Below are 57,671 nucleotides of genomic sequence, written 5' to 3'. Positions count from 1 at the left end.
TCAATAACTGTTTCTGAGATATCACCACCAGTCGAATCTACCCTCTCCGTTACATCCTGAATCGTAGCAGTACCCGATGGATTAACTGTAATATTTAGCTCACCCCCCTCCTTCACCACATTCTGAATATTATAAATATAAGATGTCGATGCCACCCCATTATACTGCGGCATCTCATCCGGAATTTCTGCTGTCACAATACAAAAAAGGACCTCTTCGGTCCCGTCCAGGGCATATAAACCAATGTTATGAATGTAATAGGTAGACGCAATTTCTTCATTACTAAACAGCACCCTGGTTTGAATCATCGTTTCATTAAGCACCGTTGTTTCAGGATCACGAACTGTTTGCTTAATTCCCTGCATATCCTTTAAACTTTTTAAATCTGTACTGTCCGGATACGCATAATCTGATGTTTTTGCCTGAGTAATACCCAGCTTTATTTCTCCCGCCAAAGCCCGTGCAATTAATTTTTCTCCAGCAGCTGTCAAAACTGCTTTATTATATTGTCCCATAAAACCTCCTTATATTGTAATTACTTTCGTTCCACTCACCGTAGCTCCCAGACTTAAAGCACCAATTAGATGTTTTGTATTTACCTGACTGACTGTTATCTGCATATGTGCAGGTAAAATATCCCACAGAAGATTATAAAGAAGATTGACTGCCCCATATCGGTCTGAGGTGATTTTAATACTAATTAAACTTGTTTTACCATCAACCACAACCTGATAACCATCCGCTCCGTAAAGCTCTGCCAGACGGTCTTTTAAAAACCCAACAGTAAAGGGAACTACAGTATTATACCTTTGCATGATGCGGCTTCTTCTAAAATCCAGACTTTCGCCCTGACAAACAATTCCAAACCTTTTTTCTAACAACGAAATAGTAGCTTCATCAGCAGTCTGGATATAACAATTGTTACTCACAGAATGAATACTGCTTTCTGCTTCTTCCAGCTCTGCAGCCTCCGTCTCCAGTAATTCATTAAACTCCACAACGTTTTGAAACCATTTTGGAAGAAGCATTTTTAAGTCAACTGCCATTTACCGTCACCTTCCCTAAGATGGGCACCTGCTGCAGCGAAGAATCTTCCTTGCATACAATATCAGATGCTAATCCATTTATTATTACTTCAGTTACATTTACTACCTCTGGAATATCCAGAATCGCATAAATTATTCTGGATATATACACAGTTACAACGTATTCTATTTTCTGGCTTTTTACCATGGTCCCCCATGACTGCCGGACTGACTTAAGATATTCCTCTATCTTCTTTTCTATCTGGCTTTTATAGCCTGAACCACCATCTGGTACATTATTAAGAAACTGGACGGAGAGAGAAATGTCCAGATTCAACTCAGTTCCCGTCCCAACCGTAACTGATGCCCCAATGGGAGCTATTCCATAACCACTTGCCGAAGGCTCTGCTCCCCCTTCTTCCAAAGGGCAAATTGTTTCTTGAACCGCGTGAATCAATTCTTTGCCAGCGGGGCGCATATTACCGTCAAGAATGCTGCACAGAACTGTTCCTCCTCCCTTCCATGCGGGATAGACCTGTACTTCTCCTACTCCGTCAATGGCAAGAATCGCATTCCGGTAAGAGGCTATATTACCTCCAAATGTAGCTACATCAAAAGTCGCCAGATACCGTTCTCTCAAAGAACCATCCTTTTCTTCTTCCGTTCCTGCTAATAAAAGTTCAGTAAGCTCTGCAGAAGTCAGTCCGGTGACATAATCAATCGCTATCAACTGACCCGTATAATTATTTCCGATTTCTCCGGCAGCTTCACATTTCATTTTATAGGTATAACCTGACTCCGTCTGCCCAACAAATTCTGTAACCTGATAAGTCAGGTATCCATCACCTGTAAGGGCGGAAAAACGGGAACCAATAGGAACCGTTCTGTTAAACACACCTTTTTTAACTGCATAAGTAGATTTTTTTCTCTCAATTCCCCGCTCCGCCACCAGTAAATCCAGGAAATCACCTCCTGCAGTTTCGGCGTAAGCATTCTTCTGTACGGAGTCCAGATCAAGATACAAGCCCTCCAGATACCAGCTTTCCGGACCGAGAGCGGTTTGAATCATAGACCCCTCTCTTTTATCAATTGTATCTGGTACACGTTTTAGCTGCCTGCTTAATATTGTTTCATAAGTTTTATTACTAAAATCAATCAAATTTCCACCTCCTCAGAAAGGGTGCCGTATGCGGTTTTTATTTGAAAACCGCATTTTATTGTACCTGCATCAGTTGTTTCAAAAACAAAGTTATCAACTGACAAGAACCGGGAATCCATGGAAAATGCCTCTCTGATCCGCCGTTTCAACATACTTGTCACATATTCCGGCGGCTTGCCCACCAGTTTTTTTAACTCTCTGCCAAAATTTGAGGAATAGATCTGGTATTCATACCGTTCCACATTCAATATAATATCAGCCGCCTGTTTCATGGCCTCCAGACCATGTCCCATTTTTCTGATTGTCCCAGTTCCTTTGTCAACCAGATATGTATCCGTAGGGTACTCCCTCTTCTCGCTTTCATAAAACAATGCACTTGATGAATCCGGCAATGTTGCCATATTTCTTCTTCACCTACGCTTTCGAAATTACTATGTAGTTCTGACCGGAATTGGCTTTTAAGACTAAAACCTTATCTCCTGGTTCCAAACCTTTATTAATTACTACAGTTTCTCCCTGAACGGTGACAGCCCTGTATCGTACATTATCTGTCATTACTGCCACCGGTTCAGTAATGGTTAATCTTGTTGCCTCAATACAAAGTGTAAGAGGCGAGGCCGAAATTACAGTCGCATAGCCCGTATCAAGTAAATCCAGTGCTCTTGTTGTATCAATAATAATGGACTGCAGTCTTTCAATTAATTCCACGCAAATATACCTCCTTATCTTTGTCAACAATCCTGGCTTCCAGATTCATTGTGTGTTCCCCAGCGGAAAAGGTGTGCTTTACTTTATCCAGAATTAACAAGTACCTGTTTTTCAGCTCTGGTACATCCTTAAGTTTGAAGTAAGCCATTGAGCCTGCTTTTAAATCCGGTGCTCCGCCTACACCGTTTATGGTTATTGTTTTTAATACCCGGTTATAATAGGCCATCATGATATTTCCCTGTTCACTGATTTGGGCCTCATTTAGGTTTTCATCTACCTTCACAAAATTTTGAAGTACTCCCCACTTTTTTATTGTCGTCTGATCTTTAAAAATATAGGTATCTATCTGACCGGTATCCTTATTTGATTTTACCAGCTTCACCTGATTGTACGTATCTGTATCAATATCTGATTTATAGGTATAATCAGTTAAAATGCTTCCATCTCCAATCAGGATATCTGATTTCATATTCTGGGTTTCCTTAAGGTTTAGCTTTCCGAAATCATCATATAATACAAACGTTTTTCCAGTTTTATATTGAGTTAACATAAGTCCGTATTCAATAATATCCAGACATGAAGTGTTCTCTTTTGTCAGCTTATCAAACGAGTGCCCGGTATCTTCCAGTACACCCGTTTGAAGCTCCATATCAGTTGCAATCTGCTGAATGATTTCTCCAAGAGTTTTATTTATAAAACTGTAGCTGGCATTGCATTTTAAGTAGCGCAGCTGGTCATATGCCGTAACCGATATTTCTTCCCAGCGGTTTTGCTCAATAACAAAAATAAACCCCTGGAAGATTCCTTTCCCATCAACATAGAACTGGACTCTGGCGCCTTCCGTAAGGTTAAGGGATTGGTTTTTAAGTAAAGTAAATGTCAGTGTACCTGCACTTCCGTTTCTGTTGGTTGTATAAGTGACGCTTTCGGTGACAGGGGCATAATCATATAAGGTGTTTGTTTCAGTGTTCAAAACCAGAAGTTTATAACTCATCCCGTCACCTGCAATTGATCTGCCTTAATCCAGCCACGGCTTCCCCCTATCAGAATTGGATAAGGTCTGGAAGTATCTGGAATAATCCTTGAGACTACGGTAGATAAGTTATTAGCCGTACCAGTCGGCTTATCCCCATAACTGCTGCTGTAGTAGATACCATTTGCGATTACGGCAGCACCTACCCTTAATTCCAAAGCAGGGGACACGGCTCTTTGTGACTCTTCGTCAGTGGCAGAATTGTTTGTATTCTTATTATCAGACATGGGTATTTTTATAGGCGCGTAATTCCGATATTCCTTAAACTTAATCTTATAGTATACGTCTCCCGCTTCCCCACCCTTTTCAGTTGTTTCAAATTCTGCAATCACTGCACTGATATTGGTATCATACATCCTGCTTCCACCTGCATCATACCGGCTTATAACAAGATCACATATTTCCTGATTATCCATGGCATCCTTTATGGCTTCCACATAGTCTCCCGGTTCCATCCAGTCATGTCCGTATATCAGCGGATCATCATCATTTCCTGGAAAATAGGAGTCCCAGGACACATCCATTAAAGAAGGCAGCCTGGGAACTATGATTTCACCTATATCCAATATGTCGTAGGTTTTATGATCGGCTGGATATGAAATGGTATACTCTTTTGGATTGACAGGAAATTCTATGGTGTCACCACCTATATCTGCAAAAAATTTATATCTGTTCCGCATAATTCCTCCTAAGTTACTAATACATTGCTGCTGACTGACTGCTGTACTCCAAGAATATTATTTAGCGCACCCACTATGGAATCTACATCAGATCCTCCACCGCCATGTACAGTCTGGTTGATGGTCGCATTGGTCTGTGGCACCGTCAGATTGACGAGGGCTACATACTGCCGCTCTGATAAATCTCTGAGAAGCTTAATATTTTCATCAGCAATGTTTACATCCTGATTGATTTTTTCTACGCTGCCAACCTTATCGACATTTTCTATATTTCCTGTATTTCCCATGCTTTCAATATTTTTTACATTGTCAGACATGGATTCGTATCCGTCTTTGTTTCCTCCCATTAAATCTGTAAGTTTTGATAACGGATTATCCTGACTGATATCCATATTATCCATTTTATTTCCAGCATTGCCCCAGAACGTACTGGAACGGTCAGTCGTATTTCCTGTATCAAGTTTGGTCATACGTTTTATTGTTACCGCCTGTTCCCCGTATACATCGTCAGCAAGTCCACTTAGCATGCTCCTGAAACCAGATACAGCACCTGACATATTCGTATTACAGATAGCATCAATTGCATTTGCAACCGTCTCTACTACTCCAAGAATGGTATCAAACAGCCCAAACATAAGGCGATCAATCGCTGCAACCGGGTCATTAAACACATTTGCAAAAAACTCTGCAAATACAGCTATTAAATTCCACAGATCCGCTATTAAATTATATCCTACAGCATAAATAAATCCAAACGCAGCACCTGCCACCTGACCAATCTGTTCAAAGGTTACGCCCGCATTAGTTAGCGCCAGAATAAGAATGGCAACAAGTGCACCAATTAAGATGAAAGGCCATACAACACTTAGCCATGCCACTGCAGCCCCCAACCCGGAAATCATACCAACAATTCCGGCAGCTGCAAAAGCCACCCCAATGCCAATGAGTAAAGGATACACGTAATTCCAGTTATCTATAATAAACCCTGCCCCCGCCGTCAGCAATCCAATTGCGCCTTCCGCTACATCAGCCATGATATCAATTGCTCCAATGATTCCCCCAAGAGCTTTTTGTGCAGTATCACTGTTTAAAAATTCATTAACCTTCTCTGTAACCCCGCTCAGGGAATAGGTCGCTGCATTTTGTATCATTCCCCATGCATCTGACCATGTCATTGGCACATTTTTAAACTCTTCATTAATATTATCCGTTGCGCCGAGCATGGCATTTTTTACTATATCCGCAGTAACCTTTCCTTCGGCAGCCAGACTCCTGACTTCTTCCACAGGCTTTCCCATATAATCGGCAATTGTCTGAATTATATTGGGAGCAGTATTGGCAACTGCATTGAATTGTTCACTGGTAAGTACACCGGAGCCTAATGCATTAGTCAGCTGCTCAGACGCAGAGGCCGCGTCCTGCTGACTGATCCCAGCTGATTTTAGCTGTTTATTCATATTCTCAGCAAACGCCACAACTTCATCGCTGCTGGAAAATGCATCACCTGCCCCCTTTGCCAATGCAGTAACTGCATCAGCAGTTCCAAGATAGCTCATTCTGGTCCGCTGGGCTGATTGATAGATCAATTCCTGTACCCGATTGGTTTCTTCCAGATCATTGCTGACAGCTCCATCTCCCACTACAGAAGAATTTTCAGCGGGCTGAAAACTTTTGTTCATAGCGTTTACCCGCGTATTTGATTGAGACATTTCATCTGAAAGTCCAAGTAATCCCTTCCCTGCAGCAGCCCCAAACGATCCGATTTTCTTAATTGTAGACATTAGCTTACTGCCGAATTCTTCTGCCTGCTTTATCTTTTTATTGTATTTATCCTGCTTACTCTCGGCTTTTGTTGTATTCTCAACAACCTTTTTTATGTTCTCATTAATCTCATTCATACCCTGAATGGCCACATATTGGGAATCTTCCCCCATTTTCTCAATAGAGGCATTGATGCGTTCTAACTGCATCAATGCCTCACCGCCTGACTGCCTCATACTTCCAATCACTACAACTGCCGCACCACCAAAGGAACGGCGTATGGTCATTTCAGTTTGTACAGCAGCCTGGCTGATTAGTCCCAATTGTTCCACCGAAGAATTCCCAAGGTCAATGAACCTGGAAAAAGATTCACTGAACTGATCACTGACTACTAATTCTCCTGTTATCTCTCCCATAGTTCCTCCTTTACTTCTTTGGACGGCTTTTAATCTCTTTCACCGCCATCTGGAACATTAATATCCTGTCGTTTTCCGGAAGATTAGCAACTTCCCCGGGGAAGCGGCCGTGGTTAACAAACATGTAGTAAGCCAACTGCACGTCCATATCTCCCCCGTTTAAGAGTTTTTTGCTTCTTCAATCTTCTCTCCCATACTCTTCATGTCATTTAATTCCAGGATCGCATTGGATAAACGGTTATATTCTCCCACGCTCAGCATTTGAGAGGGAACTTCCAGCGGATCTTCGGTTCCGTAATATTTACACATCTCCTGATCACTGAAATCCGGCTCTTTAACACATGCAAGAATCAGTCTTCTGGTATAAAGAATGCTGTCTGTTTTTTCTACCGGAACACCATCGACCTTTGCTGTTTTCCGGCTCATACGGGCAAGCTTCTCATTTTCCTTCTGGGAAATGGCTTTGATTACAAATGGTACAGGCTTTCCATCTTCCCCCTTAAAACGTTCGGAAATAATCACCTCTTTTGTTAAACCCTCTACTGATGGCTGTAAAAATGCTTTTAATGCACTCATAAAATTCTCCTATTCTCCCAGCTGTACCGGGGTTGAAAATGCGTTTAATACTTCTACATTAGTAAAGCTGAAAGCAATATCCATTGTTAAAAACTCTGTATCAGCGTCCAGCATGGCAATGGGAAGCTTCTGCAGCTTTACGTTATAAAGAGCTACTGTCTGGCTGCCGATTGAACTTCCTTCATCTTCATTGGTAATCTGAATTGTAAAGTACGGAAGTGCTCCCGTCTTTAAATAAGTTTTCAGCATGTTTAAAAATTCCGGCGTACCATAATATACCGTTGCGGAACCGGTAAGCGAAACACCTGATGTCTTTTTCTGCACCAGATTGGTTCCCACCACCTTAAAATCAGATTCCTGAAACTCTGCATCTGCCTGAATTTTCTTTAATCCGAACATTTCCACATTGCGTCCGTCAATTACTGCAAAGGCTCTTCCTGCCTTTCCGTTTAAAGCATCGCGTTCTAATAAAAAGCTCATAATCTACCTCCTCTTAATCTGTCAGGGTTGCTGTGATATAAATTTTTTCAACTGCAGCTACCGGCTGAATTGCAAGTGTTATTACAACTGAATTCAGTGCATTTCCTGCTTCTACTGTCACATCATCGGATTCAAAGTTCTGAATTCCTCCATTGGCCTGGATCTCATTTAAATACCCGACTATCCAGGACTTGAGTAAATCTCTGCCTGCTGCATTATTCTGGGTTTTCCCAACATAGTTCTGTGAGAAATTCTTATAAATATCACCTGTTAATGTATCTGCAGTCCGAATCACCTGATTTAAACTGAATGCTTCTCCTTTGTTTGCCGTATAAGAAGTCAGTGTGTTAATATCTGACATGATCTTAACAGAACCGAACTCTTCAAAAAATACAATCTGGCCCTTTTCCAGCGCTTCATCAATTTCTGCTGATGTCAGGCGGGGAGATGCATCTGCTGCATTGGGATATTGCGCATAAACCAGTGATTCCGTATATTTCGCTCCTGCCTGCGCGCCGCCAACCCACCAGGTTGTTTTCTGAGGTGTAAGTATGGTTCCATCTGAGAGCACCACTCCGTTTTTAACGGAGATGACAGCCTCAGTGTCACTTTCAGCGCCTGACATAACTGCCTGACACTTTCTTCCTGAATTTTCCCGCATCCGTTTAATAAAGGCTGTATATGCTTCCTTAATTGTACTGTCAGCGCCATCATAGATCAGAATCTGAAAATTCCGGGATTCCAGTACGGTTAGAAATGCGGAATACTCTGCATTTTTTACTGTGCCATTGCTGCCTCCTGTTAAAGAGGTCCCAGCCGCAGCTGTCAGATTACCAGTTCCTGAAAATACGACCCAGTCATTTCCTTTTAAATCAGAAACAGTCTTTCCTGTCTGAGTATTTTTTACAGATCCCTCCACAATGGTTCGTACCATATAGCTGCCTGCCTGATCCGGGTCTTCCGTAAGTGAAACGGAAATGTCATTTCCCCGCACACCATTATATCTTGCAGTAACAGTAAGCTCACCGATGACTGCCACAGCCTTTGCCGCACTCTCCGCAGCCGGGCGGTAAAGCAGAACCTTTGCCGGCCCGTTTGTGCGCTCACTTCCTTTAAAAATTTCTCTTAAAAATAATGCGTTAACACTGGTTGAAGGGTATCCAATGTATGGGGTAAAATCATCCCCGGCATTGATTGCCATAAGCTCTCCTTCCGGTCCCCATGACAATGGTTCGCAGATTGCAACGATTCCCCTGTCCCCTACTTTAACAGACTGCTCCATGCTTGATTTTACATTTATGTAAACACCAGGCTGCTTTTTACTTTGTGATGTCCATGTTCCTCCAGCCATTTACTTTTCCTCCTTATATTCAAAAAATTTATTAAGAATTTCCTGTGCTTCTTCCAGTGTATACTCCGTTTCTGTAAGGAGTACCTCCGCAAAGTCCGGTTGATATCTGGAAAGCTCTTTGCTTGCAAGAAGTGCCTCCCGCTTAAACTTCACCGGCTCTTTCACCATTTTTTTCGTGTCTTTTGCTTTAGACATTTTTAATACCTCCTTCATGCGATACTATAGATTCCAGTGACTTAATACAATCATACCGATCCTTTCCCCCTTCCATTTATCGTTTCTTATCAGGCAGTGAATTTCTAACAAAAAAGAGTCTCCTGTCAGGAAACCCTTTTTCATACTACTAATATAGCATGGTGATTTGTCCCTTGATTACCAATTTTATTTTTTTCTTTTGTCAAGCAGCCAGTAGAACTTACGGCGTCTGTCATAATATGTATTGTGACTGCAGGGAATCTCCATCATCATTCTCAAATATTCATAAGTGATATCTTCTTCCGTCACCGCTTTCAGTATATATTTATAAATTTCCGGATCAGTTTCTATGGCTGTTTGTTCTATCAGACGGCAGTTCTGTTCCAACATGACCCTTTTGATTGCCAGCTGCTGTGTTACATCTGCTGGATTATGACCGGATGGAATGGCTGTTAAGCTCATAGATTTTAGTGTATCTGTTTTATACTTAAGTTCCTCTCTCCATTCCCCATACTGGAGACACCAATAATACAATTCCATGAAACGGTTTTTACTGATTCCATATTTGCTATGGTTTAATGGTCTTACATTTCCCATTTTTTATCCTCCCTTATTTTCCTGCACAACTCTGTTGATCAAAAAAACATAATCCGAATCACATTTTCTGCTATCATTCAGATAGTTCAATACTTTGAACTATCTGAATAAAAAAAATAATATGGGCATTTAAAGCAATTGGCCAAGTTGTCAATCATGTATCCATATATCATCCTTTTTGATCAAGTTCAATATTTTTAACTATTTGTATCATAACATCGTATAATTCTTCTGTCAACAAAAAGTTCAATATCTTTAACTTTCATGATTGTTGTATTGAACTATTACTTAACATATGATATATTATGTAAAGAAAGGCGGTTTCAAAAATGGAAAATGAAAACACAGCTATCCGCTTAAAAAAGATTATGACAGATAGAAATTTACGCCAGACCGATATATTAAATCTGGCAATTCCTTTTTGTAATATGTATAACGTTAAGATGAATAAATCAGATATCAGTCAATATTGTTCAGGTAAAACAGAACCCAACCAGAAAAAATTGTTCGTTCTGGGTAAGGCTCTCAATGTAAGTGAAGCCTGGCTTATGGGTTTTGATGTACCCATGGAAAGAGTCCAGACTTCTGGACCGAATAAACATGATATACTCATTCATTCATTTGATGATGAATTATTTAATAATTATATTAAACTTAACAATGTGAATAAGAGGAAAGTAATTGATTACAGCAAAAGTCTTTATCAGGTACAGCTTATGGAAGAAGAAAACAGCCGGCACCTTCTCACTAATGCAGCCCACCAGCGTACTGATATAGAAGTGACTGAGGAAATGAAAGAATATGACAACGCTTTTTTTGATGAATAATTCAATTGTAACGCCTTGCATGCAAAAATCCCCCCTGCATCAGGAGGGATTTTTTTCTGATACCACAGTAACTGATAAATTGTACAGTAATTATTATTACCAGTCATAAGACTTTACAATTGACGTGAAGGAACCAAAATAACCTTTACCTCCTGCTCTCCCAGAACCCTGTAACTAAAGTTTCCGTTTCCTCCCTCCACATAAAGCCTGATCACATCCGCTTCCCGTATCGCTTTCACATTCATCACTGCTCTGCCTTTTAAGTCGGTAACGGAAGTTTCGCCAATTCCCCCATCCTCAAATACAGACAACCAGAACGTAACCCCGTCACAGAAATCATAATCAGTTCTGCTGTCGCAGCTGCCAACAGCTAAAATGCTATTCTGCCTTACCAAAACCGGAAGGCTGTAATAATCAAAGATCTCTTTCCGCCAGTGTCCACCTTCAATCACCTGTTCACTCAGCAGATTCACCCATTTTCCATCCGGCACATAGTATTCCGCTTCACCCGATTCTTTAAAAACCGGTGCCACTAAAAGGCTGTCACCCAGCATATACTGTCTGTCAAGAGTCTCACAGGCCCGGTCCTCCGGAAATTCCATAAGCATAGGACGCATGACTGGAATCCCCTCCTCATGTGCCGCAGCTGCCTGACTGTATAAATAAGGCATCAGGCTGCATTTCAGCTTAACAAATTTCCGCAGCACATCACAGGCTTCCTCGTCAAACAGCCAGGGAACCCGGTAAGAAGAGGATCCATGAAGGCGGCTGTGAGAACTTAAGAGTCCAAACTGGCACCAGCGTTTGTATACATCGGCTGTTGCCGTACTCTCAAATCCACCGATATCATGACTCCAGAATCCAAAGCCGGAACAGGCCAGTGACAGGCCGCTGCGAAGAGTTTCTGCCATTGACGGATAAGAAGCGGAACAATCGCCTCCCCAGTGAACCGGAAACTTCTGACCGCCTGCTGCCGCAGAACGGGCAAATAAAACTGCTTCCCCTTTTCCCCGCTCCCTCTCAAGCAGATCAAAAACAGCCTTGTTATATAAATAAGTATAATAATTATGCATCCTTACGGGATCAGAACCATCATGATATACGATATCCTTCACCGGTATCCGCTCCCCAAAATCCGTCTTAAAACAGTCCACTCCCATATCCAGAAGAATTTTTAATTTTTCCTGATACCAGGCAGCTGCGTCAGGATTGGTAAAATCAACCACTCCCATTCCAGCCTGCCACATATCGGTCTGCCATACTGCCCCGTTTTTCTTTCTGATTAAATATCCTTTCTCCATTCCTTCCTGAAACAGAGACGATTTCTGGGCTATATACGGATTGATCCACACACAGATTTTAAGTCCTTTTTCATGGTAACGTTTCAGCATTCCAACAGGGTCGGGAAATGTTTTCGCATCCCAGGTAAAATTACACCACTCATACGCCTCCATCCAGAAACAGTCAAAGTGAAAGACCTGCAGGGGAATATCCCGCTCCGCCATTCCATCTATAAAACCAGATGTGGTATCCTCATCATAATCCGTAGTAAATGAAGTGGTCAGCCAGAGACCAAAGGACCAGGCCGGAGGGAGGGAGGGCCTTCCTGTTAATTCCGTATATTTTTTAATGGTACCTTTGGGTGTATGACCATTTATGATATAATAATCCAGCCGCTCCCCCTCTAAAGAAAACTGGATACGTTCCACCTTCTCGCTGGCAACCTCATAGGATACATCTCCCGGGTCACTGACGAGAACACCATAACCTTTATTCGTCATATAAAAAGGGATATTCTTATAGGCGATTTCGCTGGCAGTTCCTCCGTCCTCGTTCCACATTTCCACGATCTGCCCATTCTTTACAAAAGGTGTAAACCTCTCACCCATTCCATAAACATATTCTCCCACATCAAGAGCAAGCTGTTCAACCATATAACATTTTCCATTTTCCCGGTTTTTCATATAGGCCATATTTTTAAAACCGGTGCTGGTAAGCTCCCTGTCTCCGTCATAAAAGCGGATGCCCCAGGAATCAGGCCGTTTATCAATAACAGCTTTGGTACATCCTGTCTGAAAAACAATATCTTCCCCTGATTCAACAATGCTTACCCTGGGACTGTACTCTGAAACCGCTGTAAATGGTCCCTGGTCAGCCAGCCCTTCAAAATGGAAAACGGAAACTTTCAGCACGTCTTCCATGGGACTGGTGATACGGATTGTCAGCATCCCAAGGTTCAGAATATCTCCCCTGCTTTTTATACTTTTCCCCGGCGCATAAACCGTTAATTCCCCTCCATTTATCCGGCTGCCTGCATATTCAACAGCATAAAGGGGTGTAATTTCATCTCTTACCTTCCAAAAACCACTGGTGAATTTCATATCTGTTCTCCTTGCCTGAATTGATCAGTTTATTACATATCATATTTTTCTGTCTCTAATACGCATTCCCTGACCTCTACGCACTGTCTTAAGCGTATATCAGAAACAGAACTGCCAACACAAATCTCATATTCATCATCAGGTACAGTATAGCACTTCTGCTCTTCATTGTAATAAGAAAAAGCCTTTTCAGCCAAACGGAAAGTAAGTGTCTTTTTTTCTCCAGGCTCTAATGATATTTTATCGAATCCCCGCAGTTCCATGACAGGTCTTATCACATTCTTTCCTGCAGCTCTGACATAAATCTGAACAGTTTCAAAGCCCGCCCGTTTTCCGCAGTTTTCTACATCTGCTTTTACAGTAAAGCCATGACTGGTTTTTTCAACTCTAAGATTCTCATACACATACTCAGCATAAGATAATCCATGACCGAAACAGTATCGTACCTTAACATCTTCTGATTCAAAATAACGGTAACCCACAAATACTCCTTCTCCGTAAACAACTGTTTCACCACCCGGAAATTCTCCATGCTTATGGGAAGGGCAGTCTTCAAGACACTTTGGTAAAGTAAACGGCAGCTTTCCGGAAGGATTACCTTTTCCCAGAAGGACTCTGGCAAGCGCCCGTCCGCCCTCCATCCCATTGTAACTGGTATAGACTATGGCTTTTGCACGGTCTGCAAAGGCTTCCAAATCCACCGGTGCCCCCGCCAGTACTGCAATCACCGCATTATCATTGACATTTAACACTGCAGAGATTAACTCCTCCTGTCCGGCAGGGAGCTTCATATCCTTACGATCCTGTCCTTCCACATCATATTCATGATTCAGACCGCAAAAAACAATCACATCTTCACATTCTGCGGCCAGAGCTGAGGCTCTTTTCACTCCATCTTCCCCTGCTCCAGGTTCATATACCACCTCAATGTTTCCGCCGGCCTCCATCTTAAGCCCCATCAAAGGAGAAATCTCATACAATGCCTTGATTCCTGCACTTCCACCCCCAGACGCATGAAGTGCGTCCGCATTTTCACCGATCACCGCCAGACGCTTCTTTCCAGCAAGTGCCAGAGGAAGCCTTTTTTCTTCATTTTTCAGAAGAACGACAGCCTCTTCTGCGCAGGACAGGATTGCATCCCGGTGAGCAGGGGCATTATATACACCCGGACTTCTGGTTTTCCTTTTATCACCAAGCATGGACAGGCTGTTCATTAAATTCAGAATGTGTCTGATCTTTTCATCAATAATCTCCTCATCCACTTCCTTTGCCAGCACCTTTTTGTAAAGCGGATCTGCCATAAAATAATCATTAAAATCATTGGTAACGGACATTTCAATATCAAGCCCTCCCAATGCCGCTTCTGACGTATCATGGACACCACCCCAGTCAGAAATCACAACTCCGTCAAAATTCCATTCCTTACGAAGAATGTCCCGAAGAAGATACCGGTTGTGGCAGCAGAAATTTCCCCGTAATTTATTATAGGCCCCCATAACAGTTTTCGATTTTCCCTCTTTTACTGCTGCTTCAAAGCCTGGAAGATAGATTTCCCGCAGTGCCCGCTCACTGACCTCTACGCTGACTGACAGGCGGTTTGTTTCCTGGTTGTTAACTGCAAAATGTTTCACGCAGGCAGCTGTATCATTTTCCTGGATTCCTTTTATTAATGGAACTGCCAGCTGGGCAGTAAGATATGGATCTTCACTCATATATTCAAAGTTACGTCCGCAAAGCGGAGAGCGGATTATATTGATTCCGGGAGCCAGAATTACGTCCTTTCCCCTTCCCCTTGCCTCTGCTCCCAGAACGCGGCCCATCCTCTCTGCCTGTCTGCGGCTCCAGGTACATGTGAGTGCGGTATTCGAGGGCAGGTAGGAAACAAAATCATCTGTGGTGCCTCTGGGATTCCAGTTATCATCCTCAAGCTCTCTTCTCACTCCCATCGGTCCATCGGACATCCAGAGAGGCGGAATATCCAGACGTTTTACTCCTCCTGTGTGAAAAATCCCCTGTCCGTGTATCATCTTTATTTTTTCTTCCAGTGTCAGCTCTTTTACCAGTTCATCAATCTCATGCTCCATGAAAACCTCCTGTTGTCTATCCTTTCACCGAACCGGCGGATACTCCGCCGACAATATACTTCTGACCTAATATGAATACAATTAACACCGGTGCCAGTGTCAATATAATGTCGGCTGCCACCAGATTCCATGAATTTTCAAATGCTCCGAAAAAGCTGTATACTGCAAGGGTCATAGGCCACTTTCCAGAATTATTTAAATAATACAGCGGCATGGTAAAATCGTTCCAGACCGTCATAAACTCCAGTACGAATACCGTAGACATAATCGGCTTTATTAACGGTACAATAACCCGTATAAACAGCTGGCGGGGGCTGCATCCGTCAATAACTGCCGCTTCATCAATCTCTCTCGGAATTGTCGCAATAAATCCAAAGGAAAGAAAAAGACTTAAAGGAATATTTATAGCCGCATATAAAAGAATAATGCCAATTCGTGTATTTACAAGGTGAAGAACCTGGAGGACTTTCATCAGCGCAACGTTATTAATGGGGACTGCGATTCCTGAAATAATAAAATAGTACAAAAAGCGGTTGATCCCCTTTTGATTCCTGGAGATCACAAAAGCAGCAGCCGATACCAGAATAACAATAATCACCACACTGCAGGATGCATACAGGATTCCGTTTAAAAAGGAGGAAAACAGTTTCCCCTTTTCCACCACTGTAATGTAATTCTCAACTACCCATTTTTTCGGAAGGGAAAGAGTCATCCGGTTGGCTTCCGCTGAGGTCTTAAACGAATTGATAAATAACACCGCCAGCGGAAGCAGGACGATCAGACTGATCAGAAATGATATCAGGTTTCCCGCTATGGAAACAATGCTTTTCTTCATCATATATCCACCTCCTTGTTTTCCATGGACCAGATAATGAAATACAGAAGAGACAGAACCACAAAGAATAATATACTGGAAAGAGTGGTGCCCATAGCCAGATTGCCTTTGGAAAATTCTTTATATACTGCTGTATTGATCACCCCTGTTGCATTACCCGGTCCGCCGTTTGTCAGGGAATAGATCATGTCGAAGACACGCAGGCCATACGTAACATTTAATACAGTCACATTTACAAGAACCGGCTTTAAAAGCGGCAGGGTGATACAGGTAAATTTTTTAAAGAAGCTGGCTCCGTCAATGCTGGCAGCCTCGTAGTACTCCGGGGCTACAGAAAGCAGCCCCGCAATTACTATCACCATGATATATCCCATACCCTTCCAGGTATCAACTAAAATCACAGTTGGAAACACAAGTTTTAAATCAGTCAGCCAGTTTTTTGCCAGCCCTCCAAATCCGATTCCTCTCAGGAAATTATTTAAAAAGCCGGTTGTGGGATGAAGCATGCTGCGGAAAACCAGACCTACCACCAGATAGGACATGACCTGGGGCGAAAATATAATCATACGGTGAAGATTTTTACCCCTGATGAAAGTCTGAGTTAATAACAGAGCCAGAGCCAGCCCTACAACAGTCTTAAGAACCGTTGTAGCAATTGTAAACCACAGAGTATTGGCTATGTATTTCATATATTCCGAATTTCCATGAAAAACCGTCCTGTAATTTGCCAGTCCTACAAAATGTATCTCATCGCTGAAATTATTCCAGTCTGTAAAGGAATAGGCGATTCCAAGCACTCCCGGAAGGAAACACAGGAGAAAGAAGAGAATGGCTGCACCGGCAGCATAATACCACGGGTATATTTTTTTTCTGTTCATTTGCATCGTTCCTTTATTTTGTCCAGCCAGGATCTTTTTGCAGAGTTGCCTGCTCCGTTCGCCGTTTCATAATTGAATCAAGAACATCCCTGGGTGTCATCGCACCGGTATACATGGATTCCAGATCTTTTCCTACATCCATCCACTGGCTGTCTATATAATTAACTGAGGTCTGAACCACATTGGCCTTTTTTAAGGAATCCAAAAACTTCTGATCCTCTTCCGAATATTTGCTCTTGATTTCAGGCCAGCATAAATTGCTTAACTCCGGCTGTCCGTCAAGACGTTTCTGTAAGTTTTCAGGTCTTGAAAGAAATTCGAAAAACTGTTTTGCTTCCTCTACATGTTTGCTGTCCTTGTTAATAAAATAAGCATTGCTTGCAGGGTTCACTCCAATGGTCTGATTATCCCCCCACGGCATAACGAAAGCTCCTAATTTCTCAGTTGCTTTAAAATCAGGATAATCGGCGTCGATCTGGCCGCGGTACCCCAGTTCCGCAATTGTCATGGCACATCTTCCGGAGGCCATTGCCTCTTTCCCGTTTTCCCATGCATTGCTTAAATAATCGTCTCCAAAATATCCTGCTCTGGCACATTCATCTAACTGCCCTATAATGGTAGAAAGTGCCGGGATCTCATCCAGATCAATTTTGTTGTCATTTAATTTTTGATAAATATCCGGATCCTGAGCCAGCCACAAGCCGCCTGTCTCAAACAGCGGAAGCACCTGGTGCCAGCCATTGGTGGTAGCTTCATAAATCGGCGTGGTACCGGAATCTTTGATTTTCTGGCAGACATTTTTAAACTCTTCATAAGTGGTGGGAACAGTCAGTCCCAGTTTGTTGAAAATGTCTTTATTATAGAGATAGAAATACATCTTTGCGCCTGGAAAAGTAATTCCGTATACCTTACTGTCAACAGAAACGGCCGACTTTGCACTTGCATCCAATCGGTTTACCCAGTCCTGATCTGTCAGCTCAGCACAATACTTATCCATGTGAATACTGGAGACAAGGCTGATTGGTGTATCTGCACATATAATATCGGGGGCTTCTCCGGACTCAAGCTTTACCTTAATTAAATCCCTCCACTGAGCATCCGGGGAAATCTGAAAATCGATCTTGATTCCGGTTTCTCCTTCAAACTCCTTGGCAAGCTCCTGAACGATACCGGAAGTAGGAAGACCGCTTTGATGACTGCCAAATGTCAGCGTAACATTCTTTTTGGAACCACTGCTGTCATCACTTTTTGCGCTGCTGCCTCCCGAATTGCAGCCCGCTGTCATTCCTGCCGCGAGTATAGCCGCCAAAGTCAGACTGATTATTTTCTTTCCTCTCTTTTTCATGACCTTCTCCTTTATTCTTCTCACTTAGACTTGGTACTTTTTCCGGAAATACCTTTGGAAAAAGCAATGTTTTGTTATAAATTCATAATATCATATCGAGCGCTGTGGCAAAATAGACAATTCCGAACTGCCATTTGCATTTTTTTGAACTACATTGTATAATATTGTTCACGAAGGGAGGTGCTTTTCTATCAAAAAGTCAGGAAAACAATATTCCCAAAAATGGTATCTCTTTATTATATATGGTCTTTTTATCCTGATACTACTGATTATTTTCTTTGTTTTTACTTATAGCCATTACCGTAAAAATGCCTTAAAGGATGCTTCCAAGGATTTAGAAAATATGTGCGCTTCGGTAGAAAGCTCCGTCAGGACCCAGCTTGACAGCATCTCCTCGATTTCCATGAACATCGTATATTCCAACGCTATAAAAATGAATTTCAGGGAGTTTTCCACCACATACCAGCGAGACGGCACGGCGCCCGCAGACCAGGCTGCTTCCCGGGAAAAAGCGATGGCAATTCACGACATCGTAACGGCCATGATCGGAGCATATCAGAGCGCATCTGAAATTAACTTATATACGATGGACGGTTCCTGCGTGGAGGCCGGTTACTGGCTTAGAACCACTACTGTAGATTTGGAACGCCTGCCCTGGTATTCCCAGACTCTCGCATTAAACGGACATAAGTACATAACAGCACCCGTGGTAAACAGAGAACTGCCTGCCAAAGGTGAAAATCAGAAATCTCAGAAATTCATCTCCCTGGTACGCCTTTTTCTCAATACAGACGGTACGCCGGAGGGTATTGTTGAAGTTGTCCAGGATTGTGACAGAATCTTTTCCCTTTCCTCGCAGCTTGAAAGTCAGAATCCGGACAGCCGGGTTTTTATCTACAATTCCAGGGAAGAACTTGTTTATCCATACGCCTCCGATTCCCCTTATCCAGATTATTATGCCATGATAACTCAGGCTGCTGCCGCTGAAGGCCAGACAGGAGTCTTAAATACAGAAAGCAGTGGAAAATTTCTCTTTACATACCAGACTATTGAAGGTTACGACTGGACTGTCATCCTAATCAGACCCCAATCCGCTTTTTATAAATCTCTTTCTCTTTTCCGGACAACATTTTTCCTGATCGGGGCATTATCCATTCTGGTAACACTCTTCATCTGTTTTTTTATTTCCAAGCGTTTGACGGCCCCCTTGGAAAAACTGACAGCAGCCACAGGAAAAATTACCATCAGTCGTGTCCTTGATGAAAAAAAGGTTAATTTAACCTCCGCTGACAGCAGTATAAAAGAACTTTCCCTGCTCTGCGAGTCCATTCGCAGCATGTACGAGAAGCTGCGTTCCACTTCACAGGAGGTATTATTGTCCAAGTCCGAGGAAACCCGGGCCAAGTTTCAGGCCGCCCAGTCACTGATCAATCCCCATTTTCTTTATAACTGCCTGACCAATATTTCCGTTATGGCGGAGGAAAATATGAATGAGGACATCATACGAATGTGTCGTTATCTTTGTGATTATTTCCGCTATATTTCTTCTTCCAGGGAAATGATCGTTCCGCTTAAAGAAGAAATTTTCTATACGGAATGCTACTTAAACTGTATGCAGATGCGTTTTCATGAGGGTTTTACCTATACCATGAACATGGAAGAAGGTACAGAACAAATCTATATACCAAAGCTCATTATTCAGCCCATTGTGGAAAATGTCTTCAAGTACGGATTTCAGATTACTCCGCCATGGCAGCTGTCTATTTCTTCCTATTCCGAAAACGGGCAGTGGTACTTAAAGGTAGAGGATAATGGAGGTCTGTTAAGCGAAGAAAAGAAAGAAGAACTATTACAGCTCTACGAAAACCTGGATATGAATAAAGAATGGAATTCATTGCAGATCGGCAATATGGGACTTAAAAATGTCTGCCTTCGTTTAAGGCTTCTCTACGGGACCGAAGCGGTTTTTCAAATCGACTGTTCCAGTCCCGGCAGAACCAGCTTTATAGTGGGCGGCCCTATCTATCAGTCAAGGGAGGAATATTATGAACACCATCCAGAGCTATAGTTATCTTGCAGCGGAAGACGAAAGCCTCATTCGAAAAAACCTGATCAAGAAAATAACTTCCTTAAATTTACCTCTTAAGCTGGCCGGCGAAGCAGCTAATGGGCTGGAGGCCATAGAATTAACAGAAGCAAACTGTCCCGATCTCATCATTACCGATATCCGCATGCCCCAGTGCGACGGAATTGAACTGGCAAGCTATTTAAAGAAAAACCATCCCAGTGTTAAGATTATTATTATCAGCGGGTATAATGATTTTTCCTATGCCCAGTCCGCAATCCGTTATGGAGTCGTAGATTATTTATTAAAGCCGGTTACTGTTGAAAGCCTTTTCGAATCACTTCAGAAACTGCTGATTACCATGAAATCCGAAACTGATGTGTTGGAATCCTACTGCACCGTTAACGAAAGACTGAGCCAGGAATCTATTTGCAGACTTATGGAAAAATATCTTCAGGAGAATTATAAGCAGGAAGTTTTCTTTCAGGAAATGAGTGAGAAATTCGGATTTACACCTGAATATCTTGGAAAGATATTTAAAAAAAGTACTGGAGAAACGCCTTCCAAGTATCTGACCAGACTTCGGATCAATGAAGCAAAACGGCTGCTGCTCCATAATCCGGATATGGAAGTACAGAAGGTGGGGGAACTATCCGGATATCCGGACAGTGCTTATTTCAGCAGGGTTTTTAAATCCTATGTGGGTATCCAGCCCAGTGAATACCGGAATAAGACTTAAATATATAAATAATCTGCTATATATTATTCTCTTAAACAACCACTCTGCCGTTTTTAAGAGCAGAGTGGTTCGGTATCAGAGCACAAATCATTATTGCTATTTACTGCTATTACAGGTAGATATAAAATCAGAAAAGAGCAGATTCATCTTTACTGCAGTTTCGACTAAATTTTCCGGATGCCACTGAAGCCCGAGAATCAGCCCTTCCTCATCCTCCATAGCTTCAATCGTACCATCTGCAGCAAAGGCAGTAGCTTTTAACCCCTTTCCCAGCACCTTAATTGCCTGATGATGCATGGAATTTACTTCGCAGGTTCCTGCACCCAGAATCCCTGCAAGTCTGGTTCCTTCCTGTATATGAATCCGGTGGGTCAGACTGCTTCTTTCCCGCTTCTGAAGATGCTGTATGGAATGATCTTCTTTCATAGACATATCCTGATAGAGACTTCCGCCAAGCAGGATGTTTATGAGCTGATGTCCTTTGCAGATTCCCATCATAGGAAGCTTCTTCTCAAGACAATAAGTTCCGGCTTCAATAAGTGCCTGGTCAATCTCAGGACGAAGTTCCCCTGACAACGGGTGAGGTTCTTCGTTATAATACCAGGGATGGATGTCCTCCCCTCCCGGAAATAAAATTCCGTCACAAAAGTTTAAGGCCATTTCAGGGTCCTCAAGAACAGAAACTGCAGGAATCACTGCAGGAATTCCTCCATTTTTTAAAACAGCATTGACATAATCGCTATTTACATAAGTTCTTTCCATACTGTTAAACAGTCCCACCTGGGTCATAAATGTATTTCCCAAAATCCCTATTACCGGCTTTTTCATACTCAGCGTTCCTCCAGCACCTTATCCAGAATATCCTGACGGCAGATATGTCGGATTGCATCATTGTCAAGTTCCAGTATTACTTTAGATGCCAGTTCTACTGCAGCTTCCAGGTCTTCTCTGGCACAGTAATTATAATGAGTGTGAACATATCTGGAAGGTACTCCAAGCACCAGAACAGGAACTGCTTTTCCGGTTAAGCTGATCCTTCCGGCATTGGTGCTTCCCCCTCTGCGTACCGTTTCCTGAAACCGAATACCAAATTTCTTTGCAGTGTTTACCGCAAATTCAGTAAAAGCGGGATTAGAAATATAACTTTTATCCATGAGGCGAATCTGGACGCCTCCTTTCATCTTACCCTGGGCAATTCCAGGTGAAAAAAAGAAATCATCAGAAGGTGAACCTTCAAAAACTATGGCAAGATCCGGCTTCACTATCTGGCTTGTTACTTCTGCTCCTCTCATTCCCACTTCTTCTTGTGCCGCAAAAGCCCCTACCACCTGGACCGCAAGGCGGTTTTTTTCTTCTCGGAGCTTGTCCATCGTATCAATAATACAGGCACAGCCCGCCCGGTTATCGAACGCCTTTCCAAAGCAGACTCCCTGCTGCTCATGATATTCAAACGACACATCAGGAATCATGGGATCTCCAATGGAAATTCCTGCTTCTTCAACCTCTCTGCTGTTAATCGCTCCGATATCCACATAGATTTGGCCGATATCAAGGTTCTGAGAATTCCGCTCATCCTCTGTCATAAAATGAACCGGCTTTGATGTAATGATTCCTTTTATAAGGTTTCCGCTCCTGGTTCTAATTACAACGGAATGAGCAGGTATATTGGTAAGATGAAACCCTCCCAGCATGATAATTCCCAGGCAGCCATTGTCATGAATACACTGTACCATAAAGCCGCACTCATCTAAGTGGGCATCCAGCTGGATCACAGGTTTCTCTGAGTCTGTACCCGACATCCGTGCATATAGGTTATTCATGGCATCGTTCTCTATCTGATACGGAGTAAGATAACGCGCAGCTGCTCTTATCACATCTTCTTCAAAGCCGCTGGGCCCAAAAGCATTTGATAAATTTTTTAACATTTCCATATCCATAATGTGTCTCTCCTATTAGTACTCATCTCTTATTTTATAAATTTATTATTTCCTTCATAAAGGTGGCAGGATACAAAATGTCCCGGTTCCACTTCATACTGTTTTGGGACCTGAGAAGAACAGTGTTCCATGCATCTTGGGCATCGGCTGTGAAATTTACAGCCTGCAGGCGGATTCAGAGCAGACGGAATGTTACCTTCCAGTATGATCCGCTCCCGTTTTTTTAAAGGGTCCGGGACCGGCACCGCTGATAAAAGAGCCTGGGTGTAGGGGTGAAGCGGATTGCAGTAAAGCATTTCTTTAGGTCCTTCCTCAACGAAATTACCCAGATACATTACTCCAACCCGGTCACTGATGTGTTCCACCACGCTTAAGTCATGTGCAATAAACAGATAAGTAAGAGAAAATTCTTTTTTAAGCTGATTAAGCAGATTAAGCACCTGTGCCTGAATGGAAACATCAAGAGCAGATACTGGTTCATCAGCAATAATGAGCCGTGGTTCTACTGCAAGGGCTCTGGCAATGCCGATCCTCTGACGCTGACCCCCTGAAAATTCATGGGGATAGCGTCTGGCATGATACTCGTCAAGACCCACTTTCTTTAAAAGACCGTATACCCGTTCTTTCAATTCATCCTGATTCCGTGTCAGCCGATGTATTATAAGCGGCTCCGCGATAATATCATATACTGACATTCTGGGATTTAAGGAAGCATAAGGGTCTTGAAATATCATCTGAACTTTTTTACGCACAGGCTGCATCTGCCTGGAATTATATTTGGAAATATCCTCTCCTTCCAAAAGGACTTTTCCAAAATCCGGTTCTTCCAGCTTACAGATTCCTCTTCCCAACGTGGATTTCCCGCAGCCAGATTCTCCGACTATTCCAAATACCTCGCCTCTTTTAACCCGAAAAGAAACATCATCAACCGCTTTCACATATTCCTTCTTACCAATTTGTTTAGATGATACAGGATAATAAATTTTTAAATTATTTACCTGTAAAAGTTCCTCTTTCACGATTCCTCACCGCCTTCCTTTCTGCAAAGCCAGCAGCGGCTTACGTGACCACTTCCCATGTTATAAAAACCGGGTTCTTTCTGACTGCATAAATCAATAGCTTCCCTGCATCTGGGCGCGAATTTGCAGCCGGCCGGCATATCTCTTGGATCCGGTACATTTCCGGGAATGGTTTCCAGCTCTTCTACCTGCAGCCCCAGTTTAGGAATGGAGTCTAACAGGCCCTTAGTATAAGGGTGAGACGGCGATTCAAATATGGAAACAGCATCTCCCTTTTCTACCACCCGGCCGCTATACATAACAGCTACCTCGTCACAAATTTCTGCAACTACTCCCAGATCATGGGTAATAAACAGAATGGAGGTTCCGGTTGCTTTTTTTAAATGATCCATCAGGTCTAAAATCTGAGCCTGAATTGTTACATCAAGCGCAGTGGTTGGTTCATCTGCTATGAGCACCTCAGGCTTGCAGATTAACGCCATGGCAATCATCACTCTCTGGCGCTGGCCGCCGGATAATTGAAACGGGTATTCTTTCATCATCCGCTCCACACGCGGTACACCAGTTGATCGAAGCATATTCTCAGCTTTTTCATAAGCTTCTTTTCTGGATACATTTTCATGCTGCAGCACACATTCCATCAGCTGCTTTCCTATCTTAATCACCGGGTTTAAGCTGGTCATGGGTTCCTGAAATATCATGGAAACCTTTCCCCCCCTTATTCTTCGTTTTTCCGCTTCGCTGATTCTTACGATATCTGCCCCGTTAAGAAGGATTTCCCCTTCGGTTACTTTTCCTCTGGTCCCTGTCAGAAGGCTCATGACAGAGAGCGCCGTTACACTTTTCCCGCTCCCTGATTCTCCCACAATTCCCAGAGTTGCTCCCTTCTTTAGTTCAATATCCACTCCATCTACCGATTTTATAACACCTTCATCTGTATAAAAATATGTATGAAGATTTTTTATTTCCAGAATATGTTTCTTCTCACTCAACTATTTACCACCTCCTTATTAATCCGTCAACTTTGGATCCAGTGCATCTCTCAGTCCATCTCCCAGAATATTGAAACTTAATACTGTAAGGAAGATGACAGCACCTGGAAACAGTGTTGTGTGAATGCTCGTCATCATGTAAGTGCGTCCGTTGGCCAAAAGCAGCCCCCATTCTGGTGTGGGCGGCTGGGCTCCCATTCCAAGAAAGCTTAAACTGGAGGCCGTCAGAATGGAGGAACCGATTGACATGGTATACTGGACGATAATGTCAGGAACTGCTCCCGGCAGTATATGTTTTAATAAAATCCTGGTATTGGGCGCCCCTAAATTCCTTGCAGCCTGTACGAATATGGCATTTTTTAATGCCAGAGTTCTTCCTCTGACCAGTCTTGCAAATGTAGGAGTGGAAAAGACTGCTACCGCTATCACCACATTATAGAGACCGCTTCCTAAAATCGCCACGATGGCAATTGCCAGGATAATCCCCGGGAACGCAAACAGAGTATCGCAGATTCTCATAATTACAGAGTCAATTATTCCACCATAATAACCTCCTGCCAGTCCCAGAAAAGTTCCGCACACCGCACCTGCAGTGACCGCAAGCAGTCCAATGGAAAGGGATATCCGGGTACCGCACAGAATCCTGGAAAACAAATCCCGTCCAAATTCATCAGTGCCGAAAAAGTGAGTGATACTGGGTCCTTTTAAAATTGCATTATAATCAAATTCATTGATTCCATGAGGCGCCATCACCGGGCCAAATATGCCGATAACGATTAAAAGCAATACAAAGATAAGTGCTGCGACTGCATTTTTCTGCTTTTTAAATCGTTTAACGGCTTCTGATGCAGGCGTTTTTGAGTCTGATTTCGCCATTTTGCAATCCTCCTTTATCCAAGCTTAATTTCCGGGTTAAGGACTGCATATAAAATGTCCACAACCAGATTAATGAGAATAAACTGCAGAGAAAAAATAAGAATCAGTGATTGAATCGCGGGATAGTCCCGGTAGTTTACAGATTCAATGAGCAAAGACCCAATTCCGGGATATGCAAACACTGCTTCCGTTACTACAGACCCTCCTAAAAGGTATCCGAATTGAAGCCCCACTACCGTAACTACAGAAATCATGGAATTACGGAACGCATGGCTCCAGGTTACCCGTTTTTCTCCCAATCCCTTGGCTCTGGCAGTGCGGATATAATCCTCCTTTAATACCTCAATAATGGAAGATCTGGTGAATCTGGCAATTACGGCTGCTATACTGATTCCCAAAGTTATGGAAGGAAGCACCAGATTTTTAATACTTCCTGCACCTGTTGTAGGAAACCAGCGGAGTTTTACGGAAAAGAGCATTATAAGAAGAAACCCCACCCAGAAAGCAGGAAGAGAGATTCCTGAAACCGCTATGGTCATTCCCGTGTAGTCCTGCCACTTTCCTCTGTTTTTTCCGGACCATACACCAAAGAATACTCCTGCTATCGTACTCCATACAAGGCTCATAACCGTCAGAGAAAGAGTATTAAGATACCTGCTTTTTATTTCAACTGCGACTGGCCGCTTTGTTCGCAGAGAATTTCCCAGATCTCCTTTTAAAAGTCCGGTAACATAGCGGATATACTGAACGGTTACCGGCTCATCCAGACCTAACTGCACCCTGACAGCATCCACATCCTCCTGTGTTGCCTGTTCTCCCGCCACCAGTCTGGCAGGATCACCGGGAATCAGCCTTACAAAGAAAAAAACAAAGGTTACTACAATGATCAGCGTGGGGATGGTTCCCAGTACACGCCGGAAGGTATATTTCAGCATCCTTTTCATCTCCTATGGTTCTATGGGATAAAACGGCAAAAGTGTCCCAGACACAGGACACCGCCGCTTTCCTCATTCCGTACCAGTTTACTTAGACATCCTGGCATTTTTCATATTAATTGCTCCATCTGGGTAAATCTTAACACCAGTCACCTTGTTACTGGTCACCCATGTGTTATAATCGGAGGCAACACATACCATAGGAACATCCTTCCAGATGAGATCCTGAGCTTTTGCATAAGCCTCTTTTCGTACGGAGTCATCTGCGCTCTGAAGTCCTGTTTTAATATAGTTCTCCAATTCATCATTTTCATAATAGCAGATGTTATAGCTCATCGGAGGTTCAGACTCTTTTGCTAATATAGGCCGAATTCCCCAATCCGCATCACCGGTTGACGGTGACCAGCCGGACATATAGAATTCTACTTCTGCATCTGCACCAGAACCAGTTGCACCCTGTACTTTCTGGTTTAATATGGCGCTCTCCATCCCATTAAGCTCTAAATTTATTCCTACTGCTGCAAGCTGCTGTTTATAAAATTCCGCTCTCTTTTGATTTTCCGAGGTATTGGCATACATTAATTTAGCCGTAAAGCCATTGGGATAACCAGCCTCTGTTAAAAGTTCTTTTGCTTTTGCAGGATCATATGCAAGCGGATCGTTGGCTTTATAATACTGTACAGCAGGACCAATTACAGAGGTCGCCGGGGTACCAAGTCCATTCATGACAACCTGTACATAAGCTTCCTTGTTGATTGCATAGCTTACAGCCTGGCGTACCTTTACATCATTAAATGGAGCCTTCTGGTTATTCATCATAAAATACCATACTACAATGCTCTGTCCCTTATTAACGGTTATGTTGGTATCAGACTTTAATGCTTCCATACTTTCCGTAGGTGCCGGCCAGATAATCTGCGCATCTCCGGACTGAATCATTGCCACACGGGTTGCACCCTCTCCAACAGGTTTAAAAACAATACTCTTAAAACCTGCATCGCTCTCTGCCAAGGGGTTCCCGTCGCAGATATCAGCATTATATCCCCACCAGTCCTTATTCAGTTCCAGCTTTAAGTGATCTCCCGGTACCCATTCCACGAATTTATACTGCCCTGTACCTATCGGATTTTCCGCACATGCAGACGGACCTGCCTCAATCTGCTTAGGACTCATCATAACACAGGCCGGATGAGCCAGAGTATTGATAAAAGCACCAAAGGGCTGGACCAGAGTCACTTTAATGGTATAGTCATCAATCTTATCTGCATGGTCAAGAACATTGCATAAAAGCGTGGTGCGCTTTAATCCCAGATTCTTGTTTCCTAATTTTTCCAAATTTGCAATTGCCGCATCTGCATTCCAGGGAGTTCCATCCGTAAAGGAAATGCCTTTTCTAAGGGTAATCGTAAATTCTGTGGCATTGTCATTTGCTTCATATCCTGTGGCCAGCATCGGATAAATCTTCATATCATCATCAAATCCAAACATTCCATCCATCATCATACGCTGAATGCCCCCTGAAAGGGTATCACTGGTATCCACAGGATCCATGGTGGTAAAGTCCACCTTAACTGCTGCTGTAATGTCAGTTTCCTGTGAAGCAGACTCTGTAAATTCCGCATTGCCTTCAGCAGCGGTTTCGCCTCCCTGACTTTTTTCCGCAGTTGATGCTGAAACGGCTGTCTCTTGTCCGGTTTTTGCTGAAGAACCACATGCGGTCAGTACCGCCACTGCCGCCGCGATCACTGTGACTTTCCATAACCTTAAACCTTTTCTCATCGAATCTCCTCCTTCTACTTTCATAAACGAAAAGCAAGGTCAGTCCTGCAGTAAAGGCTTCCTCGCTTTTTTGTCATTGTAAATAGTTAAAGTATGATTTGTCAAATAAATACCTTTTAAAAAAAATATTTTTATATAGAAATTAAATTTCTAAACAAATTAGGTTGTTTAAAACAGTCTTTTGTTCTATTATTAACCAAATAAATAAAAGGAGGGCACTCTATGACCGAACCAACCCCGAGATTTCATGTACTGATCGTATGCATTAATCCGGTAATCCGCCTGGAATTCCAGACCTATCTCCATTCCATTCTAGGGAAATACATTTCTTTTGATACAATCAATTTATATCAGGTCCATGACAGTTCACAGATAACCGGATATCAGTGCATCCTGTTTTCTAATACGCATGTGCAGTCAGCATTTCCCCTTACTATTCCCGACGATGTTACACAGCTGATCTGTACCCGTACATTCAACCACGTTTTTTTGGATCAGATCATCCGTATCCCGCCTAACGAAACTGTCTATCTGGTAAATGATGTATATGATTCCATTCCCGTGATTATAGAACAGTTTCGGGCTGCCGGTATTACCCAGTATAAATTTGTTCCCTATTATCCAGAGTGCGGGGAACCGGATGAATCCATTCAGTATGCCATCACCATCGGAGAACCTCAGCTGGTCCCCGGTCATGTTAAAAATGTAATTAATATCGGAAACCGAATTCTTGATATTTCAACTATTAATGAATTATGTTCCTGTTTTCATCTTCCTCCGAGTCTTTCCAACCAAATCACCCAGGGCTATATCAACCGAATTCTGCAGATAACAAAACTGACAGGCACCTATTACAGCAATTATGTGCATTCCCAGCAGCTGTTTCAGACTGTAATCCAAAATCTGCCTGCAGGTATATGTCTCACAACGGCACAGGGAGAGATCATGATGATGAACAGAAACTTCTCCACTGATCTTGATATGCCGGTGGAAAACGCCTGCGGAAAACAGCTGTCGGAATTCCTTCCCCTGGAACAGATTTCAGAAAACTTTTTTCATAACGCCGACTATAAATGGGAAACAGAAGAAGGTGACTTATTAGAATTAAGCATATTGGAGATTTCCTTTCCCAATAATCCTTTCACGTATTTACTGACCAGCAATAAAAACCCCATTTCCAAGTCAGTACATGGAGCTAATTCCGCCAAAGGAAACCAAAGACAGCAGAATACGCTCATGGATACGGGGTTTTCCAATATCATAACGGCTTCTTCCCATGTCAAAAGTATGCTGGAATACGCCCGGCGGCTCGCACTATATGACTTTCCAGTATTGATTCAAGGAGAAACCGGAACTCAGAAAAAGATGGTTGCATCTGCAATTCATAAGGCCTCCAAACGCCGGCAGCAACCTCTGTCCATTCTTCATCCTTCCTTCGAAGATATGGCATACAATGGTTCTCTGGCGCATCATCTGGCAGATTTTTTGCAAGCAGCCGGACACGGCACGCTTCTCATTGAGCACATGGAGCATTTGTCTCTCCAAGTGCAGGACCTTCTTATTGAAGCATTACAAAATGGAGGAGGGCTTCGTTCCGGCCAGCCAGATACATCCGATCTGCGCATCATTGCAACAGCAGACCATGATCTTTATACAGATGTAGTAAATGGCACATTTCGGAAAGAGCTGTTTTTTATGCTCAGTTCCTCTCCTATAGATACCATTCCTTTGAGGGAACGCAAAGAAGACATCCCTTTGTTAATGGAATATTTTTTCCAGAATTTATTTCACGGCACCCAGCTGAGTGTGAAAGAGCTCCTTTCTCCCAGCCTGATGGAGTTTCTGCTTAACTATAATTATCCCGGAAACGTACAGGAACTTCTTAATCTGACCCGTTACTTTTTTATCAATTATGCAGCTCATCCCCTGATTCTTTCCCAGCTGCCCTCCTATATCACAACTCGGCTCCGCAAAGCACCTGACTCTCAAAGTGCAGTTAAGCTTTCGATACTATCCGTCATTGCCTCCGCTCCCAGAGCAGGAAGAAGTATCATACAAAAACTGCTTTCAGAACAAGACATAAATTTAAGCGAGGGAAAATTAAGGGGTCTGCTGAAAGAGCTTTCGGAAGAAGGAATGCTTCAGATTAACCGAACGAAAGGCGGGTGCGAGATTACGGAACTGGGTATGACCTTACTTTAAAGGAGTTTATTAACATTTTGCTCTAAATTACTTTACGCGCGGAATAAAGTAAGTCTCTTTATGGGGTGTCGTATGACCGTTTTCCATTTAGAGGGCTGCACTTTACGGGTATCCGAAAGATAAATTTCATGGTGAAAACGTGTATCTGTTATATCATTTATATACCCGTTTTCATGCAAATACTCATCCATAATGGCAACGGTAACAGGTTCATCATCAAATGGTCCTATGTGCATGATTTGCACACATACCCCCTCGTCTACCGTCAGGAACTCAGCCGAAGAGCAATCCAGTTTTTTCTTTTTACCCGCTTCTGTCACTGCCCAGTCAAAATCACCTTTTGTCACAAAGTCCGGCAGACGAATAACTGAAATCCAATTGAATGCGTCCTTGTTTGTGTAGTCCACACCCGCGACATGATCCTGCCACCAGAATCCTTCCAAAGGTGGGACTATATATTCAAAAAAACCTTCTATTTTATGTGGACCCTTATAACTCATTTTAATGGTATATGCAACCGCATATAGAATCCCCATCGCATTCTGATATGCTCCGCCTTCCTGATTTGGGTCCCCTTTTCCTCTCACTGCGATATAATTTGTGACCGGAACAGTTATCATTTCAGGTATGTTATTGGGCATATAATACTCTTTGTATTCTTTCTTAAAATCAAAAGCCATTTTTTTCCTCCAAGAATTATTTATTATCCTTAAGATATAGAATACTATGTTTCCAAAAGAATAAAGCCTTCTGTCATAATCTCCATTATCTTTGTAAACAATTCCGTCAGTTCGTCCGTCCTATCCTCCTCACCAGTTAAATAGGCCACAATCACATCTTTAATTTCCGAGATGATTTCGGCTCCCTGTTGGAATATAATGGACACTTTAAGCCATGTATCATTTCCAAATTCTTTTCCTATTTCATTGAGAACACGGCACATTTTATCAAATCCACCATTAAAGTTTACTTCGTCCGGTTCCCTAATTCCCCGCAGCGCGTTAGGCACTGTGGGCACTGCACCGAAAAACATTACCAGGTTAGAGAGTATAAGATCATAATCCTGTTTCGTAAGTTCACTTTTTAGTTTAGGTAATTCTTGTATAAACTTTTGAAATCCTTTTCTGCCGGCAAAGCCCACCTGCGGATATAAAAACATTTTTGATTTCTTTTCCAACGCTTCCTTTGCAATCTGGTATTTGGTTTTTGTGGCACCTAATCTGACCGTGCAGACTGTGTTTGGTCTGGACAAGCCAGAATAGCTGCAATTCCACGCTTTACGCAGTTCTGTATAAGGAAGTACCTGCATTTCTTCACGCCCACAGTCAAACAACTCTATACACTGTGCTTCATCATCATAACCTGTCATCAAAATATAGTGGAATGGAATATGTTCTCCAAGATAAAATTTTGAATAGTATGGCAGATAGTACATATCAAGTGCCCCCAAAACAGGGGGATAGCCGGCGTCAATTTCCGACTTAGCCTTGTTGATTGCCTGTTCAAACATCTTATACTCGTAATGTTTGTATTCAAAACCTACAATAGGAGCAAGAAATTCATACATCTTCTTCGTGCGGCCGTCTCCCAATGCAATCATTCGTTTCAAATTAGATTTTGGTGTTTTCATGTAGCAGAATGATCCGAATGAGGCGAGAATGAAAAAGAAACTCGGCGGAAGCGTCTCTCCAGTCTCCCGTATATACAAGTCTTCAATTCCATTCCACATACATTCATAGTCATCTGCGTGATGCTTTAGCGTAATTAGTTTCTTCTGCATTAATCCAAGCCTCCTGACGTTTATAATATCTTACAACAGGAGTATAAACCCTCACATTATGAAAGAGTCAAGAACAAATCAATTTTAAAATGTGTTCCATACCAACAATTTTCGCATAACGGTTGTTCCATATTTTATCTTCATAATATCCTGTTAATTCTTTACCGCTTGCAAAAGCATTATCAAATGTTGTCGTTGTTGAATGTGGTATGGTTACCTCATATTCATATTCAAAAGCTACCTTGCAGGTAGCATCTAAACAATACTCCGTCTGCATACCACATAAGATAATGTTTCTTACACCTTTCTCCCGGAGATATCCATGGAGTCCGGTCTTTCTAAATGCACTGTTATATTGTTTCTCAAATATTTTTTCGTCTGGCAAAGGAGCGATATCTTTATATATCGTCCAGCCGCTGCTGCCATGCTCCAGCTCATCGCCATTTCCACCATCGTGTTGAACGTAAATTACCGGGATTCCCCTTTTTCTGCAGGAATCCAATAATGCCTTTATATTTTCTACCACAGCCACCTTATTATAAGGTTCTGCTTCCACCAAAGCCGTCTGCATGTCTACAATAATTAATGCATCATAGTTCATTTTAAATTCTCCTTGTATTTTTCATGTAAGGTTTTAGGGTGTCAATTAAAAAAAGAGATTATACAAATTGCCCAGCTAAAGTATATTAAGTCTGTACCCTAATAGTTAAACACAGCCTCTTTTTCTGTGTCTTACTATCAGGGTACAGTTTACCCCATTTTTATGTTTACTCTGTTGTTTTCAAGCGGTATCTTAAATACTTACCGCCACCTTCTTTTTCAATTATGCCTTTATCAACCATTTCACGAAGAATCAGAACAGCAGTAGCCTGTGATACCCCAAGAGTTGTTTCTACATCCTTACGAGCAATAGTATCCATTTCTTCAAGCAAATCAATCACAGTATTTTCACGAGTATCTGTAGATACCTGAGCAGGCTTTTTCTTATCCTGTTCGTGATTTCCGTTGCCAGATTTTCCGTAGTTTACATTTGGTAATGTAATCTTAAATGCATTGTCTGTTACTTCAATCTTTGGTTTCACACCGAACTCTGCATAGCTTTCATTGATTTTCAGCATCCCGGTTCCGTATGCTTCAATCAGTTTCAAACGATAGAACACATTTGCAAGGTGTGGATTTCTAAGTACCGAAACACCAAGCATGATATCCTCAAAAGAAACACCACATACCAGACCACCAATGGTCACAATTTCGATTCTATCATCAAAAATACTAATCAAAGTAGAACTGTTGATAGAATAGTCTCGATGGACAATAGCATTAAGCAATGCTTCTCTGAGTGCTTCCGCAGGGTAATCTCTTGTATCAATTCTATCTAACCCCGCAAATTCCGCACGGGTTCGGTTATATAGGTCAATATAAGCGTATGCGTCTTCTAATTGCTGTAACAGAGAACCTGTAAGCTCTTTACGATCATGGAATACACTTTTCTGGCTGCCTTCAAACACCGCCATTTTGATGGTATTCACACACTGGTCAGATAACAGCATTGCCAGATTGGAGTAAGTACCGTCTTGGCTAATTATGTTCATAGTGCGTTTTTGTGCATCACCAAATTCTACTTTTTTCTTTTGGAAATACGCAGAAGTTTCCTCAAAGGTCAACTGTTGATTGATCGAACGAGCATCCTCATAACTATCTCCACTGGTTTCTTTAATCATATTTAAAATCATTGTTTGGGATGCCGGAACAGAAGACGCACCCTGACGCACATAAACACCTTCCGGTCTGACACCTTTTCCATGCAAGTAATATGGACGAGAAGTTCCTCTCTGAATTGTTACAACAATGACCTGTTTATCATCAATAGTTTCCACATCACAGTCCATAAACATAGTCACATCCGGGCGAACCACATCACGCACCATATTGGTTACACGCAGCATTGTATCATCCACATCTGAAACTCCTGAAACTGTTCCATTATCATTTATTCCAATATAGATTTTACCACCATCTGTATTTGCAAAAGCAATCACCGCATATTTGATGTCGTCCATATATTCACGCTTAAATTCGGTAATTTTATTCTCAATCATAAAGAATCGCCTCCTTACTAATAATCTCGCTAATAATCTCGCTGATAATAATCATAAGCAATAATTAGCAAGAAATCAATAGGAACTTTTCGGTTTTTTCAATCTATTTCTAAAAAATTTATGATAATGCCATTTCAACGTGTTCAACAGGGTCATCACCCATAATAAAAAGCCCTGTAATACAAGGCTTTTTAAATGTTATAAATGCAGTTCACATACTATAGGACATAATAACTATCATGACCCAGTCCATGCTCCATCGTTTCCTACCCGATACCCATCCGGTGTCGTTATATTGATATCCATGGCACCATCATCACCGCAATAATACCACTTATCTTTCCAATGGACCCAACCAGTCACCATGTATTCTGATTCATTGAAGTAATACCATTTATCATTAATATACTTCCAGTTACTGACCGTATAAGTATTATCCGTTCGATACTTCCAGCCTTTATCATCTTTTATCCATTTGCCACTGCGGCTGTCCCCAGGGCCTGACAGCGTATCAGCAGAACCACCGGAACTTATCTTTTCAGCATCTTTCAAATTTACATGCCAGGATTCGGATTTTTTCCAGCTACCCTTAAGTGACGTATCCGTTATAGCACGAACTTTAAAGGTATAAGAACCAGATTTGGTAATAAAACTGGAAAAATCATAGCTGGTTTCTTCAGTTTTAAACACAGAAGTTACGGATTGGCTGCCGCGGTAAAGCTGCACCTCATACTTGTCTGAGTCACCCGCTGCGTTCCATCTGGCTATCCCATTCATCTCATCCCATTCCAGATCACTTAAAGCTAAATCACGCACATTAATGTTATATTTATTAAAAACATCTAACGCGATATATGCTGTTATTTCCCAATCATTTGACTGGCCTTTCACTAACGTTCCATTGGCACCACTTATCGATATATGCTTTTCTATTCCATAAGTAAACGTATTGTTATCTTCAGCCTTCAGCTGAACTTTCAGAATATGCGCATCATCATTCGTCCAATTAATATCCGACCCACTAAGTACAGCCACATCATCTACACGGCACATATTGGAATCGGTGGTGACACTGACATCTAAATCGTTCCCATCTTGTTGTAAATCAATATTAATTTTTACCTCCTGGATTGTGTTGGAAGAAGCCATAGACGTAAACGGAACCGCTATCATAAACATGCCTGCCCCCAACATAGCCATAATTTTTTTGTGTAAAAACATACCATTTCCCCCTTTATATATTGTTATGGATTTATTACATGAATATATTCTGATATGATTGTAATTAACTCTGCTTATGGACATAACATCAGATTAGCGTAGAAATATAAGCTTTTAATACCCATATTTTACCTTCTTTAAGGAAATCTGTCAAGAAATATGCAGGAATATGGTACTCCGGGAAATTTCAGTTTTGTGTATAAAAAAACAAGACCATAACTTAATATCATAGTTAGTGGTCTTGTAAGTTTTAGCAGAGCTTCATACATTTCTCATATTCTCGGTTGTGCATACCCCATTCGACATATTGACCAATTTAATGTTGTTACTTTAATTCTTTCAGAAATATCCCATAGATTTTTTACAACTCGTAGTTCAACATTTCTTTCAAATAAAGCCGCAAATAAATCACTAATTGTATATTTAGCAATTGGTATTTGTCTCACTTTAGATATATAATATCCCGCAATACTATCCTGCAATTCAAAATCTTTCGGATCAAACTCATATATGAATAAGCAGGTGTTTTTCATAGCTTCAAACCATTTACTTTCGATTATAACAACATGCTTAATATCTGGTGATGTAAAAAAATCTCTTTTGTCTTTCACTGAAGTTTGCTCTCCAACATGATATGTTATTCTCGGGCAATTTCTTGGTGTAAGGAAGTTTGGTAGGTGCTGTTCATCTATTGCCCATACTAAGCCAACACTTTTATCTAAGTCATTTCTTTCTGGAATTCTTGGATTAAAAATATCAATATTATTTTCTTCACTTACATGAAATAGTCGCATGTTGCTCACTTTCTTTTGCACAATAATTTTAAGATTATATTAACTCTAAGACCACTAACTATCAATATTAAGTTTTCAACGTACAGTTTTTATTTTAATTCTAATTCGGAGAACTACAAAAGATTACAACACGATATTCACAGGAAAAATCATAGATCATTTTGAGATTATGCAACATGAAATGCAACGCGACAAGAAAAAAGCCCTGTAAATACAAGGCTTTTAAAAAGCGCGAGACGGGACTCGAACCCGCGACCCCGACCTTGGCAAGGTCGTACTCCACCAACTGAGCCACTCGCGCATAAATATTTGTTTCACAACACTGGCATTATATCATATACAACGGAAATTTGCAATATATTTCTTAATTTTTTTTATAGCAGAAATAATATCAAACAAAGGTATATTTCGAAAAATCTGGAAACTTTCTCCAATCTTGTTTCTTAACTTAAAACTGGAAACCTCATCCATCACCCCTTATTATTTTCCTTGTTTTATTAATTTTCAAGTGCTATTCTTTAATATTCTTAATCCAATGCTTAATATATCCAATTATTCTGATTTTTCATTGACACCATAAGAACGGTTCCGTATAATGCAAGAAATTGGTCATCTGACCAAAAGGGAGGCATGATATGGGGCAAATTTTATCAATAGAAGAAAAACCCTGCAGCATTTCAACAGAAGACAGGATTCTGGATGCAGCCCTTACTATCATTCAGGAAAAAACCATCAGCGGTCTGAGAATCCGGCAGGTGGCAGAAAAAGCACATTTGTTTCAATCCAATATTCACTATTATTATAACAGCAAGAAAGAGCTTCTCCTTGCTGTTCAGAAAAAAGTCTTAAACCGTTACCGCGAAATCCGCCAGCAATCCATTAACCTGTCAGGAATTGGTCCGGAAGCGACTCTTGAAGATCGTCTGGACATTTTTATAAAACAAAAGATTTACACGATTTTAATAGAAGATAAATATGATGTTGCTGAGCTGGATTTTTGGAATCAGTCCCGTCTGGATCCTGACATGCATCAGGAATTCTGCCTCTCCTATCAAAACTGGAGAACGGAAATACGGGAAATCGTAGAAAAATTTTCACCGGATATGCCATCTGCAAAGCAGAATCTGATTGCCGGGATTGCGGTCTCTCTGCTGGAAGGAGCCACGGTTCAGTTTCTGGTTGACAAAGAGGCATTTGATTTAGATTCTTATTTTTCTTATTGCAAATCAATCCTGATCAGGGAGATCAGAGGCTAGGAGGAACCAATGAAGGAATTGCTGAGAATGGAGCAGATCACCAAGCAGTTTGGAAATGTATTTGCCAACCGCAATATCAATCTCTCTGTAAATGAGGGAGAAGTACATACTCTGCTGGGAGAAAACGGTGCCGGAAAGAGCACTCTGATGAATATTCTTATCGGCTTATACCAGCCCACCGGAGGTACCATATTTCTCCGTGGAGAAAAAGTGAAAATTGATTCTCCAAAAGCCGCAGTAAAAATGGGTATTGGCATGGTCCACCAGCATTTCATGCTTGTAGAAGCCATGACCGTATTAGAAAACATTATTCTCGGAAGCCGGAAGGATTCCTCAGTCTTTATAAAAAAGGACCAGGTAAGAAAAGAAATCCTGGAACTTTCAGAAAAATACGGTCTTGACGTGGAACTGGACAAGCAGATCACGGAAATCTCTGTAGGCGCCCAGCAGCGGGTTGAAATTTTAAAAGCTCTTTACAGGGGAGCGGAACTTCTTATTCTAGATGAACCGACGGCTGCACTTACCGACATCGAGGCAGAAGGACTTTTTGCCATTATCCGAAAACTGACCGGAGAACAAAAATCCGTGATCTTTATTTCTCACAAAATGAGGGAGGTTCTTTCAGTCAGTGACCGTATCACTATTTTGCGGGCCGGTGAGACCGTTACTACATTAAATAAAGAAGACACCGATGGCACCCAGCTTGCAAACTTAATGATTGGAAGGGAAATGGTGCCCAGTAATTATAAAAAAGTCACCTCTCCCGGAGATGAGGTCCTAAGCTTTCAAAATATCAGCTATCAAAAACAGCATAAGCACAGCGGACTAAATGATGTGAGCCTCACCGTACGGAAAGGAGAAATCCTGGGCATTGCAGGAGTGGACGGAAACGGGCAGTCACAGCTTGCACAGCTTGCTGCAGGGATTATCGCTCCTGAGGAGGGAAATGTTTTGTTAAAGGCCTCCCGTGTCTCCCGTTTTGCACCAAACGGTTTTATCCTCTCCCATGTTTCCCATGTCCCGGAGGACCGCAATAAAATGGGACTCATCGGCAATATGACAGTCAGGGAAAATCTGGTTTTAAAAGCTACGGAAGAAGCCCGTTTCTCCTATGGTCACGGAGCACTGTTAAAGAATAAGGCCATTACCAGATTTGCCCTTGAAATGCAGGAAAAAAATGATATCCGCTGCGCATCCATTGAGCAGGAGGTACGGAACTTATCAGGAGGCAACCAGCAGAAAATTATACTGGCAAGAGAAATGGAAAATGACCCGGAGCTTTTAATCGCGGTTCATCCCACCAGAGGCTTAGATATCGGAGCCGCCCGTTATGTCCATGATACCATGGCTGCTGCCAGGGATAAGGGCTGTGCGATTCTCTTAATCAGTGCGGACTTTGATGAAATACTCAATTTATCCGACCGGATTCTGGTCATGTTTGAGGGCCAGGTTATGGGAACCTATTCAGGAGCCAATCCGCCCATTGAACAAATTTCACTTGCAATGGCAGGAAAGGGGAATTAGAACATGAAGCAGAAAGAAAATTTAATGAAGGTCATTGTGCCCGTGTTATCCATTCTGGTAGCATTTATCATAGGAGGAATCATTATTATCTGCCTGGGCAAAAATCCCTTTCAGGCATATGGATTTCTGTTTTCCGGAGCATTTGGAAGCAGCAGAAAGATCGCTCAGACCCTCGTAATTGCCTGTCCTTTAATATTTACCGGACTGACTGCCGCTTTCTCTTATAAATGTGGTGTTTTCAATCTTGGCGGGGAAGGTCAGTTCGTAATGGGAGCTGTCGCCAGCATATTTTTTGTTACAAAGTCTGGAATAGAAGGATTTGCAGGAATACTGCTCAGTCTTCTGATCGGCGCAGCAGCGGGAGCAGTATGGGGCGCAATTCCCGGAATTTTAAAGATTACAAGAGGCTTAAATGAAATGATTGTCAGCATCATGCTGAATTATGTGGCAACTCTTTTTATGGGTTACGTTTATACAACCCTTCTGCGTGATGGAAGCGTACCCCAGACCTTTGCCATCCCGGACAGCACCAGACTGGCAGTCGTATCGAAAAGCTTTCCGGTTCACTGGGGTGTATGGATTGCATTATTTCTTGCATTTGCAGGATACTATTTTCTTTTCTATACCTCTAAGGGATTTAAGCTGAGGGCAGTGGGATTAAATTCTACTGCAGCATTTTTCAACGGTTTCCCCGTAAACCGGTATGTTCTCTTTTCCTTTATTGCCTCCGGAGCAGTGGCAGGACTTGGCGGAAGCGTGGAGCTTCACGGCAAGCAGCTGAGACTGATGGGCGGATTTGGGCAGGGATTCGGGTTTGACGGAGTGGCAATCGCACTGATCGCCCAGCTTAATCCCATCGGAACTGCTGCTGTGGCATTTATCTTTGCTGTGCTGAGAAAAGGAGCCAGTACTTTACAGACCGGGATGCAGATTCCCACCGCAGTGGTTGATATTATTCAGGCACTGGTAATCATATTTGCGGTGGCAGGTACTGCACTTTTAAAGCTCCCCGCAATCAGACAGTACATAAACAGCCATATGGGGAAAAAGGAGGTTACCAACTGATGGATGCATTTTTCAACATAAATTTTTTAACAGAGCTGCTGCTTTCCACCATTCGTATGGCTACTCCCATCCTGTTTGTTGCACTGGCTGAAACCTACTCGGAACGGGCTGGATTAGTCAATATCGGTCTTGACGGAATCATGTCCTTCGGCGCATTAATCGGGTTTTTAATCGGATATAAAACCGGAAGCCCCACAGCCGGTATCCTTGCAGGCGCCCTTTCAGGCATTGCCATTAATATGATTTATGCGTTCTGCACCATTCGCCTGTGCGCTCCGCAGATTGTTTACGGCATGGCAATTAATATTTTTGCACCGGCGCTGGCTTCCTTCATATACCGCCTTTCCTTTTCCGATACCTCAACACTTATCCAGGGGGTATCCATGAAGGCGCTTCCCATTCCGGTTCTTAGCAACATCCCGGTTCTTGGGCCTTTGTTCTTTCACCATATTCCTCTGGTATATGCTGCCTATCTCATGGTACCTGTTACTGCAGTTTTCTTGAACAGGACAAAAGCAGGGCTTAATTTTAAAGCCGTGGGCGAATTTCCCAAAGCGGCAGAAACACTGGGAATCAATGTAGTGCTGCAAAAATACATTGCCTGCGTTATCTGCGGCGCACTTGCAGGTATCGGCGGAGCGTATTTAACCATCTGCTACACCAGCACCTACTCCGAAGGAATCGTGGCAGGCCGCGGTTTTATCGCACTGTCAGCCGTTATATTCGGACGCTGGATGCCTTCCGGCGTATTGTTAGCCTGTCTGCTTTTTGGATTCTGCGATGCACTGCAGATCCGGCTACAGCTGTTAAGTCCGTCCACGCCCTACCAGCTTCTCCAGATGATCCCCTATCTTTGCACCCTGTTTGTTCTTGCATTTTTCGGAATCCGGAAAAGCGGTCCCAAGGCCAACGGACAGCCCTATTACAGGGAAGAACGCTGATGATAATTCCAGGACAGCCCTGCGATTATATATTTTTTCAAACATAAAAGGAGGATTTATTATGAAAAAGACTATGAAAACAGCTTCTCTCATCATGGCTGCAGTCCTTACTGCCATGAGCCTGGCTGCATGCGGCAGCCCGGCTGCACCAACAAAAACAGAAACCTCTGCAACAGAAACTTCCGGGTCTGAAACTGCAAAGACGGAAACCACAAAAGCCGGGGAAACGCAGGCTGCCGATACATCAAAAGCGTCAGGCTATAAGGTAGCCATGGTCCTTGACTCTTCTGTATCTGACGGAGGCTGGGGCGCAAGCTGCTATCAGGCTATGGTAAATGCAGCAAAGGACAGCGGCTGGGAAACTGTGTACACCGACAACGTAGCGACTGCTGATTTTGCCACCGTCATGACAGATTATGCAGAACTGGGGTATAACCTGATCTTCGCTCCCGGCAATCAGTATACCGATGCAGTTAAGCAGGTGGCAGAAGAATATCCGGAAATCAACTTTGCCCTGTTAAACGGAACCGTTGAGACAGAAAACATTACCTCCATTCTTCCCGATGCAAAGCAGATTGGTTACATGGCAGGTGCTCTTGCAGGTCTTATGAGTAAGACAAACAACATCGGATTTATCGGCGGTATGGAGTTAGATACCACAAAGGCAAAACTGGAATGTTATGAAAAAGCAGCAAAAAAGGTAAATCCTGATATTAAGGTTTCTTCTGCCTATGCAGGCTCTTTCAGCGATACTGCCAAAGGCAAGGAGATTGCTTCCTCCATGGTCTCCACCTATGACGTTGATGTAATGTTTGGTGATGCCTCCGCAGTTGATACCGGAGCACGGGAAGCTCTGGCCGGCTCAGAAGGCAGATACGATATCGGTCAGCCCGGAGATTTAGGTTCTGCTGACGACAAGATTATTATCTGCTCTGTGGTAACCGACAACGCAGCTCTGTTAAAGGCATGTATGAAGGATGTGGAAGCAGATAAGTTCGGCGGCCAGACCATTTACGGCGATTTAGGCAACGGCTGCTTAAGCATTGGAACATTCTCAAATGCAGTACCAGAGGATATTCAGACACAGTACAAAGAAATTGTTGGTCAGATTCAGGCAGGAACTTTTATTCAGTAATTAAAAAGCCCCGTGTAAGCGAGTATGAGTCATACTTGTTTCACGGGGCTTTTCCCTGTCTTTTTCGACCGGAATCTTTCTAACGATACATAAATAACAGAATTGGGGAATCCTGATTATAGGTTGTTTAATAGGAATCTTATTTTTTCAGTGCAAAGGAATTAAAGAATGTATCAATTTCCGGTGTTCTTTCTCCTGTTGCAGAAACTGCCTGGAGCTGGTAAATATAATCTCCTGCAATGTATACTCTGTGATAGAAGGTAATGTTATCAGATCCCAATGGAGCACTGTATTTTAATTCTTTTCCATTATATTCTCCAAGGGTAATATCACTGCTTTCTTCAATTGTATAGGGAATATTGGAAATGGCACCCTGCAGCATAGCTGCGGGATCTGCTGCACTGCCCTCTGGTATAGCACTGTACATCACGTTATAAAGGGCATCTTCCTGCTCAAGCATATAGGAATACATGTCAATTGTAGTATTTCCGGAAGGAACTGACTGCTTCATCTCTTTTGGTGTTCCCGGGTAGCTGGCTGTAAACACTCCGTTGGGATCTTCAAAAGTTGTGAATCCTTCTGCAGCGCCTGCTTCTGTACTCACCTCAGCTGCTTTGCTTTCTTCTGTTGCTGCCTTTGATTCTGCTGCCGTTGTGTCTTTTGCCTGTGATTCTGCCACAGTTGTATCTGTTGCCACGGTTTCTGCTTTTTTACTGCAGCCTGCAAGTGCTGCAATCAATAAACAGGCCAGTAAGATAGAATAAATTCTCTTCTTCATAATTTCTCCTCGTTAATTGGTATTGGCTATCCCCCTGCTTTTATATGTAAAATCGAAAGCAGTAAAATTATAGCATAAAACCCAAATGGTAACAACCTTTTATTTTTTTAATTATTAATTAATATTTTGTAACGTTTTTAGATCCCCTGCCAGTGTCCATGATTTTTTCATAAGGGTTTACCAAACAAAGAAATTCATGATATAATATAGGAAGAAATATGCCGTTTTCAGTGCGGCAGAACGGAGCTTTACATGTCACTCATACCGTTTCAGAAATTACCGCCCAGAAGGCACTCCGAAGATGCCAGGCAGTATGCATACCGGATCATACGGCATTTTATTTTAAACCTGCATCTTCCCCCGGGAAGAAAAATGAATGAGGTGGAGCTGGCTGATGCTCTGAACATCAGCCGGACTCCTGTCCATGATACTTTGTACAAGCTTTCCCGGAAAAATCTGATTGATATTATTCCCCAGAAAGGTGCGTTTGTTTCAAAGATAGATACCGGCCGGATCGAACAAACCTTATGGATTCATAAGCAGCTGGGAACATCCATGATACAGAATATCTTTATCCGAAATGTAAAGGGTGCTCAGTTTGATGTTCTCTATTACCATCTGCAGGAGCTTGAAGACTATTTATCCCAGGGAGATTTATCCCATTCCGTCCGGTTAATCACCGATTATTACCACCTTCTTTATGAACTGGGGGGGAAGATGAACCATATATGGGAAGCTGTCCAGAAAGCCGGAATGGATCTTCAGAGACTTTTATATCTGGCTGCTTCTGATTCTTCCGTTACAGAAGATTTTATAAAAGACCTTACGGCTCTCACCGACGCGCTGGCTGCCAGAAACACCGACCGCGCATGCACGGTTTACCGCCATCATCTATCGCGGATCCAGCTTCTGGTTCCGCCGTTACAGGAGTGTTATCCGGATTATTTTCTTGAAATCCAGTCAGAACGCCAAACTGCGGATTTCCATAATCAGAAAGGAATCAGCTATGATCAATGATGATATAAAATTATACCTGAATTTGAGAATAAACGGAGGAATGAATTATGATTTTTGGAAATATTTATAATCCCATGCTGAACGAGCAGCTTGCTGTTCTCCCCGCCCCTCTTGGCTGTGCAATCCGTTATTTAACCGAGCATGACATGGCAGCCCACGAACCGGGTGTATTTTCAATTGATCTTAATGGTATACCTGTAATTCTTCAGGTATTGGATTTAAAGACCGCAGACCGAAACGGACTGCGTCCTGAGATTCACAGAAAGAACATTGATGTGCAGTTTCTGGCCTGCGGCGGTCCGGAAGAAGCCGGCTTCTACACAGACGACGGAAACGGACAGGTTGAGGAAAATCTTCTGGATACTCCAAGAGACATCCTCTTTTATAAAAACGATCCTGCAGCGGCGGAAGGCCGGATTCATATGATTCCGGGAACCTTTGCTATCTATTTTCCATGGGATGTGCATATCCCTGCAATTAAAGCAGGCGATACAGAGGCTCCCATAAGAAAGATCGTAATAAAAGTACCGTTAGAAAGCTGCCTGCAGGACAGTACCCGTTAGGAGGGGCATCGAATATGGAGTTAAACCATTATCTGGCGGAGCTTTCCTTAAAAGATCCTGAACAGCGGCGTAATGCCGTGAGGGAGGTGCTTATAAAGGAGCATCTGGATTTTGATATTCAGGAAGATCCGCCTTCCCAAAAGGCCCCGAGAGGAATTTATAACTACCTTCTGACCCCATGGAACAATCAGCCTGGTCCGCTTTTCTGTGCCCATTATGATGCAGTACCTGGCAGCTTTGGAGCCAATGATAACGCCGCAGCCTTATGTATTCTTATATCACTTGCAGGAAAGCTGAAGGAAGAGCATTTTCCTGCACGCTTTGCTTTCTTTGACGGAGAGGAGACAGGCAATACCGGCAGCAGGCTCTACGCTGCTTCCATGAATCATCAGGAGATAACCGGAGTTATTAATCTGGATGTATGCGGATATGGTGATACCATTGCAGTTAACAGCCGGGGATATGAACGAAAACCCGGAGTAGAAACATTTTGCAGGAAAGAGGTTCTGGCGGCGCACAACGGAGTTCTTGTTAAATACCTTCCGGGAAGTGATGAAGCCTCATTTTCTGGCGGACGGACTCCCGCGATCAGTATTGCAAGCATTCCAAGATGGGATATCCAGTATCTGAACGCACTTTCTAAGATGGGCAGCGGTCTCTTAGGCAGGCCCCCGGAATTTCACATGATTCTGGATCAGATGGAGATATCCTCTACCATGCACGGCGGATACCGGGATACTCCGGAATGGGTTGATTTAACAGCCATGAACCGGATATACGATTATATAACTGACGCACTCCACCGGCCTTATGATAAAAAGAAGAGGTTCCTTCCGTTTTAATACACAGAAGGAACCTCTTCTTTTAGAGAGAGTGGGGTTTTAAAAATCAAATGTAAGAATAATCTTGCGGATAGACGGATCATGGCTATCCACAAAATCAAAGGCCTCCTGAGCCTTAGTCAGCGGGAATGTGTGGGAAACAGAACCGGTTAAATCCAGTTTTCCCTCATGAATCATATCAATAGCTTTTCCAAACATTTTATTCTGAAGTCTGGAGCCTCTAACATCAAGCTCCCTGGCTGTTATGGCAAACTGATTGATCTCTGTGGGCGCAGTTGAAAATCCCATGGTGATAACCTTTCCGGCATTTCCGGTAGCATTTAAAAGGCGGATCAGAGAATCTTTGTTGCAGACAGCATCTATGGATACAGTCGCTCCATGCATATGGGTATATTCTTTCACTTTTTCCACAAGATCTTCATTGAGAACGTTAATCGTATGCTTTGCACCATTGGCTTTCGCAATTTCAAGCTTGTCATCCTGAATATCAGCTACAATGATGTGGTCACAGATTTGTCTGGCAATTTTTAAAATGGAGCTTCCAAGAGCTCCGGAACCATAAATGAGAAGCATATCATCCTTTTCCAGTTCTGCTCTGGTGCAGGACTGGATGGCAATGGTGGTTGGTTCTATCATAACCGCATCCTGATCAGATATGGAATCAGGAAGATGATAGCAGTCCGTCTCCGGCACCGCGATATACTCCCGATAACCTCCGTCAATATGAACTCCCCTCACTTTTAAATGATCGCAGACATTGCCTCTTCCTTTCCGGCATGGATAACAGTGTCCGCAGCTGGTAACCTGGTTGACGATAACACGGTCACCCACTTTTAGTTTTTTTACAGAGGAGCCGGTTTCTGCCACTACACCTACCATCTCGTGCCCGATAATTCTGGGATAAGTTGCTGCTGCGTTAGTTCCGTGATAAATTCCCACATCTGAACCGCAGATACCTGCAGCCGTCATTTTCATAATCACATTGTTTTCTTCATCAAGACTGGGTTTTTCTATGTCAATTACCTTTAATTCTCCCGGCTTTACAATCTGTACCGCTTTCATATGATTTATCTCCTTTATGTCTTACCGTACCTCCAGATATTTGGTAAGAATCTCATCCATTTCTTCTTTCCGGCTTTCTGTTAAGGGCAGCATGGGCTTTCTTACTTCGCCGGCTGGAATTCCCTGACTGGAAACAATGTACTTTAAGTTTGCGCAGAGGCCGTTTTTCAAAAGCACATCCACAATGTTATTGGATTTTGTCTGCAGAGCTCTGGCTTCCTCCTCTTTTCCTTCCAGGTACAATTCCATGATCCGTTTAAACTGGGGCAGCATGAAATTAAAGCTGCTTCCAATAAAACCATCGCAGCCAAATGCAAGAAATGCTACCATGGAGCTTTCAAAGCCTCCGTAGCAGATGATTTCGGAATTTATATTTTTAATCCGCTCCATCTGCAGAAGGTTTAAATTGGTGTGTTTGATTGCTCCCACTGCTCCGGATTTAAATAAATCTCTGGTATCCGGATTATTTAGATCCAGCTCTCTGTGAGTACTGGATGGAATGTTATAGTAAAGGACCGGCTCCCCCACTGCCTGAGCAATATCATAATAGTATTCTGCGATTTCCTTCTCAGAAAATCCAAAATATAAAGGCGGTGTCGCTGCAATTCCCCGGATTCCCAGTTCCTTTGCTTTTTTTGCGTAAAAAATGGCTTCATCTGTGCTGATTGCACCCACATGTGCATATAGATCACAACGGTGATTCAACTCCGATGCCAGTTCGAATGAACGGATTCGTTCTTCTCTTGTAAGCAGAAAACACTCTCCGGAACTTCCTCCGATAAAGAATCCATCTGCTCCTTCAGAAAGATTTCTTTCCCATAGCTGTCTTGCTGAAGTTTCGTTGATTTTACCCTGTCTGTCAAATGGCGTTATTGAAGCAACAATTAATTTTTTCATGATAGTATGTCCCCCTGACATTTCATTGAACCCCATATTGTCCCGGCCTGCTGCCGGAATCACATAAAAACAGGTGTCCCCTCCCTTCCTTTGCAGTTTATTACCGTTCTTTCCCTTCCAAAGCATGTACCATTTCCACTACAAACTCATGGGTGGGAACGGGTATTTTGCATTTCTTAGCTGCTCTTACAACAGAACCGCTTATCATATCCACCTCTGTTTTCCGTCCATTCTGTATGTCTGCACGAATTGAGGTACAGCCGCCCGGTGACATCTCTGACGTCTTTTTTACTTTTTCCATAATTTCGTCTGCATCTGCTTCCAGTCCCAGACCACGAGCCACTGCCACCGCTTCACGGATCAGTCTGACTGTCATATTCCAGGCATGGTCATTGGCTGCAATGTATCCCATATCTACCTGCAGAATTCCGGTAACTGCACTTAGGGAAACATTGGTAAACAGCTTGTTCCAGATCAGCTGCTGAATATTGGAATGGATCTTCACGGAAAAGCCACAGCACTCAAATTCCTCCTTCAGTCTTGGGAGAAACTCATGACTATCCTCTGTGAGCATCCCCACATTGGTATTTCCTGTTCCGCCTCTCCTGATCACTCCGGGGCCCAAAACCGCTCCGTTGTCTTCTGTTGTTCCAATGATAATGTGATCCTCAGGAGCAAATTCTCCCAGAATATCTTCATGACCGGAACCGTTTTGCAAAGTCATTAAATAGGTGTCTTCTCCAATCAGGTTCCTGCCTGAGACAAGGGCAGCCCTGGAATACAGAGATTTCACAAAAAGAAGTACCAGATCCATGGCCGGAAGCCCTTCTGCAGATGTAACTGCATTGGGATAATATACGTTTTCTTCCCCATTCTCCTGAAGTCTGATGCCTTCCTTCCTGATATGTTCTACAATGGCGGGAGCAGTATCCACCAGATAAACTTCATGTTTTTGGGACAAATGACCGCCGTAGATGGATCCCATGGCTCCAGCCCCGATTACTGCAATTTTCATATCCATCCACCTTCCGTTATCTGGAAAACTCTGCGATTCCCTCAATGGCATAAGCACGGATCGGACAGGAATCAAGGCCTTTGATCGGAATTGGTGTATAGGACATGAAGAAGGTGTCAGTTGTCAGCTCCTCTAAATTCTTAAGCACTTCTAAGAACACCACATCAACCTCCATTAAAACATCATGGAATGCCGAGACATCGGTGTTGTTGCTTTCGATGGAAACCCCGTCTCCGAAGCCGACACATTTCACTTTCTTCTCTTTCAGCCATTCTGCAGTTTCACGGCAGATAAAAAGTCTCTTATCTTCCTCTGTGTTGGAGGCCGGAGTAAATGGTGGCAGTTTATACTGGGAATCCAGAATCACGATATCGCCTTCTTTAATCCGGTCGCCGCAGGCTTTCTCTAAATCTTCTGCCTTAATTTTTCCGTTGGGAGTCATATGGGTAATATTTACATAAATGGCACGTCCCATAAATGTACCGATTGGAAGTCCCTGAACATCAGTCCAGTTGTCATTGTGGTGATACGGACATTCTACATGGGTGCCTAAATGACTGGTTAAATCCATGATTGTATGGAAATCCGGGATTGGGCCGCCTGTGTTAAAACGGAATAAATGGCACCGTCTTGATTCAGTTGCCGGATCCAGCTGCTTTGTTAAATCGATAACTCTTAAACCATTGCCTAATTGTGATACGCTCATTTGTTTTTCCTCCTGCGAGATAAAATTATAATTTGTCTTACTGCTGTTATTATACCTGTATACCGGTATACCGGTCAATCATTTTCTGTTGACTTGTAAAATTTTCTGGGGTATGATAGGCTAAAACCCATGAAAGGAGTTTTTCATGAACGATAGCGGTTCCCTGCAGTCACAGGCTTATAATACCATCAAAGAACAGATTTTATCCAAATCACTGGACTCCGATCTTTTATATTCAGAGACCAGACTTGCAAAAGAACTTGGAATTTCACGGACTCCTCTGCGGGAAGCGCTCCAGTGTCTTTCCCAGGATGGCTACATCACCATTATACCAAGCCGGGGATTTAAGATTCGCCGTCTTGATAAGGATACCATGCGTGAATCCATTGAAGTCCGCTGTGCCATTGAAGGTTTCTGCGTTCATCTGGCTACTTCCTTAAGGGGAGACGAACGGTTTATAACACTTCTTAAGGATATGGAAGCATCCCTTGAGAGGCAGAAGGCCGCCCTGACATCCGGCAACTTTCCTGTCTCTTTTACGGAGGAGGACCATCAGTTTCATATGCTTCTGGTCCATTTCGCCAGAAACAGTGAATTTGACCACTTATTCCAGCGCCTCCTTTATATGATCCACCTGACGACTGCCAATGCCCTTACTGTTACAGGACGGATACAGGCTACGTTAGAGGAGCATGAGAATTTTTATAATCATTTAAAAAACGGAAATACGGATCAGGCTTATCAGGTTCTGATCGCTCATCTGATGATGCCTCTTGGCATGAATCTGATTTAACGAAAATCCACCTTAAACAGCCACCTTCACTACCACCTTCCTGACCTGGCAGGGAACTCCTGCCACGCAGCGGGGCTTATGGGCATCCTCAGGCGCCACGATAATCATGTCTCCCTCTTCCAGAAGTACACTGCCGCTAAGTCCCGGCTCTTCATAGAAGATCAGGTCGCTTTCCTCACGACGTTCTTTAACGGTAAGTCCATCCCGTTTGCAGATGCCAAACTGCTCCCTGCCGGAAACTACGTACTGAATATCGAAAAACTTCTCATGAGTTTCAAACAGAGCCTCATCAGGGGAGATTGTGGTGTACACCTGAACATTTGCCACAACCTGGTCACCTGCAATGGGATAACTCCCCGGCTGAAGCGATGTAATGTCAGTTGATTTCAGCCATTCATAGGCCTTTGTGAACTTTTCTTCCAGATAATTATATTTTTCTGCAATTGCAATATTAGAAAACAGCATAATCTTCTCCTCTTTCCTCTTAACAGAGCTGTGTTTTTATTTGCTTGCAATATCCTTTGTCTCTAAGTTTCCCTCAGCGATAGCAACGATCTGATCCCAGATCTGTTCATCAACACTCACTCCGCTTTCCATACTTTGCTTTCTTGTTTCTATGGTGCGCTCGCCGGGACAGGTAACTTTTCCGCCCTCTTTTTCCGGATGGCTGGCATCTGCAGCTGCAACTCTCTTGTTTAACATTTCCTGAATTTCTTCCCTGGTGCCAAAAAGGTATGGATCATAGGCAATGAATATCTGACAGCATCCGGTACAGCTTCCTCTTCCTTCCTCATCAAGATTCAGTCCGCTTTTTCCATTAGCCATAAGAGCAGCCGCCAGATCAAGAGCGATGGCCATGGAACTTCCCTTCCAGTATCCGGTAGGAAGAATTCGCCTGCTCTCCTCAATTGCTCCCGGATCATCCGTTAAATTACCTTCTTTATCAAAACCGCCGGGGAACGGAAGTTTTTTACCTGCCAGACGGTATACTCCAAGCTTTCCGTAGGCATACTGGCTCATAGCCATATCAAGCACGATGGGACCATCTTCTCTTGGTACAGCAATACAGAAAGGGTTGTTGCCTACGCCCGGTTCATCACTTCCCCAAAGCGGCATACAGCTTTCTGTGTTGATCCAGCTGATTCCCATAAATCCTGCTTCTGCCATTCTCCATGCATAAGTACCGCCACGCATCCAGTGAGTGGTATTTCTTAATGCAACGCAGCCGATTCCGTGCTCTTTGGCAAGTTCCATGGCGCGGTCTGCACAGAAGAGGGCGTTGGTGATTCCGATTCCCAGATGTCCGTCATAATTTTCAACCGCACCTTTGGCACCGACTAATTCCGGCTCTCCTTCCGGATCTACCAGACCATTTAATACATATTCCACAAAGCGGGGAACACGGTTTAATCCATGGCTTTCCACGCCGTCCGCACTGGACTGTGAATGGATTCTGGCACAGATCTCTGCCTTTTCTTTTGAAAGTCCTGCCTGCAGCAGTGCTTTCTCTACGGTTTCTCTCACTGTTTCAAAAGGTACTTTTATACTCATATCTTCTCCTTTTCTCCTGCCTTGTTTTATACAGTCATCTCTTCACTGGCTGACGGATCCTGTGGGGCCGGCCTGGGCTCTCTTTTCGCACACTGCATCATCTCTTCATACAGTCCGCTCGCCTCTTCCGGAGAATAACCGTAAACCAGAAATACATCCATCAGATACGGAGAATAACTGATCTTCATAATTTCCTGGGCAAAGCCCATTGCTGCAATTTCGCTGAAAGCAATCACATTGGAATCATTATGAAGAAATCCCAAAGACCAAAGTCTTATTTTCTCGGTCTTTGTAAAAATTTCATTCTTATACTGTTCTTCTACAAAATGAAAGAGTTCGTGGGCCAGTAAAAGTCTGCTTACATCCAGCCCTTCTGTCAGAATCCGGGTCACTTCCGGTTTCAAAAACAGTCTGGCCGCTTTGTTGACTGCATCCATATAAATACAGATCTTATCAGGCACCCGGAATTCTGCAAACAGCACCCGGTCTGTTTTTTCCGGAAATTCCGGATAGGAAACGTTCATTCCCATGGCTTTTGCCAGTTCTTTCGGATCCCGGGTTCCATATTCTCTGCATACGATTCCGGCATACTCTTTCCCGCATGCCAGGCTCTTCTCCATCCACTCTTTCCGTTTGTCATCATGAAATTTTCCGTTCAGGGGCTCTCTGGAAAATGCATAGCCGTACCATTCCCAGGGCTCAATTTCTGCCAGGTCTGAAAGCATATCTCCAATGGGCCGGACTGGGAAATGGGGGCGTTCATATCGTTGCTGGCTTTGTCTGCCTAAAAGCCCTGCCCCAACAGGTTTTAAGGCTTCCCGAATTTCTTCTTTTGTCATAATTTCTAACTTTCTCTTACGGATGCCACAATGAGAACTTCCTCTTCCGGCTCCCGATCACCCAGATCCAGACTCATTAACAGCATAACCTGTTCCAAATCCACCGCACTGTAATCGCTGACTCTTGGTCCCACGCATACATAAAAGTCCGGCCGCAGCACTGTATCTGTTTTAAATACTGCATTTTCATTCCAGATCTTTTCAACTGTTTCCTCATAATTCTTAATATGGCATTTTTCTACCACACCATCGGAACACTGTACTTTGATAAAACCTTTCTTATCCACGATTCTAAGGGGGGATTTTCCTTCTCTGCTGCCCTGATATACAAAGAATTTATCAGTTTTATCCGCCAGCCTGATGTCGGAGACTTTTAGTCCGAAATCTTCTTCTGCCAGCTTGCGTGCTTCTGATTCATCGCATTCTTTTAAGAGATCGGTTGTTTTTACCTCTGTGGAACCGGTAGCAATGGCGGTAACCTTACCAGTCTGATTGTCAATTTCGATGTGGATTTCCACCGTATCCGGAGAAGCACCGGAACTGACCGCAAGATCTGCTGCTTCTTTCTTCAGATCCCTGATATCTTCCTGGCTTGGATTGGGAATCACACGTTCCACAACATCACGGACCATGGACAAAGCTACTCCAATGGAAGAGATTACTTCCGCATTCTCCGGGATACTGTACTGGAGTCCCATTTTCCCTGCGCAGTAAGGCACTAAGGCAGCAGCTCCGCCTCCGCAGCCAACCAGTCTCATGCTGTCATGATCCAGCTTATATTTATCTGCCAGAGCGTTGATACATGCACTGACCTTTTCATAATCTTTGTCAAGTATCTGGGTTGCAAGTTCTTCCACGGTAATACCAAGCTTATCCGCCACCGGCTTCATCGCCTTACGGGCAGATACTGCATTGCCGTGTGCAAAGTACTTCTCATCAATCAGTCCCAGGACATTGGCTGCATCGGTGTTTGTAAAACAGATTTTCTTACCGTTCTTTAAACGCAGAGTTACATAATCAGCAGGATCTCCCGGTTTTGGACTTACCAGCTCGATCTGAGGATCCTCAATTTCCTCTTCCGGCAGGAAGCATGCATACTCGCAGCCTGCGATATGGGCAGAACGGGGACCTACGTCAACAACAGCCTTGTCACTGATACGAACCATGGATCCGCCTGCACAGCCTAAGATTCTTACGTCGAGGGAGTTAATGTACGTATCATGACCGCCAATTTTTGCATAATCCACGCCTGGACGGCCGTTTTTAATGACACCGATATTGGTAGTGGTTCCTCCTACCTCAAAATAGATGGCATTGGAAGCACGAAGATACATCAATGATCCCATAACCGAAGCAGCCGGGCCGGAAAGGGCAGTAAGTATGGGGCGCTTACGCATCTCATTAATCTCCATAACGCCTCCGTCCCCTCTCATGATCATTAACGGGACCTTAACCCCAGCTGCATTAACGGAACTTTCTGTGGCATTTGCGGTAGACATCATCTTTGGAAGTATGGATGCATTAATTGCAGCCGTACGGGTACGGCGGGTCAGACCGTACAGTTTTGTAATATCGGAAGCCATTGTTACCGGCACATTTTTCTTCTTTGCACAGTCGTGGATTAAAAGCTCCTCATCCATACTGTCTACACCGAATGCCATGGAAGCCACAATTACCTTTGCCCCCTGGTCCAGGAGCTGGCTGATATTCTGATTAATGATATCCTCGGTCAGCATTTTTTTCTTAATAAACGTATTGTAAACCTTGATCATACGTCCTACTTTTTCATCCAGCACAATATCCTTCAGTGCCAGCTGACGTTTTGCAAGCAGTCCTTCCAGACCGCCTCCGGCAACCCCTACCACACCGACTGAAGCAACGTCACCCTCGATAAAAGCGTTGGTCGCCTGAGTGGTTGAATGGGCTACGAATACCACATCCTCGGGTGAAATGTCATTTTCCTGCATACAGTTGCGAAAGCTCTGTACAACACCGGCAGCAACGCCATCTTTATCATCATGTGTGGTCTTCACTTCATTTTTCCCAATTATTTCGTGGGTATCATTGTCCATGGCTACGCATTTGGTATAAGTTCCGCCTACGTCAATGCCCATTCGGACTGCTTTGTGTTTACGCTCTGCCATTGTATTTCATTCCTTTCCAGATAAATAAGTCAAATTTTCTAACTTGAAATCCATGTAACTGCTCCTGAATTACAGATTGTTGAAAAGCGTCCGGGTGCGCAGGAAGCGCGCCCGGACAGGGGTTATCTTTTTGGATTTTGAGATTTCGTCTCCTTGTCCGAGACTGATATTAAGACAGGAACCAGGCAGCACCCAGTCCGCCTAACATGATAAATGTTGCCACATACTGCAGCGCTCCGGCAAAATATGCATTGGGAATGGAAAGCTTTAAGAATTCCCGTGATTCAACCTTCGAATAAGCAAGTCCCCATGCAACCCATGACTGAGTGATACAACTTCCGATATTTACGGTAATGGTCGGAATCGCAAATACCGCATAGAGAAACGGAACAGAGAAAGATGCAACGTTTTGGAGTACGCCAAGAGTTGCTGCACCACAGCCTACCAGTGTCATCGGTCCACGGAACAGACCCATGAAAAGAAGTACTGCAAATACGATACAAACAACAATCTCGCTTCTGGGCATTACATTTCCAATAATCACCTTAAAATAAGGTGATGCAAAAGCTGCAACTGCGTTAAACATAGGAAGCGTAAGAAGAAATCCTACCAGCGGAGCGGTATCAACCACACCATCATAATACAGCTTATTAACCAGCTGACAGTTCTCTTTGAAACTTCCTTTCATTCTTCCGCAAAGGAATAGTGCCAGGAATCCTGCAATTACAAAGCCGCCGATTACAGAGAAGTCCAGCCAGATCTTTAAAATAACCGGAACTACAGGAAGGATTAAAGTATAGAACGGAGCATTCTTCTGCTCGGAAGCAGCTCCTCTGGTCTGTGCCGCCCATGCATGAACTGTCTTGGCACGTTTTAAATAGAAAGCCGCCAGAAGAGTAGTAATAACCAGCATGATAATAAGAGCAGCATAGCCCCAGTGAGTAGCGTACCAGCCAAGAGTAAACTCAGGCATTTCATCCGGTTTTAAGAAAAATGCACGATACTGTGTAAAGTTAACCGGGTTGATATAAATACCCGCTGCTACTGATCCCATAAATGTAAACAGAGCTACTGATTTGGGAATACCCAGAGACATAAGAATCGGAAGTACGATAACACCAATTGCAATAACCGGGCCTGCACCTGTCATGGCAGTAAAAATCAGGGCAGTTACCACATTTAAAAGCGCTACTGTTACAAATGGCTTGTCTCCGCCCAACTCAACAGTCTTGCGGATCAGTGTGGAGGCAATTCCGGTATCCATAAGTACACGGCCAAACCATGCACCCCAGCATACATTAACCAGAGTTGTTCCCCAGCCTTCTGGTGCTGACTGATAAATTTTATTCAGGGCAGCAATCAGAGTATTGTCTTTTCCAAACTGCAGAATCGGATTGGAAGCAAGAAATGACTCGCTTACAAACAGTGTTCCTCCAAGCGGAAGAATCGTCCAAAGAAGAGTAATCAGCAAGAAGCCGATCATCAGGTTATGACCTTTGATACAGTAATAAGCCAGACCAAAGAATGAAATTAATAAAATGATACCAATAATGTACTCCACAATAATACCTCCTATAACTTTTTATTCCCCATACTGCTGATAATAGTTAACCGGTCTGCCAATTAGCAGCCTTTTCTCAAAACCTGTATTCCCCGTTCCTTTCCTCTTTTATGGTATTTCTATTTCTAACCGGGCCGGCTTCCTATGCCTGTCCGGAAAAGAACTGTGGATAAATATCCCGAAGTGTACCTGCATTCCATAAAATTGTATTAAAATGATTGGCACAGATCAGGCCGGCTGCTTCTGCATCCTTTCTCCTTAAATTATCGAGGAGAAGACGTCCTTCTACTAAAACATGTTCCCAGCTGGTAAGGGAAGACATATCAATCCGATAGTTAAACGTGGTAAATTGAAGATAGTTTAAGCGCAGCAGATCTGAGTCTATGGTTCTGAATACCTCCCAGGTATACTCCCTCCCGCAGAATGCGGAAAGAAGATAATGTACCTGCTGCTCTATCACCAGAAATTCCAGGGGATTTTCTTTATTTATCTCCAATTTTTGTCGATTTAAAACCTCTTCCAGCTGTCCAAATTGATTCTCAGTCAATCCCTTACGGCAGATCTCCTCTATCATGGCCTGTTCCAATACAGTATGTGAAAAAACAACCTGTCTGATCCGCTCTAAATCAAGCAAGGTCACCTCTGTACCACGCTGGGGATAGACTACAATGTATCCCTCTTCAACCAGGCGGGAGAGTGCATCTCTTACCATGGTCCGGCTGGCATTCATCTGACTGGATAATAAGTTCTCACTCAGCCGTTCTCCCGGTTTAATGGTCAGATCTAATATCTGCATCCGCAGCTGATTATATATGTCATTTCTCTGATTTCCTCTTTCTTCTTCCACTTCTGCCATTTTTATAATCTCCTTTGTATCAATGGATGTGAAATGCATACAAGTATCTCATTTTGATAAGATTGCATATCAGTATCCCGGCAAATGCATATCAGTTAGTACTTTATCTCTTTGCAGTGATCATCCTTTTTGTAAAATATAACACATTGAACTTTGAAAATCAACTATATTTTTCATATTTCACACATACAATAATAGTTATTCTCCGATATTGATGTGTTTTTGCACAAGTCACTTTCCCTTATTTTCTATATTTGCCCCTTTCAAGATTGCATACAAGTTGTTTTTCAATTTAGTGCTGATCGGAAAATCCCCAGGCTATTGGCAATATCAGTTTTTGATTGAGATTGTAAAAAA

General features: G+C 42.9%; 56 protein-coding genes and 1 tRNA gene (1 of these 57 running past the window's edge). 13 read left to right on the top strand and 44 right to left on the bottom strand.

The window, feature by feature from the left end; translation table 11 throughout:
- The 14 genes from V7D18_RS01940 to V7D18_RS01875 form a co-directional block, all read right to left on the bottom strand.
- On the bottom strand, positions 1–515 hold the 5' end (the start) of the coding sequence (locus V7D18_RS01940) for a hypothetical protein (protein WP_426150935.1). The gene continues 1,735 nt to the left of window position 1, outside the view; the window shows 515 of its 2,250 coding nt (coding positions 1–515); it begins with the start codon at positions 513–515; its stop codon lies beyond the left edge, outside the window.
- Between the two features lie 9 nt (positions 516–524).
- The gene (locus V7D18_RS01935; protein ID WP_426150933.1) at positions 525–1,046 is read right to left on the bottom strand and encodes a putative phage tail protein; all 522 of its coding nucleotides are present in this window, start codon (positions 1,044–1,046) and stop codon (positions 525–527) included.
- Positions 1,036–2,184, bottom strand: a complete 1,149-nt coding sequence (locus tag V7D18_RS01930) for a baseplate J/gp47 family protein (RefSeq protein WP_426150931.1) — start codon at positions 2,182–2,184, stop codon at positions 1,036–1,038. Before V7D18_RS01930 ends, V7D18_RS01935 begins: the two co-directional genes overlap by 11 nt.
- A complete protein-coding gene (locus V7D18_RS01925; RefSeq protein WP_426150929.1) occupies positions 2,181–2,585 on the bottom strand; it encodes a DUF2634 domain-containing protein in 405 nt (134 codons plus the stop codon). The genes V7D18_RS01930 and V7D18_RS01925 overlap by 4 nt, the downstream gene beginning before the upstream one ends.
- Positions 2,586–2,598: 13 nt before the next feature.
- Positions 2,599–2,892 carry a DUF2577 family protein gene (locus V7D18_RS01920; RefSeq protein ID WP_426150928.1) on the bottom strand — a complete coding sequence of 98 codons (294 nt, stop codon included), beginning with the start codon at positions 2,890–2,892 and terminating at the stop codon, positions 2,599–2,601.
- Positions 2,879–3,886 (bottom strand): XkdQ/YqbQ family protein, encoded by a 1,008-nt coding sequence (locus V7D18_RS01915; RefSeq protein ID WP_426150926.1) that lies wholly within the window; start codon positions 3,884–3,886, stop codon positions 2,879–2,881. Before V7D18_RS01915 ends, V7D18_RS01920 begins: the two co-directional genes overlap by 14 nt.
- The gene (locus V7D18_RS01910) at positions 3,883–4,605 is read right to left on the bottom strand and encodes a hypothetical protein (RefSeq protein ID WP_426150924.1); all 723 of its coding nucleotides are present in this window, start codon (positions 4,603–4,605) and stop codon (positions 3,883–3,885) included. The genes V7D18_RS01915 and V7D18_RS01910 overlap by 4 nt, the downstream gene beginning before the upstream one ends.
- 8 nt (positions 4,606–4,613) lie before the next feature.
- Complete coding sequence (locus V7D18_RS01905; protein ID WP_426150922.1) at positions 4,614–6,782, bottom strand: tape measure protein; 2,169 nt, start codon at positions 6,780–6,782, stop codon at positions 4,614–4,616.
- Between the two features lie 10 nt (positions 6,783–6,792).
- On the bottom strand, positions 6,793–6,930 hold the full coding sequence (locus V7D18_RS01900) for a hypothetical protein (protein ID WP_426150920.1): 138 nt from the start codon (positions 6,928–6,930) through the stop codon (positions 6,793–6,795).
- Positions 6,931–6,941: 11 nt separating this feature from the next.
- On the bottom strand, positions 6,942–7,358 hold the full coding sequence (locus V7D18_RS01895) for a phage tail assembly chaperone (protein ID WP_426150918.1): 417 nt from the start codon (positions 7,356–7,358) through the stop codon (positions 6,942–6,944).
- 9 nt (positions 7,359–7,367) lie between these two features.
- Positions 7,368–7,838 (bottom strand): phage tail tube protein, encoded by a 471-nt coding sequence (locus V7D18_RS01890; RefSeq protein WP_104433682.1) that lies wholly within the window; start codon positions 7,836–7,838, stop codon positions 7,368–7,370.
- Between the two features lie 13 nt (positions 7,839–7,851).
- Complete coding sequence (locus V7D18_RS01885; RefSeq protein WP_426150916.1) at positions 7,852–9,189, bottom strand: phage tail sheath family protein; 1,338 nt, start codon at positions 9,187–9,189, stop codon at positions 7,852–7,854.
- On the bottom strand, positions 9,190–9,384 hold the full coding sequence (locus V7D18_RS01880) for a hypothetical protein (protein ID WP_426150914.1): 195 nt from the start codon (positions 9,382–9,384) through the stop codon (positions 9,190–9,192).
- 186 nt (positions 9,385–9,570) lie between these two features.
- A complete protein-coding gene (locus V7D18_RS01875; protein WP_426150912.1) occupies positions 9,571–9,981 on the bottom strand; it encodes a hypothetical protein in 411 nt (136 codons plus the stop codon).
- A gap of 329 nt (positions 9,982–10,310) precedes the next feature.
- Here V7D18_RS01875 and V7D18_RS01870 point away from each other — a divergent pair, with 329 nt between their 5' ends.
- The gene (locus tag V7D18_RS01870; protein WP_426150911.1) at positions 10,311–10,808 is read left to right on the top strand and encodes a transcriptional regulator; all 498 of its coding nucleotides are present in this window, start codon (positions 10,311–10,313) and stop codon (positions 10,806–10,808) included.
- 113 nt (positions 10,809–10,921) lie between these two features.
- On the opposite strand, the gene yicI is transcribed toward V7D18_RS01870, so the two are convergent.
- From yicI to V7D18_RS01845, 5 genes are read right to left on the bottom strand one after another with little or no spacing between them, the layout of a single operon-like run.
- A complete protein-coding gene (yicI, locus tag V7D18_RS01865; RefSeq protein ID WP_426150910.1) occupies positions 10,922–13,189 on the bottom strand; it encodes an alpha-xylosidase in 2,268 nt (755 codons plus the stop codon).
- Positions 13,190–13,221: 32 nt separating this feature from the next.
- Complete coding sequence (locus V7D18_RS01860) at positions 13,222–15,273, bottom strand: beta-glucosidase (protein ID WP_426150908.1); 2,052 nt, start codon at positions 15,271–15,273, stop codon at positions 13,222–13,224.
- Between the two features lie 16 nt (positions 15,274–15,289).
- A complete protein-coding gene (locus V7D18_RS01855; protein WP_346064407.1) occupies positions 15,290–16,111 on the bottom strand; it encodes a carbohydrate ABC transporter permease in 822 nt (273 codons plus the stop codon).
- Positions 16,108–16,986: a carbohydrate ABC transporter permease gene (locus V7D18_RS01850; RefSeq protein WP_426150906.1), complete on the bottom strand. Its 879-nt coding sequence runs from the start codon at positions 16,984–16,986 to the stop codon at positions 16,108–16,110. Before V7D18_RS01850 ends, V7D18_RS01855 begins: the two co-directional genes overlap by 4 nt.
- Positions 16,987–16,999: 13 nt before the next feature.
- Entirely contained in the window at positions 17,000–18,331 is a 1,332-nt protein-coding gene (locus tag V7D18_RS01845) for an ABC transporter substrate-binding protein (protein ID WP_426150905.1), read from the bottom strand.
- 343 nt (positions 18,332–18,674) lie between these two features.
- On the opposite strand from V7D18_RS01845, the gene V7D18_RS01840 reads away from it, so the two are divergent.
- Both V7D18_RS01840 and V7D18_RS01835 read left to right on the top strand, forming a co-directional pair.
- Complete coding sequence (locus V7D18_RS01840) at positions 18,675–20,399, top strand: cache domain-containing sensor histidine kinase (RefSeq protein WP_426150903.1); 1,725 nt, start codon at positions 18,675–18,677, stop codon at positions 20,397–20,399.
- On the top strand, positions 20,377–21,135 hold the full coding sequence (locus tag V7D18_RS01835; RefSeq protein ID WP_426150901.1) for a response regulator transcription factor: 759 nt from the start codon (positions 20,377–20,379) through the stop codon (positions 21,133–21,135). The genes V7D18_RS01840 and V7D18_RS01835 overlap by 23 nt, the downstream gene beginning before the upstream one ends.
- Positions 21,136–21,231: 96 nt before the next feature.
- On the opposite strand, the gene V7D18_RS01830 is transcribed toward V7D18_RS01835, so the two are convergent.
- From V7D18_RS01830 to V7D18_RS01800, 7 genes are all read right to left on the bottom strand, one after another.
- Positions 21,232–21,963, bottom strand: coding sequence for a gamma-glutamyl-gamma-aminobutyrate hydrolase family protein (locus tag V7D18_RS01830; protein WP_426150899.1), 732 nt, complete (start codon positions 21,961–21,963; stop codon positions 21,232–21,234).
- A 2-nt stretch (positions 21,964–21,965) separates the two neighbouring features.
- Positions 21,966–23,072 (bottom strand): M42 family metallopeptidase, encoded by a 1,107-nt coding sequence (locus V7D18_RS01825; protein WP_426150897.1) that lies wholly within the window; start codon positions 23,070–23,072, stop codon positions 21,966–21,968.
- A 29-nt stretch (positions 23,073–23,101) separates the two neighbouring features.
- The gene (locus tag V7D18_RS01820) at positions 23,102–24,091 is read right to left on the bottom strand and encodes an ABC transporter ATP-binding protein (RefSeq protein ID WP_426150895.1); all 990 of its coding nucleotides are present in this window, start codon (positions 24,089–24,091) and stop codon (positions 23,102–23,104) included.
- Complete coding sequence (locus tag V7D18_RS01815; protein WP_426150893.1) at positions 24,088–25,083, bottom strand: ABC transporter ATP-binding protein; 996 nt, start codon at positions 25,081–25,083, stop codon at positions 24,088–24,090. Before V7D18_RS01815 ends, V7D18_RS01820 begins: the two co-directional genes overlap by 4 nt.
- Positions 25,084–25,101: 18 nt before the next feature.
- Positions 25,102–25,959 (bottom strand): ABC transporter permease subunit, encoded by an 858-nt coding sequence (locus V7D18_RS01810; protein WP_426150891.1) that lies wholly within the window; start codon positions 25,957–25,959, stop codon positions 25,102–25,104.
- Positions 25,960–25,973: 14 nt separating this feature from the next.
- A complete protein-coding gene (locus V7D18_RS01805; RefSeq protein WP_426150889.1) occupies positions 25,974–26,894 on the bottom strand; it encodes an ABC transporter permease in 921 nt (306 codons plus the stop codon).
- Between the two features lie 87 nt (positions 26,895–26,981).
- A complete protein-coding gene (locus V7D18_RS01800) occupies positions 26,982–28,673 on the bottom strand; it encodes an ABC transporter substrate-binding protein (RefSeq protein WP_426150887.1) in 1,692 nt (563 codons plus the stop codon).
- Positions 28,674–28,895: 222 nt separating this feature from the next.
- On the opposite strand from V7D18_RS01800, the gene V7D18_RS01795 reads away from it, so the two are divergent.
- On the top strand, positions 28,896–30,875 hold the full coding sequence (locus V7D18_RS01795; protein ID WP_426150885.1) for a sigma 54-interacting transcriptional regulator: 1,980 nt from the start codon (positions 28,896–28,898) through the stop codon (positions 30,873–30,875).
- A gap of 32 nt (positions 30,876–30,907) precedes the next feature.
- Here the strand turns inward: V7D18_RS01795 and V7D18_RS01790 are convergent, their stop codons facing one another.
- From V7D18_RS01790 to V7D18_RS01760, 7 genes are all read right to left on the bottom strand, one after another.
- On the bottom strand, positions 30,908–31,555 hold the full coding sequence (locus tag V7D18_RS01790) for a GyrI-like domain-containing protein (protein WP_426150883.1): 648 nt from the start codon (positions 31,553–31,555) through the stop codon (positions 30,908–30,910).
- A 44-nt stretch (positions 31,556–31,599) separates the two neighbouring features.
- Entirely contained in the window at positions 31,600–32,655 is a 1,056-nt protein-coding gene (locus V7D18_RS01785; protein WP_426150881.1) for a BtrH N-terminal domain-containing protein, read from the bottom strand.
- A gap of 67 nt (positions 32,656–32,722) precedes the next feature.
- Positions 32,723–33,256, bottom strand: coding sequence for a cysteine hydrolase family protein (locus tag V7D18_RS01780; protein ID WP_426150879.1), 534 nt, complete (start codon positions 33,254–33,256; stop codon positions 32,723–32,725).
- Between the two features lie 166 nt (positions 33,257–33,422).
- Positions 33,423–34,754, bottom strand: coding sequence for an RNA-binding domain-containing protein (locus V7D18_RS01775; protein WP_426150877.1), 1,332 nt, complete (start codon positions 34,752–34,754; stop codon positions 33,423–33,425).
- A gap of 237 nt (positions 34,755–34,991) precedes the next feature.
- Positions 34,992–35,975: a hypothetical protein gene (locus tag V7D18_RS01770; RefSeq protein ID WP_426150875.1), complete on the bottom strand. Its 984-nt coding sequence runs from the start codon at positions 35,973–35,975 to the stop codon at positions 34,992–34,994.
- A 272-nt stretch (positions 35,976–36,247) separates the two neighbouring features.
- The gene (locus tag V7D18_RS01765; RefSeq protein WP_426150873.1) at positions 36,248–36,769 is read right to left on the bottom strand and encodes a DUF6886 family protein; all 522 of its coding nucleotides are present in this window, start codon (positions 36,767–36,769) and stop codon (positions 36,248–36,250) included.
- 228 nt (positions 36,770–36,997) lie between these two features.
- Positions 36,998–37,070: transfer RNA gene (locus V7D18_RS01760), tRNA-Gly, on the bottom strand.
- A gap of 334 nt (positions 37,071–37,404) precedes the next feature.
- On the opposite strand from V7D18_RS01760, the gene V7D18_RS01755 reads away from it, so the two are divergent.
- The 5 genes from V7D18_RS01755 to V7D18_RS01735 all read left to right on the top strand — a co-directional run bounded on the left by V7D18_RS01755 (position 37,405) and on the right by V7D18_RS01735 (position 42,690).
- Entirely contained in the window at positions 37,405–38,025 is a 621-nt protein-coding gene (locus tag V7D18_RS01755; RefSeq protein ID WP_426150871.1) for a TetR/AcrR family transcriptional regulator, read from the top strand.
- A gap of 9 nt (positions 38,026–38,034) precedes the next feature.
- Positions 38,035–39,549 carry an ABC transporter ATP-binding protein gene (locus tag V7D18_RS01750; protein WP_426150869.1) on the top strand — a complete coding sequence of 505 codons (1,515 nt, stop codon included), beginning with the start codon at positions 38,035–38,037 and terminating at the stop codon, positions 39,547–39,549.
- 3 nt (positions 39,550–39,552) lie between these two features.
- A complete protein-coding gene (locus V7D18_RS01745; protein ID WP_426150867.1) occupies positions 39,553–40,614 on the top strand; it encodes an ABC transporter permease in 1,062 nt (353 codons plus the stop codon).
- Positions 40,614–41,555, top strand: coding sequence for an ABC transporter permease (locus tag V7D18_RS01740; RefSeq protein WP_426150865.1), 942 nt, complete (start codon positions 40,614–40,616; stop codon positions 41,553–41,555). The genes V7D18_RS01745 and V7D18_RS01740 overlap by 1 nt, the downstream gene beginning before the upstream one ends.
- 61 nt (positions 41,556–41,616) lie before the next feature.
- The gene (locus V7D18_RS01735) at positions 41,617–42,690 is read left to right on the top strand and encodes a BMP family protein (protein ID WP_426150863.1); all 1,074 of its coding nucleotides are present in this window, start codon (positions 41,617–41,619) and stop codon (positions 42,688–42,690) included.
- A gap of 139 nt (positions 42,691–42,829) precedes the next feature.
- On the opposite strand, the gene V7D18_RS01730 is transcribed toward V7D18_RS01735, so the two are convergent.
- Positions 42,830–43,468: a hypothetical protein gene (locus tag V7D18_RS01730; protein WP_426150861.1), complete on the bottom strand. Its 639-nt coding sequence runs from the start codon at positions 43,466–43,468 to the stop codon at positions 42,830–42,832.
- Between the two features lie 252 nt (positions 43,469–43,720).
- Between V7D18_RS01730 and V7D18_RS01725 the strand changes: the two genes are divergently transcribed.
- The 3 genes from V7D18_RS01725 to V7D18_RS01715 are packed head-to-tail and all read left to right on the top strand — an operon-like array spanning position 43,721 to position 45,890.
- Entirely contained in the window at positions 43,721–44,485 is a 765-nt protein-coding gene (locus V7D18_RS01725) for a GntR family transcriptional regulator (protein ID WP_426150859.1), read from the top strand.
- 47 nt (positions 44,486–44,532) lie between these two features.
- Positions 44,533–45,048, top strand: coding sequence for a YhcH/YjgK/YiaL family protein (locus V7D18_RS01720; protein WP_426150857.1), 516 nt, complete (start codon positions 44,533–44,535; stop codon positions 45,046–45,048).
- A gap of 14 nt (positions 45,049–45,062) precedes the next feature.
- Positions 45,063–45,890: a M28 family peptidase gene (locus tag V7D18_RS01715; protein WP_426150855.1), complete on the top strand. Its 828-nt coding sequence runs from the start codon at positions 45,063–45,065 to the stop codon at positions 45,888–45,890.
- A gap of 39 nt (positions 45,891–45,929) precedes the next feature.
- Here V7D18_RS01715 and V7D18_RS01710 read toward each other — a convergent pair whose 3' ends face one another.
- The 4 genes from V7D18_RS01710 to V7D18_RS01695 all read right to left on the bottom strand — a co-directional run bounded on the left by V7D18_RS01710 (position 45,930) and on the right by V7D18_RS01695 (position 49,570).
- Complete coding sequence (locus tag V7D18_RS01710; RefSeq protein ID WP_426150853.1) at positions 45,930–46,952, bottom strand: zinc-binding alcohol dehydrogenase family protein; 1,023 nt, start codon at positions 46,950–46,952, stop codon at positions 45,930–45,932.
- Between the two features lie 21 nt (positions 46,953–46,973).
- The gene (locus V7D18_RS01705; protein ID WP_426150851.1) at positions 46,974–47,849 is read right to left on the bottom strand and encodes a dihydrodipicolinate synthase family protein; all 876 of its coding nucleotides are present in this window, start codon (positions 47,847–47,849) and stop codon (positions 46,974–46,976) included.
- Between the two features lie 100 nt (positions 47,850–47,949).
- On the bottom strand, positions 47,950–48,864 hold the full coding sequence (locus V7D18_RS01700) for a ketopantoate reductase family protein (RefSeq protein ID WP_426150849.1): 915 nt from the start codon (positions 48,862–48,864) through the stop codon (positions 47,950–47,952).
- Positions 48,865–48,880: 16 nt separating this feature from the next.
- Positions 48,881–49,570, bottom strand: a complete 690-nt coding sequence (locus V7D18_RS01695; protein WP_426150847.1) for a cyclase family protein — start codon at positions 49,568–49,570, stop codon at positions 48,881–48,883.
- Between the two features lie 145 nt (positions 49,571–49,715).
- On the opposite strand from V7D18_RS01695, the gene V7D18_RS01690 reads away from it, so the two are divergent.
- On the top strand, positions 49,716–50,363 hold the full coding sequence (locus V7D18_RS01690) for a GntR family transcriptional regulator (protein WP_426150845.1): 648 nt from the start codon (positions 49,716–49,718) through the stop codon (positions 50,361–50,363).
- A gap of 12 nt (positions 50,364–50,375) precedes the next feature.
- Here the strand turns inward: V7D18_RS01690 and V7D18_RS01685 are convergent, their stop codons facing one another.
- The 6 genes from V7D18_RS01685 to V7D18_RS01660 form a co-directional block, all read right to left on the bottom strand.
- Entirely contained in the window at positions 50,376–50,828 is a 453-nt protein-coding gene (locus tag V7D18_RS01685; protein WP_426150843.1) for a YhcH/YjgK/YiaL family protein, read from the bottom strand.
- A gap of 36 nt (positions 50,829–50,864) precedes the next feature.
- Positions 50,865–51,914: a 3-dehydro-L-gulonate 2-dehydrogenase gene (gene yiaK / locus V7D18_RS01680; protein ID WP_426150841.1), complete on the bottom strand. Its 1,050-nt coding sequence runs from the start codon at positions 51,912–51,914 to the stop codon at positions 50,865–50,867.
- Between the two features lie 26 nt (positions 51,915–51,940).
- The gene (locus V7D18_RS01675; protein ID WP_426150839.1) at positions 51,941–52,753 is read right to left on the bottom strand and encodes a hypothetical protein; all 813 of its coding nucleotides are present in this window, start codon (positions 52,751–52,753) and stop codon (positions 51,941–51,943) included.
- 5 nt (positions 52,754–52,758) lie between these two features.
- On the bottom strand, positions 52,759–54,897 hold the full coding sequence (locus tag V7D18_RS01670; protein WP_426150837.1) for a hydantoinase/oxoprolinase family protein: 2,139 nt from the start codon (positions 54,895–54,897) through the stop codon (positions 52,759–52,761).
- 169 nt (positions 54,898–55,066) lie between these two features.
- Positions 55,067–56,458 carry a citrate transporter gene (locus tag V7D18_RS01665; RefSeq protein WP_426150835.1) on the bottom strand — a complete coding sequence of 464 codons (1,392 nt, stop codon included), beginning with the start codon at positions 56,456–56,458 and terminating at the stop codon, positions 55,067–55,069.
- 142 nt (positions 56,459–56,600) lie between these two features.
- The gene (locus tag V7D18_RS01660; RefSeq protein ID WP_426150833.1) at positions 56,601–57,314 is read right to left on the bottom strand and encodes a GntR family transcriptional regulator; all 714 of its coding nucleotides are present in this window, start codon (positions 57,312–57,314) and stop codon (positions 56,601–56,603) included.
- Positions 57,315–57,671: the final 357 nt, after the last annotated feature.

Source organism: Lacrimispora sp. 38-1 (genome assembly GCF_049890855.1).
Classification (GTDB): Bacteria; Bacillota; Clostridia; order Lachnospirales; family Lachnospiraceae; genus Lacrimispora.
The sequence above is the reverse complement of the archived record's forward strand: the minus strand, read 5'-3'. Positions and strand labels throughout refer to the sequence as shown.

Bases quoted from the DNA above. Each gene is read 5' to 3' on its own strand.
- V7D18_RS01870 (WP_426150911.1), top strand. From the start codon at position 10,311: ATGGAAAATGAAAACACAGCTATCCGCTTAAAAAAGATTATGACAGAT.
- V7D18_RS01740 (WP_426150865.1), top strand. From the start codon at position 40,614: ATGGATGCATTTTTCAACATAAATTTTTTAACAGAGCTGCTGCTTTCC.
- V7D18_RS01925 (WP_426150929.1), bottom strand. From the start codon at position 2,585: ATGGCAACATTGCCGGATTCATCAAGTGCATTGTTTTATGAAAGCGAG.
- V7D18_RS01790 (WP_426150883.1), bottom strand. From the start codon at position 31,555: ATGGCTTTTGATTTTAAGAAAGAATACAAAGAGTATTATATGCCCAAT.
- V7D18_RS01850 (WP_426150906.1), bottom strand. From the start codon at position 16,986: ATGAACAGAAAAAAAATATACCCGTGGTATTATGCTGCCGGTGCAGCC.
- V7D18_RS01720 (WP_426150857.1), top strand. From the start codon at position 44,533: ATGATTTTTGGAAATATTTATAATCCCATGCTGAACGAGCAGCTTGCT.
- V7D18_RS01715 (WP_426150855.1), top strand. From the start codon at position 45,063: ATGGAGTTAAACCATTATCTGGCGGAGCTTTCCTTAAAAGATCCTGAA.
- V7D18_RS01670 (WP_426150837.1), bottom strand. From the start codon at position 54,897: ATGGCAGAGCGTAAACACAAAGCAGTCCGAATGGGCATTGACGTAGGC.
- V7D18_RS01730 (WP_426150861.1), bottom strand. From the start codon at position 43,468: ATGAAGAAGAGAATTTATTCTATCTTACTGGCCTGTTTATTGATTGCA.
- V7D18_RS01795 (WP_426150885.1), top strand. From the start codon at position 28,896: ATGACCGAACCAACCCCGAGATTTCATGTACTGATCGTATGCATTAAT.
- yicI (WP_426150910.1), bottom strand. From the start codon at position 13,189: ATGAAATTCACCAGTGGTTTTTGGAAGGTAAGAGATGAAATTACACCC.
- V7D18_RS01935 (WP_426150933.1), bottom strand. From the start codon at position 1,046: ATGGCAGTTGACTTAAAAATGCTTCTTCCAAAATGGTTTCAAAACGTT.
- V7D18_RS01855 (WP_346064407.1), bottom strand. From the start codon at position 16,111: ATGATGAAGAAAAGCATTGTTTCCATAGCGGGAAACCTGATATCATTT.
- V7D18_RS01745 (WP_426150867.1), top strand. From the start codon at position 39,553: ATGAAGCAGAAAGAAAATTTAATGAAGGTCATTGTGCCCGTGTTATCC.
- V7D18_RS01780 (WP_426150879.1), bottom strand. From the start codon at position 33,256: ATGAACTATGATGCATTAATTATTGTAGACATGCAGACGGCTTTGGTG.
- V7D18_RS01770 (WP_426150875.1), bottom strand. From the start codon at position 35,975: ATGTTTTTACACAAAAAAATTATGGCTATGTTGGGGGCAGGCATGTTT.
- V7D18_RS01860 (WP_426150908.1), bottom strand. From the start codon at position 15,273: ATGGAGCATGAGATTGATGAACTGGTAAAAGAGCTGACACTGGAAGAA.
- V7D18_RS01685 (WP_426150843.1), bottom strand. From the start codon at position 50,828: ATGCTGTTTTCTAATATTGCAATTGCAGAAAAATATAATTATCTGGAA.
- V7D18_RS01830 (WP_426150899.1), bottom strand. From the start codon at position 21,963: ATGAAAAAGCCGGTAATAGGGATTTTGGGAAATACATTTATGACCCAG.
- V7D18_RS01805 (WP_426150889.1), bottom strand. From the start codon at position 26,894: ATGCTGAAATATACCTTCCGGCGTGTACTGGGAACCATCCCCACGCTG.
- V7D18_RS01755 (WP_426150871.1), top strand. From the start codon at position 37,405: ATGGGGCAAATTTTATCAATAGAAGAAAAACCCTGCAGCATTTCAACA.
- V7D18_RS01675 (WP_426150839.1), bottom strand. From the start codon at position 52,753: ATGACAAAAGAAGAAATTCGGGAAGCCTTAAAACCTGTTGGGGCAGGG.
- V7D18_RS01710 (WP_426150853.1), bottom strand. From the start codon at position 46,952: ATGAAAGCGGTACAGATTGTAAAGCCGGGAGAATTAAAGGTAATTGAC.
- V7D18_RS01880 (WP_426150914.1), bottom strand. From the start codon at position 9,384: ATGTCTAAAGCAAAAGACACGAAAAAAATGGTGAAAGAGCCGGTGAAG.
- V7D18_RS01785 (WP_426150881.1), bottom strand. From the start codon at position 32,655: ATGCAGAAGAAACTAATTACGCTAAAGCATCACGCAGATGACTATGAA.
- V7D18_RS01900 (WP_426150920.1), bottom strand. From the start codon at position 6,930: ATGGACGTGCAGTTGGCTTACTACATGTTTGTTAACCACGGCCGCTTC.
- V7D18_RS01800 (WP_426150887.1), bottom strand. From the start codon at position 28,673: ATGAGAAAAGGTTTAAGGTTATGGAAAGTCACAGTGATCGCGGCGGCA.
- V7D18_RS01700 (WP_426150849.1), bottom strand. From the start codon at position 48,864: ATGAAAATTGCAGTAATCGGGGCTGGAGCCATGGGATCCATCTACGGC.
- yiaK (WP_426150841.1), bottom strand. From the start codon at position 51,914: ATGAGTATAAAAGTACCTTTTGAAACAGTGAGAGAAACCGTAGAGAAA.
- V7D18_RS01840 (WP_426150903.1), top strand. From the start codon at position 18,675: ATGTGCGCTTCGGTAGAAAGCTCCGTCAGGACCCAGCTTGACAGCATC.
- V7D18_RS01735 (WP_426150863.1), top strand. From the start codon at position 41,617: ATGAAAAAGACTATGAAAACAGCTTCTCTCATCATGGCTGCAGTCCTT.
- V7D18_RS01885 (WP_426150916.1), bottom strand. From the start codon at position 9,189: ATGGCTGGAGGAACATGGACATCACAAAGTAAAAAGCAGCCTGGTGTT.
- V7D18_RS01825 (WP_426150897.1), bottom strand. From the start codon at position 23,072: ATGGATATGGAAATGTTAAAAAATTTATCAAATGCTTTTGGGCCCAGC.
- V7D18_RS01905 (WP_426150922.1), bottom strand. From the start codon at position 6,782: ATGGGAGAGATAACAGGAGAATTAGTAGTCAGTGATCAGTTCAGTGAA.
- V7D18_RS01915 (WP_426150926.1), bottom strand. From the start codon at position 3,886: ATGAGTTATAAACTTCTGGTTTTGAACACTGAAACAAACACCTTATAT.
- V7D18_RS01875 (WP_426150912.1), bottom strand. From the start codon at position 9,981: ATGGGAAATGTAAGACCATTAAACCATAGCAAATATGGAATCAGTAAA.
- V7D18_RS01690 (WP_426150845.1), top strand. From the start codon at position 49,716: ATGAACGATAGCGGTTCCCTGCAGTCACAGGCTTATAATACCATCAAA.
- V7D18_RS01705 (WP_426150851.1), bottom strand. From the start codon at position 47,849: ATGAAAAAATTAATTGTTGCTTCAATAACGCCATTTGACAGACAGGGT.
- V7D18_RS01910 (WP_426150924.1), bottom strand. From the start codon at position 4,605: ATGCGGAACAGATATAAATTTTTTGCAGATATAGGTGGTGACACCATA.
- V7D18_RS01750 (WP_426150869.1), top strand. From the start codon at position 38,035: ATGAAGGAATTGCTGAGAATGGAGCAGATCACCAAGCAGTTTGGAAAT.
- V7D18_RS01725 (WP_426150859.1), top strand. From the start codon at position 43,721: ATGTCACTCATACCGTTTCAGAAATTACCGCCCAGAAGGCACTCCGAA.
- V7D18_RS01765 (WP_426150873.1), bottom strand. From the start codon at position 36,769: ATGCGACTATTTCATGTAAGTGAAGAAAATAATATTGATATTTTTAAT.
- V7D18_RS01810 (WP_426150891.1), bottom strand. From the start codon at position 25,959: ATGGCGAAATCAGACTCAAAAACGCCTGCATCAGAAGCCGTTAAACGA.
- V7D18_RS01835 (WP_426150901.1), top strand. From the start codon at position 20,377: ATGAACACCATCCAGAGCTATAGTTATCTTGCAGCGGAAGACGAAAGC.
- V7D18_RS01895 (WP_426150918.1), bottom strand. From the start codon at position 7,358: ATGAGTGCATTAAAAGCATTTTTACAGCCATCAGTAGAGGGTTTAACA.
- V7D18_RS01845 (WP_426150905.1), bottom strand. From the start codon at position 18,331: ATGAAAAAGAGAGGAAAGAAAATAATCAGTCTGACTTTGGCGGCTATA.
- V7D18_RS01775 (WP_426150877.1), bottom strand. From the start codon at position 34,754: ATGATTGAGAATAAAATTACCGAATTTAAGCGTGAATATATGGACGAC.
- V7D18_RS01890 (WP_104433682.1), bottom strand. From the start codon at position 7,838: ATGAGCTTTTTATTAGAACGCGATGCTTTAAACGGAAAGGCAGGAAGA.
- V7D18_RS01695 (WP_426150847.1), bottom strand. From the start codon at position 49,570: ATGAGCGTATCACAATTAGGCAATGGTTTAAGAGTTATCGATTTAACA.
- V7D18_RS01660 (WP_426150833.1), bottom strand. From the start codon at position 57,314: ATGGCAGAAGTGGAAGAAGAAAGAGGAAATCAGAGAAATGACATATAT.